General features: G+C 70.0%; 49 protein-coding genes, 1 tRNA gene and 1 pseudogene (1 of these 51 running past the window's edge). 21 read left to right on the top strand and 30 right to left on the bottom strand.

Going from position 1 to position 57,671, the window contains the following annotated elements; all coding sequences use genetic code 11:
* From FHL79_RS09625 to FHL79_RS09615, 3 genes are all read right to left on the bottom strand, one after another.
* Window positions 1-661 carry the 5' portion of a carbohydrate ABC transporter permease gene (locus tag FHL79_RS09625; protein WP_218938406.1) on the bottom strand. It extends 119 nt beyond the left edge of the window, so 661 of the gene's 780 nt are visible here — the first part of the coding sequence; the start codon lies at window positions 659-661; the stop codon falls past the left edge of the window.
* A 119-nt stretch (window positions 662-780) separates the two neighbouring features.
* Window positions 781-1,704 carry a carbohydrate ABC transporter permease gene (locus FHL79_RS09620; protein WP_218938405.1) on the bottom strand — a complete coding sequence of 308 codons (924 nt, stop codon included), beginning with the start codon at window positions 1,702-1,704 and terminating at the stop codon, window positions 781-783.
* A gap of 40 nt (window positions 1,705-1,744) precedes the next feature.
* Window positions 1,745-3,073 (bottom strand): substrate-binding domain-containing protein, encoded by a 1,329-nt coding sequence (locus tag FHL79_RS09615; protein WP_218938404.1) that lies wholly within the window; start codon window positions 3,071-3,073, stop codon window positions 1,745-1,747.
* Window positions 3,074-3,736: 663 nt separating this feature from the next.
* Here FHL79_RS09615 and FHL79_RS09610 point away from each other — a divergent pair.
* Window positions 3,737-4,903: an ABC transporter ATP-binding protein gene (locus FHL79_RS09610; protein WP_171058096.1), complete on the top strand. Its 1,167-nt coding sequence runs from the start codon at window positions 3,737-3,739 to the stop codon at window positions 4,901-4,903.
* Here FHL79_RS09610 and FHL79_RS25065 read toward each other — a convergent pair.
* Entirely contained in the window at window positions 4,875-5,555 is a 681-nt protein-coding gene (locus tag FHL79_RS25065; protein WP_171058095.1) for a hypothetical protein, read from the bottom strand. The genes FHL79_RS09610 and FHL79_RS25065 overlap by 29 nt on opposite strands.
* A complete protein-coding gene (locus FHL79_RS09600) occupies window positions 5,542-7,398 on the bottom strand; it encodes a glycoside hydrolase family 2 protein (RefSeq protein ID WP_138758378.1) in 1,857 nt (618 codons plus the stop codon). The genes FHL79_RS25065 and FHL79_RS09600 overlap by 14 nt, the downstream gene beginning before the upstream one ends.
* Window positions 7,399-8,307: 909 nt before the next feature.
* On the opposite strand from FHL79_RS09600, the gene FHL79_RS09595 reads away from it, so the two are divergent.
* Both FHL79_RS09595 and FHL79_RS09585 read left to right on the top strand, forming a co-directional pair.
* A complete protein-coding gene (locus FHL79_RS09595; protein WP_138758377.1) occupies window positions 8,308-10,440 on the top strand; it encodes a SpoIIE family protein phosphatase in 2,133 nt (710 codons plus the stop codon).
* Between the two features lie 434 nt (window positions 10,441-10,874).
* Window positions 10,875-11,075, top strand: a complete 201-nt coding sequence (locus FHL79_RS09585; RefSeq protein WP_138758376.1) for a hypothetical protein — start codon at window positions 10,875-10,877, stop codon at window positions 11,073-11,075.
* Between the two features lie 196 nt (window positions 11,076-11,271).
* Here FHL79_RS09585 and FHL79_RS09580 read toward each other — a convergent pair whose 3' ends face one another.
* Entirely contained in the window at window positions 11,272-11,874 is a 603-nt protein-coding gene (locus tag FHL79_RS09580) for an acetate uptake transporter (protein WP_138758398.1), read from the bottom strand.
* Window positions 11,875-12,669: 795 nt separating this feature from the next.
* On the opposite strand from FHL79_RS09580, the gene FHL79_RS09575 reads away from it, so the two are divergent.
* Window positions 12,670-13,110 (top strand): hypothetical protein, encoded by a 441-nt coding sequence (locus FHL79_RS09575; protein ID WP_218938403.1) that lies wholly within the window; start codon window positions 12,670-12,672, stop codon window positions 13,108-13,110.
* Between the two features lie 1,180 nt (window positions 13,111-14,290).
* On the opposite strand, the gene FHL79_RS09565 is transcribed toward FHL79_RS09575, so the two are convergent.
* Window positions 14,291-15,049: a toll/interleukin-1 receptor domain-containing protein gene (locus FHL79_RS09565; protein WP_171058094.1), complete on the bottom strand. Its 759-nt coding sequence runs from the start codon at window positions 15,047-15,049 to the stop codon at window positions 14,291-14,293.
* A 1,113-nt stretch (window positions 15,050-16,162) separates the two neighbouring features.
* On the opposite strand from FHL79_RS09565, the gene FHL79_RS09560 reads away from it, so the two are divergent.
* Window positions 16,163-16,810, top strand: coding sequence for a hypothetical protein (locus FHL79_RS09560; protein ID WP_138758374.1), 648 nt, complete (start codon window positions 16,163-16,165; stop codon window positions 16,808-16,810).
* 357 nt (window positions 16,811-17,167) lie between these two features.
* Here the strand turns inward: FHL79_RS09560 and FHL79_RS26470 are convergent, their stop codons facing one another.
* Complete coding sequence (locus tag FHL79_RS26470) at window positions 17,168-17,386, bottom strand: dihydrofolate reductase family protein (RefSeq protein ID WP_218938402.1); 219 nt, start codon at window positions 17,384-17,386, stop codon at window positions 17,168-17,170.
* A 300-nt stretch (window positions 17,387-17,686) separates the two neighbouring features.
* On the opposite strand from FHL79_RS26470, the gene FHL79_RS26465 reads away from it, so the two are divergent.
* A complete protein-coding gene (locus FHL79_RS26465; RefSeq protein ID WP_369333690.1) occupies window positions 17,687-18,007 on the top strand; it encodes a trypco2 family protein in 321 nt (106 codons plus the stop codon).
* A 12-nt stretch (window positions 18,008-18,019) separates the two neighbouring features.
* Entirely contained in the window at window positions 18,020-22,102 is a 4,083-nt protein-coding gene (locus FHL79_RS09550) for an NB-ARC domain-containing protein (RefSeq protein ID WP_138758373.1), read from the top strand.
* 560 nt (window positions 22,103-22,662) lie between these two features.
* Here the strand turns inward: FHL79_RS09550 and FHL79_RS09545 are convergent.
* The 3 genes from FHL79_RS09545 to FHL79_RS09535 form a co-directional block, all read right to left on the bottom strand.
* On the bottom strand, window positions 22,663-23,724 hold the full coding sequence (locus FHL79_RS09545; protein ID WP_138758372.1) for an Ltp family lipoprotein: 1,062 nt from the start codon (window positions 23,722-23,724) through the stop codon (window positions 22,663-22,665).
* A 156-nt stretch (window positions 23,725-23,880) separates the two neighbouring features.
* A complete protein-coding gene (locus FHL79_RS26135) occupies window positions 23,881-24,012 on the bottom strand; it encodes a hypothetical protein (protein WP_281283863.1) in 132 nt (43 codons plus the stop codon).
* A 784-nt stretch (window positions 24,013-24,796) separates the two neighbouring features.
* Entirely contained in the window at window positions 24,797-24,988 is a 192-nt protein-coding gene (locus FHL79_RS09535; RefSeq protein ID WP_138758371.1) for a hypothetical protein, read from the bottom strand.
* A gap of 626 nt (window positions 24,989-25,614) precedes the next feature.
* On the opposite strand from FHL79_RS09535, the pseudogene FHL79_RS09530 reads away from it, so the two are divergent.
* A pseudogene (locus tag FHL79_RS09530) lies at window positions 25,615-26,774 on the top strand (IS3 family transposase).
* Between the two features lie 136 nt (window positions 26,775-26,910).
* On the opposite strand, the gene FHL79_RS09525 reads toward FHL79_RS09530, so the two are convergent.
* Complete coding sequence (locus tag FHL79_RS09525) at window positions 26,911-27,483, bottom strand: hypothetical protein (RefSeq protein WP_138758370.1); 573 nt, start codon at window positions 27,481-27,483, stop codon at window positions 26,911-26,913.
* Window positions 27,484-27,913: 430 nt separating this feature from the next.
* Here FHL79_RS09525 and FHL79_RS09515 point away from each other — a divergent pair, with 430 nt between their 5' ends.
* Window positions 27,914-29,146: an IS256 family transposase gene (locus FHL79_RS09515; RefSeq protein ID WP_138758369.1), complete on the top strand. Its 1,233-nt coding sequence runs from the start codon at window positions 27,914-27,916 to the stop codon at window positions 29,144-29,146.
* A gap of 422 nt (window positions 29,147-29,568) precedes the next feature.
* On the opposite strand, the gene FHL79_RS09510 is transcribed toward FHL79_RS09515, so the two are convergent.
* On the bottom strand, window positions 29,569-30,456 hold the full coding sequence (locus FHL79_RS09510) for an excalibur calcium-binding domain-containing protein (protein ID WP_171058093.1): 888 nt from the start codon (window positions 30,454-30,456) through the stop codon (window positions 29,569-29,571).
* Between the two features lie 390 nt (window positions 30,457-30,846).
* Between FHL79_RS09510 and FHL79_RS09505 the strand changes: the two genes are divergently transcribed.
* On the top strand, window positions 30,847-31,926 hold the full coding sequence (locus FHL79_RS09505; RefSeq protein WP_138758368.1) for a hypothetical protein: 1,080 nt from the start codon (window positions 30,847-30,849) through the stop codon (window positions 31,924-31,926).
* A gap of 10 nt (window positions 31,927-31,936) precedes the next feature.
* Here the strand turns inward: FHL79_RS09505 and FHL79_RS09500 are convergent, their stop codons facing one another.
* A complete protein-coding gene (locus FHL79_RS09500) occupies window positions 31,937-33,082 on the bottom strand; it encodes a DUF5677 domain-containing protein (protein WP_138758367.1) in 1,146 nt (381 codons plus the stop codon).
* 182 nt (window positions 33,083-33,264) lie between these two features.
* Window positions 33,265-33,552, bottom strand: a complete 288-nt coding sequence (locus tag FHL79_RS09495) for a hypothetical protein (protein WP_138758366.1) — start codon at window positions 33,550-33,552, stop codon at window positions 33,265-33,267.
* Between the two features lie 921 nt (window positions 33,553-34,473).
* Between FHL79_RS09495 and FHL79_RS09485 the strand changes: the two genes are divergently transcribed.
* Window positions 34,474-34,782 (top strand): helix-turn-helix domain-containing protein, encoded by a 309-nt coding sequence (locus FHL79_RS09485; protein WP_138758364.1) that lies wholly within the window; start codon window positions 34,474-34,476, stop codon window positions 34,780-34,782.
* Between the two features lie 82 nt (window positions 34,783-34,864).
* The gene (locus FHL79_RS09480) at window positions 34,865-36,031 is read left to right on the top strand and encodes a tyrosine-type recombinase/integrase (protein ID WP_138758363.1); all 1,167 of its coding nucleotides are present in this window, start codon (window positions 34,865-34,867) and stop codon (window positions 36,029-36,031) included.
* A 92-nt stretch (window positions 36,032-36,123) separates the two neighbouring features.
* Here FHL79_RS09480 and FHL79_RS09475 read toward each other — a convergent pair.
* Window positions 36,124-36,196: transfer RNA gene (locus FHL79_RS09475), tRNA-Ala, on the bottom strand.
* A 188-nt stretch (window positions 36,197-36,384) separates the two neighbouring features.
* Between FHL79_RS09475 and FHL79_RS09470 the strand changes: the two genes are divergently transcribed.
* Window positions 36,385-37,104, top strand: a complete 720-nt coding sequence (locus tag FHL79_RS09470) for a DedA family protein (protein WP_138758362.1) — start codon at window positions 36,385-36,387, stop codon at window positions 37,102-37,104.
* A 41-nt stretch (window positions 37,105-37,145) separates the two neighbouring features.
* On the opposite strand, the gene FHL79_RS09465 is transcribed toward FHL79_RS09470, so the two are convergent.
* From FHL79_RS09465 to FHL79_RS09435, 7 genes are all read right to left on the bottom strand, one after another.
* The gene (locus tag FHL79_RS09465) at window positions 37,146-37,568 is read right to left on the bottom strand and encodes a VOC family protein (RefSeq protein ID WP_138758361.1); all 423 of its coding nucleotides are present in this window, start codon (window positions 37,566-37,568) and stop codon (window positions 37,146-37,148) included.
* Between the two features lie 10 nt (window positions 37,569-37,578).
* Window positions 37,579-38,013, bottom strand: coding sequence for a helix-turn-helix domain-containing protein (locus FHL79_RS09460; RefSeq protein WP_138758360.1), 435 nt, complete (start codon window positions 38,011-38,013; stop codon window positions 37,579-37,581).
* A gap of 103 nt (window positions 38,014-38,116) precedes the next feature.
* Entirely contained in the window at window positions 38,117-38,926 is an 810-nt protein-coding gene (locus tag FHL79_RS09455; RefSeq protein WP_138758359.1) for a M23 family metallopeptidase, read from the bottom strand.
* 189 nt (window positions 38,927-39,115) lie between these two features.
* The gene (locus tag FHL79_RS09450; protein ID WP_138758358.1) at window positions 39,116-40,177 is read right to left on the bottom strand and encodes a hypothetical protein; all 1,062 of its coding nucleotides are present in this window, start codon (window positions 40,175-40,177) and stop codon (window positions 39,116-39,118) included.
* Window positions 40,174-40,842, bottom strand: coding sequence for an SCO family protein (locus FHL79_RS09445; protein WP_138758357.1), 669 nt, complete (start codon window positions 40,840-40,842; stop codon window positions 40,174-40,176). Before FHL79_RS09445 ends, FHL79_RS09450 begins: the two co-directional genes overlap by 4 nt.
* On the bottom strand, window positions 40,839-41,564 hold the full coding sequence (locus FHL79_RS09440; protein WP_138758356.1) for a YcnI family copper-binding membrane protein: 726 nt from the start codon (window positions 41,562-41,564) through the stop codon (window positions 40,839-40,841). Before FHL79_RS09440 ends, FHL79_RS09445 begins: the two co-directional genes overlap by 4 nt.
* Window positions 41,565-41,589: 25 nt before the next feature.
* Entirely contained in the window at window positions 41,590-43,323 is a 1,734-nt protein-coding gene (locus FHL79_RS09435) for a copper resistance CopC/CopD family protein (protein ID WP_171058092.1), read from the bottom strand.
* 196 nt (window positions 43,324-43,519) lie between these two features.
* Here FHL79_RS09435 and FHL79_RS09430 point away from each other — a divergent pair, with 196 nt between their 5' ends.
* The 4 genes from FHL79_RS09430 to FHL79_RS09415 all read left to right on the top strand — a co-directional run bounded on the left by FHL79_RS09430 (window position 43,520) and on the right by FHL79_RS09415 (window position 47,855).
* Window positions 43,520-44,137, top strand: a complete 618-nt coding sequence (locus tag FHL79_RS09430; protein WP_138758355.1) for a DUF47 domain-containing protein — start codon at window positions 43,520-43,522, stop codon at window positions 44,135-44,137.
* 7 nt (window positions 44,138-44,144) lie between these two features.
* Window positions 44,145-45,146 carry an inorganic phosphate transporter gene (locus FHL79_RS09425; protein ID WP_138758354.1) on the top strand — a complete coding sequence of 334 codons (1,002 nt, stop codon included), beginning with the start codon at window positions 44,145-44,147 and terminating at the stop codon, window positions 45,144-45,146.
* Window positions 45,147-45,155: 9 nt separating this feature from the next.
* Entirely contained in the window at window positions 45,156-46,616 is a 1,461-nt protein-coding gene (locus FHL79_RS09420; RefSeq protein WP_138758353.1) for an MFS transporter, read from the top strand.
* Between the two features lie 237 nt (window positions 46,617-46,853).
* On the top strand, window positions 46,854-47,855 hold the full coding sequence (locus FHL79_RS09415; protein WP_138758352.1) for a sulfite exporter TauE/SafE family protein: 1,002 nt from the start codon (window positions 46,854-46,856) through the stop codon (window positions 47,853-47,855).
* Window positions 47,856-47,861: 6 nt separating this feature from the next.
* On the opposite strand, the gene FHL79_RS09410 is transcribed toward FHL79_RS09415, so the two are convergent.
* Window positions 47,862-48,443 carry a helix-turn-helix domain-containing protein gene (locus FHL79_RS09410; protein ID WP_138758351.1) on the bottom strand — a complete coding sequence of 194 codons (582 nt, stop codon included), beginning with the start codon at window positions 48,441-48,443 and terminating at the stop codon, window positions 47,862-47,864.
* A gap of 99 nt (window positions 48,444-48,542) precedes the next feature.
* Here FHL79_RS09410 and FHL79_RS09405 point away from each other — a divergent pair, with 99 nt between their 5' ends.
* Both FHL79_RS09405 and FHL79_RS09400 read left to right on the top strand, forming a co-directional pair.
* Window positions 48,543-49,559, top strand: coding sequence for an NAD(P)/FAD-dependent oxidoreductase (locus FHL79_RS09405; RefSeq protein WP_138758350.1), 1,017 nt, complete (start codon window positions 48,543-48,545; stop codon window positions 49,557-49,559).
* Between the two features lie 9 nt (window positions 49,560-49,568).
* Entirely contained in the window at window positions 49,569-50,207 is a 639-nt protein-coding gene (locus FHL79_RS09400) for a class I SAM-dependent methyltransferase (RefSeq protein WP_138758349.1), read from the top strand.
* On the opposite strand, the gene FHL79_RS09395 is transcribed toward FHL79_RS09400, so the two are convergent.
* Window positions 50,208-51,185, bottom strand: coding sequence for an NAD-dependent epimerase/dehydratase family protein (locus FHL79_RS09395; RefSeq protein WP_138758348.1), 978 nt, complete (start codon window positions 51,183-51,185; stop codon window positions 50,208-50,210).
* Window positions 51,186-51,284: 99 nt separating this feature from the next.
* On the opposite strand from FHL79_RS09395, the gene FHL79_RS09390 reads away from it, so the two are divergent.
* Window positions 51,285-51,854 carry a P-loop NTPase family protein gene (locus FHL79_RS09390; RefSeq protein WP_218938401.1) on the top strand — a complete coding sequence of 190 codons (570 nt, stop codon included), beginning with the start codon at window positions 51,285-51,287 and terminating at the stop codon, window positions 51,852-51,854.
* A 43-nt stretch (window positions 51,855-51,897) separates the two neighbouring features.
* Here the strand turns inward: FHL79_RS09390 and FHL79_RS09385 are convergent, their stop codons facing one another.
* The 5 genes from FHL79_RS09385 to FHL79_RS09365 all read right to left on the bottom strand — a co-directional run bounded on the left by FHL79_RS09385 (window position 51,898) and on the right by FHL79_RS09365 (window position 56,325).
* Entirely contained in the window at window positions 51,898-52,398 is a 501-nt protein-coding gene (locus tag FHL79_RS09385; protein ID WP_246080562.1) for a DUF5994 family protein, read from the bottom strand.
* A 291-nt stretch (window positions 52,399-52,689) separates the two neighbouring features.
* Window positions 52,690-54,579, bottom strand: a complete 1,890-nt coding sequence (gene typA / locus FHL79_RS09380; protein ID WP_138758346.1) for a translational GTPase TypA — start codon at window positions 54,577-54,579, stop codon at window positions 52,690-52,692.
* A 144-nt stretch (window positions 54,580-54,723) separates the two neighbouring features.
* Window positions 54,724-55,068 (bottom strand): hypothetical protein, encoded by a 345-nt coding sequence (locus tag FHL79_RS09375; RefSeq protein WP_138758345.1) that lies wholly within the window; start codon window positions 55,066-55,068, stop codon window positions 54,724-54,726.
* Between the two features lie 32 nt (window positions 55,069-55,100).
* Window positions 55,101-55,859, bottom strand: coding sequence for a DsbA family protein (locus FHL79_RS09370; protein WP_138758344.1), 759 nt, complete (start codon window positions 55,857-55,859; stop codon window positions 55,101-55,103).
* Window positions 55,849-56,325, bottom strand: coding sequence for a MauE/DoxX family redox-associated membrane protein (locus FHL79_RS09365; protein WP_138758343.1), 477 nt, complete (start codon window positions 56,323-56,325; stop codon window positions 55,849-55,851). Before FHL79_RS09365 ends, FHL79_RS09370 begins: the two co-directional genes overlap by 11 nt.
* Window positions 56,326-56,471: 146 nt before the next feature.
* On the opposite strand from FHL79_RS09365, the gene FHL79_RS09360 reads away from it, so the two are divergent.
* On the top strand, window positions 56,472-57,671 hold a 1,200-nt coding region (locus FHL79_RS09360), incomplete at its 3' end, for a diguanylate cyclase domain-containing protein (protein ID WP_138758342.1).

Here is a 57,671-nt window from a genome sequence, read left to right as displayed (position 1 = left end):
CGGAACCGCCGACCAGGCTGCTGAGCCCCACAGGAATGGTCTGTGACTTGGTCTGAGTGAGGACCAGCAGCGGCCACAGGAAGGCATTCCAGCTGGTGATGAACGTGAGGATCGCGACCGCGGAGATCGCCGGCCGGGACAGCGGCATGGCGACCTGGGAGTAGACCCGCCACCAGCTGGCACCGTCGAGCCGGGCGGCCTCGACCAGGGAGACCGGGATGGCCTTGATGAACGAGTGGAAGACGAAGACAGCGACGGGGAGAGCGATCGACGGCAGGATGACCGCCCAGTACGTGCCCAGCAGGTTGAGTGCCCGGAACTCCAGGAACTGCGGCAGGACGAGCGCTTCGACGGGCACCATGAGACCGGCCAGGATCAGCCCGAACACGGCGTACCTCCCGCGGAAGTCGAGGTGGACGAGGGCGAACGCGGCCATCGAGCAGACCACCACGGTGAAGATGACCGTCAAGGTGGAGATGACGAAGCTGTTGACGTACCACCAGCCGAGCGGGCTGGAGTTCCACGCAGAGGCGTACGCGTCGAAGTTCCAGTTGCTGGACCAAGGCGTCGTGGGGTTCGCCGCGATCTCCTCGTTGGGCCGCAGTGACGTGATCACCGCCCACACGAAGGGGATCAACCAGATGAGCGCGAAGAGCGTCACGCACGTGGCGGCAAGCCGGTTGAACGCCTTCCCTGTCTCTTCGGTGCCGCCTCGGCGGCGTGCGGGCTTGGTGTCAGCCGCAGGCGCGGCCACGCTGGTCGCCATTGCTCGGGCTCCCCTCAGGCGTTCGCGGAGTTGCTGCGCCGCCGGATCAGGAACCACGCGGCGGAGATGAGGACCAAGATCACGAAGTAGACCATCGTCGCGGCGGCCGCGTAGCCGCCTCGGTAGGCACCGAACCCGGTGTCGAAGATGTACTGGATGACCGGACGCGTCGAGTACGCCGGGCCGCCGGCCAACAGGATGTAGATCTGGTCGAACACCTTCAGGGACGAGAGGACCTGCAGGACCAGCACGAGGCCCAGGGTCGGGCGCAACAGCGGGATGGTGATGTGCCGGATCTGCTGCCACGGCCCTGCGCCGTCGATCGTCGCTGCCTCGTAGACCTCCTCCGAGATCTCCTGGATGGCCGCGGTGTAGAGGATGAAGTTGAAGCCGAACGTCCACCACACCGTGAGCAGCACCACGGCGAACCAGGCTCCGGAGGTGGAGCCGAAGAAGTCCGGGGCGGTCAGCCCGACCCAGCTGAAGGCGTTGGTGATCAATCCGGTCTCGGGCGTGTACATGAAGGCGAAGATGAGGCACACCGCGGCGGAGGGCACGACGTACGGAGCGAAGAAGGCGAGCCGGAAGAACCACTGGTTGCGGGCGATGCGGGAGGCGAGAACGGCGAACAGCATCGGCAGCAGCACCAGGAACGGGGTGGTCAGCAGCGTGAAGAGCACCGAGTGCCACATCGAGGCCCAGAAGTCCCCGTTGGACAAGACGTCGGCGTAGTTGGAGAACCCCACCCAGTCGCCCACGCCGGCTCGCACCGTGGTCGTGTTGAACAAGCTGATCACCAGCCCGACGAGCACGGGACCGATGAGGAAGGCGATGTAGAAGGCCAGGAAGGGCGTGGCGAACAGCCACCCTGCCCTGTTCTCACCGCGCGGGGGCCCGCTCGCGGTGATCGACCGTTCCTTGATGTCCGTCCCGGTCACGGGCGCGGGAAGGGTAGTGGCGGTCATGTCGGTCTCCGTACTACACGGGGGGCCGGGCGGTCGAGAAGGTCTTCAAGCTGGTGGTCATCGCGTCGACGCCCGCCTTGGGGTCGGTGCCCCCGGTGAGGACGCTGGCGATGACCGAGCCCATGGCGGTCTGGAAGTCCGAGCCCGCCCCGGTGTACCAACCCGGCGGGTCGTAGACCGCGTTGAAAGCCGCTTCGGTGTAGTTGCTCTGCGGCTTGAGCTCGAGGAACTCCTGGCTCTCCTGCACCGGTAGCCAGGCGGGGATGTGGCCGCCGTCCGCCCAGATCAGACTCTGGTCCAGCAGACCCTTGACGAAATCCACAGAATCGGCGCTTCGCGTCGCCGAGCGCCCCGGGCTCGTCGGGATGACCAGAGCGTGCGAATCGGCGTAGGCGACCGGCTCGGGGCCGAGGAGCGCCGGGAAGGGCACGACGTTGAGCTCGAGGCCCTTGATCTCGCGGTACGTCGGGATCTGCCACACGCCGTCGAACAGGAAGCCGACCCTGCCCTGGCTGAAGAGAGTGGTAGTCGTCGTGGCCGTGGCGTTGGCCGGCATCAACTTCTGCCCCTGGGTGAGGTTCTGCATGAAGGCGAACGTCTCCTCCATGGCACTGCGGTCGATGGTGACCTTGGTGCCGAGTTCGGAGACGATCGGTCCGGCCAGGCCGGAGTAGATCATCAGGAAGAAGCGCCAGCAGGTCGATGGGTCCGCCGTGATCGTCGCGACCGCCGCGAAGTCCGATCCGTTCGCGTCCTTCATCGCCTGGAGGGCGGCCACGAAGTCGTCGCTGTTCTTCATGGGCTTGAGGTTCTCGCCCGTCGCGTCGAGCAGCCCGGCCTTCGCCGCCAACGCGGTGTTGTAGAAGAGCACGAACGGATGGGTGTCGATCGGCACCGCGTACGTGGTGCCGTCCACCGTGGCCTTGTCCCAGGCGGCCGGGGTGAACTTGTCCTGGGTGACCCCCACCGCGCGGAACTGGTCCGCGACGGGCGTGAGCAGGTCTGCCTGCGCCAGGAGGGGCACCCGGGACAAGTGCGCGACGGTCACGTCGGGGGGGCGACCGCTCGACGTCGACAGCGCCAGCTTCGTGTAGAACGGATTGCCCCAAGAGAGCAGCGTGGACTCGACCGACTGGCCGGATGACTTCTGGTAGTCCCGGACCATCGTCCCCATGTTCTCGCCGTCACCACCACCGAAGAGGTGCCAGAAGATGACGTCGGCCGTCTTCGGTTGCGCCCCGGTGAAGCTGGTGGCGATCGGTGACCCGCACCCCGACAGCGCGACGGCGAGAGAGACACTGCCACCGGCGGCGAGGAACTGGCGGCGCGAGATCTGAGTCATGAGAGGTACGCCCAGTCGTAGCCCGATGAGCCGATCCTGGCGACTGTTACACGGCTGTTCATCGACGGCAACCTGGCACCGGTCGTCGGGTGAGACGCGTGACCCAGACACCGGGCCTCTGTGGTCTCTCTCCGTGTGCGCTGATGCTGGCCAGGTGACGGCGACTGCTCGTTCACGCAACGGAGCCCGCTCGTGAAGGCGAGCAGAGCATCCAGGTTCCGTACCCCCCGGAGTCGCCCACCTCAGGGGTGGGGGCTCGTGGGTTCCACCCTGGCGTCTGGTACCGCCGGGTCATCCCGCACGACGTCCTCGCTGGCGATGGCAACAACGCACGCAGGGTCCTCGTGCACTTCGGTGCCGTCGACCACAGCGCCCAGGTCTGGTTCGACGGACAGCTGGTCGCCGAGCACGTCGGCGACCGAACGCCCTCCACCGCCGATGCCATCGACGCGCCGGCGACCAGCCAGGATCAGGGTCGGAGGAACAGGTTCTCGTGACGACGGCCCGCGGCTGAGCATGCACGAGGTTGTCGAGGCGGGACGAGTGGCGTTCGGGGGCAGCCGGACGGCCTCGGGCTCGCCCGACCTCAGCAGATTCCGCCCACCGCAGCGCCCAGCGTCGTGGATCATCGGTCGGGCAGGGGGCTGGGCGGTGGAGGCGGCGATGGGCGACCCGATGAGCGGCACAGGGCTCGTGAACGTGACCGTCACCCGTGCCGGCACACAGGTGCTGCGGGACGTGACGCTCCGGGCGGCCGACGGGGAACTGCTCGTCGTGCTCGGCTCCTCAGGAAGCGGCAAGTCCACCCTCCTGCGGGCGCTCGCCGGGCTCGACAAGGTCGCGTCCGGCACCGTGGTCATCAACGGCCGTGACGTCACCAGGCTGCCGCCCGGGGAGCGACGCGTGGCGATGGTCTTCGAGACCTCGGCGCTCCTCTCCTTCCTCGACGTGTCCGGCAACATCGGGTGGGGACTCCGCGCGCAGCGGCTACCGGAGACCGAGGTGAAGCCGCGGGTCATGGACCTCGCCCGGCGACTGCGGTTGAGCCGGTTGCTGCCCCGCCGTCCGGACGACTTGTCCACCGGCGAGCGCGGCCTGGTCGGCATCGGGCACGCTCTCGTGCAGCGCCCGGACGTCTTCCTGCTCGACGAGCCGCTCGCGGGCCTGGATGCCGCAGAGCGCACCAGAGTGCGTCAGGAGATCGTCCACATCGTCCGTTCCGTGGGCGCCACGACGTTCTTCGTCACCCACGATCAAGCCGAAGGACTCGCGGTCGCCGACCGGGTCGCCCTGCTGCACGAGGGCGCCGTGGTGCAGGTGGGCACACCTCGCGACCTGTACGAGCGGCCGGCGGACCTGTTCGCGGCCGGGTTCGTCGGCACCCCGCCGATCGGACTGCTCCCCGCCCGGCTGGTGTCCGCCGGCGGGCAGGCCGCGTTCACCGTGGGCAACAGGACACTGCCGCTGTGGGGGGCGGTCCCACCGCCGCTTCGTGACCACGTGGGCCGTGAGGTGGTACTCGGGCTCAGAGCTGAGGACGTGCACGACCCCACGGCCGGCGACGACCCGGACTCGGTGGCCCTGGCTGCGGTGGTGCGGGAGGTCGAGTACACCGGTCGACGAAACGTGGTCACGGTCGCAGTCGGCACCCCGCCGGTCACAGCCCGGGGCAGCGAGGTGTCCCGCGACAAGTCACGTGGCGCGACGCTGCGCTCGTTCTTCCCGCCGCGATCGGTGATCCGTCCCGGTGCCGCGGTGACGGTCGCGGTCAAGGCGTCGAGCGCCCACGTCTTCGACGCCGTCACCGGCCGCGCGCTCTGGCACCCCTGAACCTCTCCAGACGGAGCAAGGACGCCGCTCCCATGGGGCGATCCGGAGTCGAGCCACCCACATCAGCGTTGCGGAGAGCCGGCGGAGGGCCAGCGCTGAAGCCACGGGCCCGGAGGGCGGCCTCGCTCCCCGTACCTGGACAGGCCCCCGAGTGCGCCGCCGATCTCCGCGGCGAGCTGCGCGTCGTCCCCCAGCGATCCGAAGGCACTGCATGGTCCCAGCAGGGGCGCGGGTCGTTCCCGCCGAGGGTGGCGAGCTCGCGGAGCTCGCCCGCGCGCGGGTCCACCGCCTGGACCGGCCGCCCGGTGAGGTCGGCACCCCACAGGTGGAGCAACCACGCTGCCACCGCCAGCACCAGCACCAGCACCAGCACCAGCACCAGCACCAGCACCAGCACCAGCACCAGCACCAGCACCAGCATGGCTCGCGGGCGGCCCTGCTCCCGGGCCTCGCCCAGGGAGGGCAGCAGACAGGAGAGCATCTTCACCGAGCCGCGGCGGCACAGCCGCACCAGCCTGTCGCCGATGGCGGGGACCTCCGGGAACCCGTCATCGTCGTCCTCGCTCAGTCCCGCGGCTGCCTCACGGACGAGCACGCCGGCGTCCTGACGGCCGGCGCCCTGCACGCCGGCGGCGCGGTCACCTGAGCCCACCGGGCGCCCCGGGGGCGTAGTCGCCGTAGGCGAACTCCCCCACGGCGTCGCCGGGCACCGCTGCCGAGGCCCGGGTGGTGATGGCGCGGATCTCCTCGACCGGGACCTTGGGGCGTCGGGACGCCGTCACCAGGCCGTTGCGCTCCTGCTGGGTGTCGGTGAGCTGGGTCCAGCAGAAGCCGACCACCGCTGGGCTGTCCAGCAGCGCACCGACCAGCTCGCGGTACCCGGCGAGCAGCCGGGCCGGGTCGTGCACGGCGCCGTACCCGTTCCACCCGGCGTCGGCCTCCGCGCCGCCGACGTCGAGCGAGATGCCGCCGAACTCGGTGATCATCACCGGGGCGTCGGTGACGGTCGCGCCCGGCAGCACGACCACCCGGTAACCCGGCTGGATGTGGCTCAGCGTGTGCGTCAGCGCTGCGTGGTCGCCGTACCGCTCGGTGAGCACCGCGCCGGAGGCGGTGTAGTCGTGCACGGTGAGCACGTCGGTGACCGGCTGCTCCCAGCCGTCGTTGCCGATCACCAGCCGGGTCGGGTCGTAGGCCTTGGTGAGGTGGTACAGGGCGCGGACCAGGTGCTCCTGCTGGGGCTCCCGCTCCAGGGCCGGCACCCCCCAGCTCTCGTTGATCGGCACCCAGGCGATCACGCACGGGTGGCTGCGGTCCCGGTCGACCACCTCCAGCCACTCCCGGGTCAGCCGCTCGACGGTCGCGGGCGAGAAGTTGTAGGCGGCCGGCATCTCGGCCCAGACCAGTAGTCCGAGCCGGTCGCACCAGGCCAGGAAGCGGGGGTCCTCGACCTTCTGGTGCAACCGGACGCCGTTGAAGCCCAGGTCCTTGACCAGCTGGACCTCCCGGCGCAGGGCGTCGGCGTCGGGCGCGGCCAGGTGCGACTCCGGCCAGAAGTTCTGCGCCAGCACCAGCCGCAGGTAGTAGGGCCGGCCGTTGAGCAGCACGCGGCCCTGCGACGCGGAGATGCTCCGCAGTGCCGTGTAACTCCCCACCTCGTCGTACACGACCCCGTCGCCGTCCAGCAGCGTCAGGGTGGCGTCGATGAGGTTCGGCGACTCCGGCGCCCACAGCATCTCCGAGTGGCCCAGGCTCATGTCGCCGGCCAGGGTGATCCGGCGGCGGACCTCACCGCCGTGCACCGCATAGGTGTCGTCGGCCAGCACCCGGTCGTGCTGGCGCAGCACCACCCGCAGCCGCAACCCCGGGGCGCCGTCCGAGCGGACCAGGACGCTGAGGTCGAGGCTGCGGCTGTCGACGTCCGGCGTCCAGGTCAGCGCCCGGACCCGCACCTCGGGCACCTGTTCCAGCCACACCGGCTGCCAGATCCCCGAGGTGCGGTCGTACCAGATGGCGTGCGGTTCCCGCTGCCAGTCCTGCTTGCCCCGGGGCTGGCGCAGGTCCGTCGGGGAGTCCTCGGCCCGGACGACGACGACCTGCGTGCCCGACTCCTCCAGGGCCGGGGTGATGTCGGCGGTGAACGGGGTCGAGCCGCCCTTGTGGTAGGCCACCGCCCGGCCGTTGACCCAGACGTGGGCGCGGTAGTCGACGGCGCCGAGGTGCAGCAGCACCCGGTGCCCGGGCCGGGCCGTCAGCTGCACCTCGCGGCGGTACCAGACGACGGGGTGGAAGCCGGTGTCCCCGATGCCGCTGGCCGGCGACTCGAAGGGGAACGGCACCTCGATCACCCGGTCGAAGACCTCGGCGCGGCGGGGCCAGTGGTCGGTGATGCCGACCGAGCCGTCGTCGAAGGCGAATCCCCACGTCCCGGAGAGGTCCTCCCAGCCCGGGCGGGTCAGCTGGGGGCGCGGGTGGTCGACGGTGCTCGTGTGCATGCGACCGCCCCTACCCGCCCGAGGCCCGCTTGGAGCGTGTCCGCCGGAGATCGCGGGGTTGGTCAGGGCGGTTCACCGACGTGCTGTGCAGACCGGACCGGACAGCCGTGTCTGGGTGCCGAGCACGACTCAGCAGCGCGTCGCGCTGCGCTCATCGCGACGCCCGATCCGCGGAGACGGTTGGCGCGGCGACGACCTCAGCCTGGTCCGTCGTGGTGAACGGACGATGCCTGCCACCGCTCCCACCGTCATCCGCCTCGGAGGCCAAGGCGCGGACGAGCGAGCCTTTCCTTCGCTGCCGACCGCACCAACATCTCCGCCGGCCTTCGGGCTCGGCCACAGCCAGATGCGCACGTCGATGGACATCTACAGCCACGTCATGCCGGCCCTCGCCAGGGAGGCCGCCGACCAGATGAGCGTCTTGCCGATGCCCGGTGCAACCGGTTCAACTGCGACCACGAACGAGTCAGGCCGCTCTCCGAATGGAGAACGGCCTGATCAACGGGGTGGAGCTGAGGGGACTCGAACCCCTGACCCCACACTGCCAGGGCGGCTCGGAGGGGTTCGGAGCAGTTCACTGCAGTGCGTTGTTCGAGGTCAGCGCGCCGCTCGGTCGTACGAGAGGACACCCGCGAACCACCCTGAACGAATCACTCAGGCCACCACGATGGCACCACGTGGCGGCGGGCGGCCGGGCACCCGACGCCGGGCTCATGCGCTGCGGGAGCGCCATGCGTTGATCGGGGTGCCGAGGTTCAGCCAAGGACTTGCCGGCCAACCGCAACACCTGCCGCGGACACGAGCCGCCGGACACGGTGAGGTCACCGGCGGCAGCGGGGTCGCGCGCCGGGTCGTCCACAATGGACACGGCCGGCTCCGCCGGAACGCTCCGCCGGGGAAACAGGAGACATGAGCGACGACGCGATCGGGCCGCCGGGTGACCTGCCAGATCGCCTGAGCGACTCCAGGGCCACCGCGTGGGAGCTGCTGACCCTGGCCATCGACGCGGCCGGTATCGGCACGTTCGACTGGGACCTGATCACTGGGACGCTGACCTGGGACGCCCGTCTGGACACGCTGTTCGGCTACGGAGACGGCGCGTTCGACCAGACGATCGAGGCGTTCACAGCACGCCTGCACCCCGACGACGTCACGCAGGTCGAGGAGCGGCTCAACCACGCCATCCAGACAGTGGGTGAGTACTCGGCGGAGTACCGCGTGCTGCTGCCCGGTGGGCCTCAGCGGTGGGTTGCCGCACGCGGCCGGGCGCTGGGCGACGACACCGGTCGGGCGACCCGGCTGCTGGGCGCGGCGTGGGACATCTCCGCTCGTCGGGAGGCGCAGGACCGCCTGGCGCAGCTGGTCGAGTCGATGGCGGTCGGGTTCATCGCGATGGACTCCGACTGGGAGATGACCCACTTGAACGCCGAGGCCGAGCGGATCACCGGGATGCCGCGTGCGCAGCTTCTCAGACGCACCCTGTGGGAGGCGTTCCCGGCGACGGTGGGCACCGAGTTCGAGGCCGACTACCGACGTGCCGCCGCTACCGGTCGACCGGTGGTGCTCGAGGCCTACTACCCCGAACCGCTCAACATCTGGGTCGAGGTGCGCGCGGTGCCCACCGATGGCGGGGTGGCGCTGTACTTCCTCGACATCACCGCCCGCCGCCGTGAGCGGGAGCTGGCCGAGCGCGCCGCCGAACGCGAGCGGCTGCTGTCGCGGATCACCGAAGAGCTGTCGGCGACGCTGGACGCCGACGAGGCCGCGCGCCGGCTGACCCGGCTGGTCGTTCCCGGTATCGCCGACTGGTGCATCGTCACCTTGGTCCACGACGAGGAGGCCAGCGGGGACCGCCGGGCGCTGCGCAAGGTCACCTCCTGGCATCACGACCCCCGGCTCCGGGATGTTGTGGCCGCTTACGCGCAGACCCGGCTGGGGGCGCTGCGCGACGACGCGCTCTTCGTGCAGGCGATGCGCACCGGACAGCCGCAGCTGCTGACCGAGGACGCCACCGCTCGCGGCATGGCGATGATGCAGCCCGGTCCGGTGCGCGACCTGGTGCAGCAGCTGGCGCCGCAGTCGATCGCCGTCCTCCCGCTGCCCGGGCGCGACGGGGTCGTCGGGTTGCTGACCCTCGTCACCGGCGCCGACCGCGGCGCGCTCACCCCGGCCGACCTGGTCACCGCCCGCCACGTCGCCGCCCGCGCCGGCGTGGTGCTGGACAACGCGCGGCTGTACCGGCAGCAACGTGGTCTGGCCGAGGGGTTTCAGCGGTCGCTGCTGACCCCGCCGCCTGAGCCTGACCACGTGCAGATCGTCGTCCGCTATGTGCCGGCCGGGGAGGCAGCCGAGGTCGGCGGGGACTGGTACGACGCGTTCTTGCAGCCCTCGGGCTCCACGGTGCTGGTCATCGGTGACGTCGTCGGCCACGACGCGACGGCCGCGGCCCGGATGGGGCAGGCGCGCACGATCGTGCGGACGCTGGCCGCCCGTGATCACGAGGGACCTGCGGCGGTCCTGCGCGAGGTCGAGCAGGTGATGCAGACGCTGCAGTCGGAGATCCTCAGCACCGCGGTCGTGGCCCGCCTGGACCAGACAGAGGAGCAGCGGGCGGCCGGGCGGGCCACGCTGCGCTGGTCCAACGCCGGGCATCCACCGCCGATGGTGATCAGCCCCGACGGGCGAGTGCAGGTCCTCGCCGGCGGCCGGCCGGACCTGCTCCTCGGGGTGCTCCCGGACGCGCCTCGCCGGGAGGCGGAGGTGGTGCTGCCGTGGGGCAGCGTGGTGCTGCTCTACACCGACGGGCTGGTGGAGAGCCGGCATGAGGACATCGACCACGGCCTGCACCGGCTGCAGGCCCTCCTGACCGAGCTGGCCGGCCGCGATCTCGATGAGCTGTGTGACGAGGTGCTGGTGCGGATGCTGCCGTCCAACCCCGGCGACGACGTCGCTCTCATCGCTGTGCAGTTGCACCCACAGGACCGGCCCCGGCCGCCACAGGCCGGACCGAACCGGGTGCCGCCGAACGTGCCGGCGGACTGACGCTCACCGCTTTGCCAGGTAGGCGGGCGGGGATCCGAGCCAGGCGGTGATCAGGGCCAGGCGGTGGTCAGGGCCAGGCGGTGGTCAGTCGCACGCTGACGCCGCGGGCGTCGCGCCGGATGGCGACGTGGTCGCACAGCTGGCGGGCCAGCCACAGCCCCCTGCCGCCGTGAGACAGGTCTTCGCCGTGCGCCGGGCCGTATCCGGGAAGGGGTCGTCCAGCCCGGAGCCAGAGTCGTGGATGGTGGCCACCAGTCGGCCCGGTGCGGTCCACAGCCGCAGGCCGGCCGGTGGGGTGCCGAGCAGAACTGTAACCAGGTGCACCAGTCCTGGCCGCGCCCACACCGGCCGGATCCTCCGCGGTGAAGTCGAGTTCCGCTGGCGCCATGGATGGCCGCGGTCAAGTCCGCCGCCCATGCGTCCACCTGACGCCGGTGCCCCGGAGCAGCGATCAGCTCCGCCACGGCGGCGAGCACTCGCACCCGGGCCGGGTCGGCGACGACCTGGATCCGGCGGCTGACCACGCCCGGGTGCACGGTGTGGTGGCCGAGGCGACCGCCGCGGCGCTTCCTCCCCGCCTGGTGCTCCGCCGGCGCGACGCCATCTGCCTCATGCCGGGTTGGCGGTCGTCGTAGGCAATCCCGCGCCAACCGCCGTGACCACGGTCCGGGTCATCGACGTCGGTTCGACCCGTTGTACGGGGTGCCGCGCGTGCGGCTCGCCGCGCTGGAGGGCGCCGACCGGGCCGCCTTTCCCGGCGGCACGGCCACCACCGCCTCGACCTCCCACCGTCCGACCGTGGAGCCGTCGGTCAGGCGACCGCCGCTCGAGTCACAGCTTGTACAGCGGCGGGTTCGGCAGCACCGCGCGGCCGAAGGTCGACGCACTCACCCCGGCGAGGCATGCGTACCAGGCGACGGCGGCGGTGAGGAGGCCCAGATAGCCGCCGATCGTCGTCAGGCCGTCGTTGTGCGCCACATCCCCGAAGCCGAGGAGGAAGAACGTCACGGCGAGCAGCGTGAACAGCAGGGCCAGCGCCGCCGTGGTCTGCAAGGACGCGACCCACAAGACGAGCGTGAAGAGGCCCCAGCCGATGAGGTACCAGCCGACCGCGGTCTCCCGGTCAGTGGCGTCCGGGATGTCCGCTGCGTAGAAGGTGACGAAGGCCCAGAACGAGATCCAGAAGGCGCCGTAGGAGGTGAAGGCAGTCGCGCCGAAGACGTTGCCTCTCCGGAACTCCCACATGCCGGCGAGCACTTGGGCCACGCCTCCGTAGGCCAGTGCGACACCGAAGACGATCGGCTCACCCGCCACTGGCAACAGACCCGCGTTGAACAGGCTGAGCAGGAACGTGGTGAGGGCGAAAGCGGCCAGGCCGAGCGGCGCCGGGTCGGCGATCATCCGGACGTTCTCGGAGGCGAGTTCCCTCGCCATGGCCATCCGACCGGCGGTCGGGTCGCTCCGGTCGGCCATGAGATCGGTGCCGACGTCGGTGGTCTGCGTTCCTGGCTGCGCTGGCTTGACTGCCACTGCCGGACCCTCCTGATCGACGCAGGGAGAGAGAACAGCTGGACGTCGACAGCGGATCCCGGCCCAGCGGTGCGCGACCTCGGTCCTGAGTCGACGAACACATTAGGTCTGGGCCGGTCGATCGAAAGACGCCCTCCGCCCCGACAGTGACGAGGGTCTCATCCGACCGTCAAGAGGGCTCCGGCGTGTCGTAGACGTCGGCGGAGGCCCGACGCCGGCTCGTGTCGACCTGGATCCCGGCTCGCTCGTCGCGCAGGCGCGCCGTCACTGAGCAGACCATGCAACGCTTCGAGGGCCGGCCGCCGGTCAGACGGCACGGACGCCGCCCGGAGCGGTCGTGGGACGGCTCGGACACACGAGAGCCCGGGAGGTCGATGACCTCCCGAGGTCCGACCACGGGCGCCGACCACCCGCCTCCCGACGACCGTCTGTACAGCAAGAGTGTTCCCGCAAATTGATCTTGATCCGTTTGCCCGCGTTTGCTGCAGCGTATGAATGCGGCTCGGGGGCCATGTTGCTGATGAGGAAAGCGGACCTTCCCACCCCCCTCGACGCCAGCCGGCCTCTGTAGGCGGTCGAGGTTGGTGGCTCCGAGACGGCTTGCCAGCTCGCCGACGCTGGGCATCGACCCGACCGGCCGGTCACCGCGGGCGGCGCATGGTCATGGACGCATACGGGGCACCGGCCTACCGTTCCTCCATGGCCGAATGGCTGACCGTCGAGGTGTTCGACGGAGAGTTCCCCGCGACGCGGTGGCGGCGAGCGCACGAGGACGCCCTGCTCGAGGCGGCCCTCACCCACGGCGCATCAGAGTGGCTGTGGCACGAGACCCGCTGGGGTGTCGTCCTGGAACTGCTGTTCGACAGCGACGAGCAGCTCGACGCCTACCGGGTCCTGCCAGCGGTGCAGGCCGCCTTGGACGCCGTACCTGATCGGCTCCGCGGGCTGGTCGTCTACCGGGGCCGTGGCGGCGGTTCCGGTGCCTGGGTGCCACGCCGCCCGCGGCCCGCACCACTCACGGCTGCCGCGGCGCTACCCGACCCGGAACCCGACGTGTTCCTCGGTCCCGGAGACCGTCACGGCCGCACCGACCTGCTCGACGACTCACCCGACGCACGGGCAGAGCCCGCAGGCGTCTGACGAATGCGGCCCGCCGCGCGGACCAGCGCCGCAGACCGAAGTCGCCTACCCAGCCGACCCGCGGCGCTCCTTTGGCCACCGATGTGGCATCACGCGGCAGCCGCCTGCCCGGTCTCGGCTTGGCCCCGAACAGATGGTCGACGCGTTGGCCAGCGCCGTCCTCGTGCCTGAACGCAGCCCCGGGTAGACCGATTTTGTCCAGCTGTCCGCTCTCGCGACGGCTGCAGACCACGTCCGATCAGCGGACCCGCTTCGATGACCCAACCGGCGTGCAGCTGTCAGAGGGCTGCTGACGGGCGGCCGATCGACAAGAAGAGCGACTGCGGCGACTGGACCCGGCTACTCGAGTCCGCCGGCGTTCGGCACGTGCGCTGCACGATGGCCGGCACACTGCCGCCACGCTGCTGCCCAGCGAGAACGTGCACCCACGGGTCGTCATGGAGCTGCTGGGCCACAGCCAGATGCGCACGACGATGGACATCTGCAGCCACGTGATGCCGGCCCTCGCCAGGGAGGCCGCCGATCGGATGAGCGCGCTGCTGCTGCCTGATGTGGTCCCTCCAACTGCAAACACAACTGCAACCAGAGACGAGTCAGGCCGCCCTCCGGATGGAGAACGGCCTGATCGAACGGGTGGAGCTGAGGGGACTCGAACCCCTGACCCCCACACTGCCAGGGCGGCTGGTGGGGGTACAGGGAAGTTCGCTGCAGTGCATCTCCGCAGGTCAAAAGGGCGACCAGCCATCTAAGGACGTCGGCGAACCACCCTGCACGACACGCTATGGCCACCACCGTGGCACCACCTGGCGGCCGCCTGATCGGGCTTCTCGCGACCGCGAGCAGGTGGTCGGCGTCTCGGCCGGTCCCGTCCCCAGGTGCTGCCGGCCCGTGCGAGATCAGCCGATAAGCGAGTCAGCCCACACACATTTCCGCCCTGCGCCGCCGGAATCGAAGTAAAGCGCATCGCCGACCTCGCCGGGCTGTCCGTCAGCCGCATCCCAGAGATCACGGGCCCGACCGCAGTGACATGGCCGCATCATGACGCGTTCATCCGAGCACATCCCCGCCCATTCCGCATCAGGTGTCCCAGTCAGGGCTCAATCTTTACAACCTCCTTCTCGAGGCCTATATCCCAATAGTGCTCACTGATTCCCTGGTCCATGACCTTGCGTAGTTCTTTCTAGATATTGAAGAAGACGAATGTTGGGTAGTCCGCATCTCGAGGTCGAACTGGCACAAGCCCATATTTGCTGGCTACGCGGTTCATGGAGTCGATGAAACCTTGCTGCAGTGCCTCGTCGGTGTTCGTAAAGGCGTATTCTACGCGGAACGTTGGCAGAGGGCCCCCATACGACGATCCAGTAGACCGCCGAGATTCTTTCAACTCGCGTTGGATGCTTCGTACTATCTGAAGCGTTTCGCTCGTGAGTTGGTCTGGACTTCTCATGTTCCTGTGGCTAACCGGCGGCCGCACAGTGAGTAGGTCTCTTGCAAACTGAGGCCACCACTGATCAAACGCCTTGCCGAGCATGCTCTCCGAGAGTGGCCTGTCGCAGTCTCGGTTGATGCTGTCCAAGAGCCTCCGTATGTCCTCTTTCTGAGGTAAAACATGCTGGAACTGTGTCAGCGGGCCGGTAATCTGCGTGTACTCGACTCCGAAGAGGAGAGGGGTAACTCGGCTCTCCTCGACAACCTTTGAGAGCGCTCCCGCCTCAAAGTTAATCCAGGGCTTCTCGCAGTTCTCCTCTGTTACTACGACGATGCCGTGATCACTGTTTTGTAGCTCCGAGGCGATTCTGCTCAGTCCACGGCTGCCCTTGTCGATGTCCTCAGAGGACATGAAAGGTTCGATCTCGTTGATCACAAGCGGAAGCCACTCGCGCAGGAGTCCAGCGACTTGCTTGCTCACATCCCCCGACCAGCTCAAGAAGACCTTCACGTCCGTAAGCGTACGTACGGCCCGATCGCTCGGCTCGAGACACCGTAGACCGACGCCACGCGAACGCCTGTATGAGTCCAGCGGCCAGGTGGTGCGGCTTGACTCGTCCCACGTCGGATCCAAGCGCCTTGCGAGGACGGCGGTGATGACCGGACACCCTTCGGCCAAGACGTCGCCGACGACACGCTGCGTCAGGCCGGTACCGGCTTCCTCGACGGCGGCCCCCCGAGCGGGGCGCCCGTCGTACACCACCTGGGTGGACACCGCTGCTACCCCTTGGCCCCAGTCGTCCAACGCGGGTTCACGACGGTTCACTGAAGTCCGTTTACGCAGGTTAACCGAAATACGGAATCATAGGGAACTGTGGCGAGCGACCCCGAACACGCTGCATTGGTGGTCGGAATGGTGGTCAAGAATCGCCGTCCCGACCAGCACGGCCCGACCCTCTCCCCGGCCTGACGCCTGTCGCTGAGCGTGACGATGTCTCAAAGGGTCATTATTCCGGCTGTCGGCACCCGCTTCCCATCGCAGCTACATAAGCCGCTGAGGAAGCGCGGCGCGAACCGGAGCTGCGATAGGTGTTCTGCCCGTTGACGGGCGACCGCTGCGGTTTGGACGGTTAGGGCGCCAGCGCACCGTAGCCCGCGCGACTCTGTGGTGCCGCCCGGCCAAGCGGGCGCTCACGCCCTAGCGTGGAAGGCGTGATCACTCCTGCGGACCTTGTGCAGCAGGTGTTTCAGCAGCCGACCCTTCAGGAGACGCACTGGCTCGAGTGGAAGTCTGTGGCTGACCTTGGTGACCGCGAATGGCAGGCGCGCACTGCCAAGTTCGTGCTGGGAGCGGCGAACCGGCCAGCGACCTTGGCGCAGCCGGTCCACGATGGGCACGCGTTCTTCTTCGTTGGGCTCGAGGCCGGCCGCGTCGTTGGGACTTCGGTCGTGGACCCGGCGGTGGTCAGTATGGGACTCGCGCGCCTTCTTGGATCCGTCGGCCCGAGCTACAACCTCGACTACGTCACCCTGCAGGGGAAACCGGTCGCCGTCATAACTGTGCTGCCCTACTGCGACCGGTCATCGTCCTTACGTTGCACGCGGAACCTTTTCGGGCGCGAGGTTGATCCTGCAGGACGGCCGCATCTATGTCCGGCGAACGGGTCTGACCGAGGAGGCCACATCGGCCGAGGTGGACGACATGCTCAGCGAACGCGTCGCTGCTCGAGTAGCTGCTGGACCGCGCTGGCCGATGCAACCAGTGGAGGCATGGCGCGACGGTCGAACGATTCACGTTCGCAAGGAGCGCGGCGACATTCTCGTCAGCTACGAGGCGGACCTCTATACCAACCTTGGTCAGATGACCCGCGAACGGCCAGACCTGCCCCCGCTGATCCCAGAGGACACCCGCCGACGAGTCGACGCCGCATTTGACTCGCTGGTCCCCGTCGCCGACTCCGATCCGGGCCGAGCAGTCGACGCGGCGTGGCCGCCGCTGCGTCAGATTGCCGTCGCGACCTACCAACGCCTTCTCTCAGACGAGCCGCCGTCCAAAGTCATCGACATGGTCACGGTGCTGTCCAACGAGGGGTATGTCGAGCGAGGCTGGGTCGACGTCGCCTACCCCCTCTACTACTGGGCCATCGTCGACGATGTGCGTCAGCGGGAGCTGAGCCCAGCGAGCGCCAGGAGCTACTTGTTGTTAGCCAAGGCCCTCGCGACGGCCCTGCTCCTTGGAACCGAGGGACGACATCTCCCCGGGGTCGGGTGATGCCGAGAACGAGGAAGGGCGCCCCTCCGAGGGAGTAAAGCCCTGCTCAGTTTGGTGGGGGCTGAGGGGACTCGAACCCCTGACCCCCCACACTGCCAGGCCGTCATGATCACGTTCGTGGGGATGCGCCATCGTCCGCAGCGCGCCACTCACTTGCGGCTTTACGCTCCTACGCATGACGGCGAACGAGCCCGAACGACCGTCAATCTCAGCCAATTGCAACCACGACTGCAACCACTCGTCCCGACCGCCAGCCGCACGCCCGCGCGGAGCATGGCATGGATCGATCTCGATCACGGGTGCGCCGCGAAGACGTGAGCTACCGCTCCGCCGCCGAAGACGGTGGTGCTCATCGTCTCAATGGTGAGCGATGCGAAGAAGATCCGTTCGCCCACCCAAGACCACTGGGTGGATCACGAGGCGGTACTCGTCTATCAGGCCAGTCTCGATCAGCGATCGGGCGAACCGCGTCCCCCTTGGGCTAGCAGGTATCCGTCGGAAGACTCCTGCTTGAGCCGCGTGATCGCTTCGATCAGTCCGCCGGCGGCGATGGGACTCGCGACACGTCCAATGCACCTCCTAGCCATCTGTCCCTTCTCAGGTCGTCTGGGGGTGTCAAACAAGCCGGCAACACGCGCGTCTACCCCGGACCCGCCCAAGGGCTCGCGGCTCCGGACATCCAGGTCAATTTAGACCTTGGCGACGACAGCGTACGACTCTAAGCTGCATGGCACACTAAGCGCGGCGTGCCCGTCGAGCCCTGCAAGTGTGGGGCCGAAGGGGTGATAGAGCAGCAGCAGATGCCATCATGGCATCCACTGCGCGCTTCAACGCCCCCAAAGCACTGGCCGCCAGGCGTTGCCGAGGAGGCGTCACATGGCAGAAATTGGCTTGACTCAGGCTATCGCAGCCCTCCGACAGGAGCTTGAGGAGGCCATGACAGTAGCGCAGGATGAGGAAATCCTGTTTGACGCCATATCAGTCGAGATGCAGTTTCAAGTCGGCGTTACCCGAAGTGGCGAAGGAAAGGCAGGGCTGAAGTTCTGGGTCATAGAACTTGGTGGGAGTACCAGCTACGCGACCGAGTCCGTACAGTCGGTCTCCCTAAGTTTGCGCCCAGCGCTTCGCGACGGCCGACCCGTCAAAATCTCGAGAGGGACAAACGTCAATCCCCTGACGGGCAAAAAGCGCGACTGACCCCGATACACCATGGAAGTTGCACGCGCCGTCGAGGTCATCCACGACCGCGGGGAAAACGCCCAACCGCGCTACGAATGCGGCTCAGGCTTCATTATTCGCCCAGGTGTCGTCCTGACGGCCGCTCACACAATAGACGCACCCGATAATCCCGGAAGTCGTACCGTCGTACGAGATATCGAGGGTTTCGAGTATGACGTTTCGAAGATCGCCGTGTGGGACGAGCGCCTAGACTTAGCGCTTCTCATCGCGGAGAACCTAGCGCCCGACCTTTCACCGGCACCCCTCGGCCGGCTTGATAGGAATCGCATCGAGGTAGTTACAGATGCCATGGCAGTGGGATATCCGGATTTCAAGCAAGACAAGGACAGGTCGCTTCCACAGGGGACACCGGCCCAACCGGTCGGATTTATTCCGACGGCTGAAAACAGGCCCGAAGGGACCCTGGTAGTGAAGCTACTTGCCGGAGAGCCAGACCGCGCGCCGGGTACCGATGGGCCATGGAAGGGGCTGTCAGGCGCAGGCCTTATCGCCTCAAGCCGACTAATCGGTGTAGTGATCGAACATCGGCCCGCGGAAGGACTGGGCTCTCTGATTGTGCAACCCCTGACCGCAGTTGGGAACGCGCCGGCTGAACTGCGCGATGTATTTCTGCACCAGATTGGCATAACTGCGCTTTCTGACTTACTAGAGGTCAATCCGCAGAACCGGTCGAGAAGTCGCCTAGCACCCCCACCGCCACCGTGGCAACGCATCACCGCCCGCCAGCGCGAAGTCGACGCAGTTGTAGCAAGGTTTGATACCCACAAGCGCATCCTCACGCTGACCGGATTGCCCGGAATGGGCAAGACGACGATCGCTCAAATGGTGGCGCACGACCCGCGTGTTATCGGCCAATTCCCAGGAGGCATCTTTTGGCGGTCCGTCGGACCAGACGCGGTGCCGGAGCGCGTCGCGGACGATCTTGTCGACGCTCTCGGTGGCGCACCGGTCACCAGCACGCTGATAGTCCTCGATGACGTATGGGATACCGCTGTACTAGCTGCGGTCGTCAACACGCTGTCCGACCGAACCAGCGTGCTTATCACAACCAGGGGTCTCTCGACGGGCGATACTCTGCGAATCGGCGCCGTAGATCCGCCTGCCGCTCAAGACCTGCTGCTGGCGGCCTATAAGGAACGGCATGGGCCACTCCATCTCACTATTGACATTGATAGCGTCACGTCAGCGCTAGGACATTGGCCAGTCCTGCTCGACCTAGCCGGCCGCCTACTGGCCGACACTGCAACGGACCCCCGAACCGCGACTCAACGGTTGACCGAACTTCGCGAGGAGTTCGCGGCCGACCCAACTGTGCTCGATGACCCCAGCGGCGACGGCTCGCTCAACGCCCTGTTGATGCACAGTCTAAGCCACTTGGCCCGAACCGGTTCGCGGCTCGAACCCGAGTGCTTCACTGCACTAGCCGTATACCAAAGCGTCACCTACATCCCGACCACAGCCTTAGCCATCCTCTGGCAGTTGTCCCCAATCAAGGCGAGACAGGTGGCGCGCGCACTTGACCGCGTTGGTCTCGTAACGCTCTCTCCGGCCACGGCTGACCGTACGGACGGCATCGCCGTTCATGACGTTGTCCTCGCATGGCTCCACCAGCGACATGGCGAACCCGACGACGTACTCCTTCGGCCTTTACACAAGCGCTTTCTTGCGGGGATTGGTGAACCAGACGGCTTGACTGAGGACACAAGCGGCCTTGCGCTCTATCACGTGGCACTGAGTTATGACCTTGATCAGGTCGAGAGGCTCCTTACACCGAAATGGAGGGCAGCCTTCGCCCAAGTCGGAAGCGACTCCACCTATCTTGCCTGGCTTCATCCCGCGAGCCGAAAACTGCTGCACGCCAGCTGGGCCACCAGCAGCGAATCCATTCGAGCTCTGAGTTTGGCTTCCCGGGCGGCTGTGGTTGCGGCGAGCATCGAAGATGCGTTGAGACAAGTCGCGCCTGAGGCGCTAGGAGCAATGGCGGTCCTCGATCGGCCGGTCCGCGCTCTCGACCTCGCCCTGCAGCGACATGCAGATACACTGGACGGGCTTGACGCAGTCTTGAGATTCTTGCACTCCGCTGGCCAGCTTACGCCATCGTTATTAGATCACGCGTTCCAGGGCATCTCCAACGTCGCAGATCCAGAGTTGCGGGCAATTTTATTGGCTCGATTGGGTCACGCGGCCAACTCCGCCGGACAACAACCACTCATGCATCGCTCGCTGAAGGACGGGCTGGAGGTCACCGAGTCGATAACCAGTCCGATAGAACGCTCAAACGCTTTAAAGCACCTGTCCACGCTCGCCGCTCGGTGCGACCGAGAAGAATTCCTGAGGCTGATTGACGATATTGCCGAGCCAGACGACCAGGCGGAAGCGTTGGCGGTTGCGGGAGGCTTCTTTGCGGCCGCGAATGACGCTCGTGCCGATACGTTGCTCGACAGAGCCGTTCAAATTATGGAGGCGAGGCCAAAGGCAGCGTTGGGAGCCTGGTTCGAGGACCAATCGCTAGTTGAGGTTGCGGTGCTGCTCGCGCCACACTCGGAGGAGCGGGCGCGCCGTGTTATGCAGCGGATTGAATCGGTCGCCTGGCGGCATAGAGCCGAGGAGCGAGTCACGGCGGCAATAACACAGCTCGACGATGGCAGGGAGCCGGGCGATGAATCCGCTGTCCAGTCCTTGCCGTACGAGATCCTCACGGAGCAAATCCTTCTTGCGCGACAGATGCCAGATGTTAAAAGGCGGAGCGCTCGGCTCGCCGACCTCGCTATTCTTCTCTCCTGGACGCAGCCGCTCGAGGCGCGCCGACTTGCCGTGGAGGCGGTTCAGGCACCGATCGGAGGGCCCGTGCGACTCAGTTCAATCAATGCGGATCGAATCCTTCAGGCTGTCGCCATCGTAGACGCGGTGGAGGCTCGCCGACAGGCGACGGAGTTGGCGACCGAGTACACCCGAGAGACCGCGCTCGGCGCTATCGAAACTCAATTGCAAGTCCTTACTGGGACACGGAATGCACTGGCCGAACCCTCCTATCCTGTCGGGGATATCTCGAGGTTCCATGAGAGCCTCAGAAACGTCGGGCGGTTGCAAAGTATCGACCCTGCGCGCGCACTCATGATCCTTCAAGAGTCTGCCAAGTCAGCAACTGCCCAACATGAACCTTTGGCGCGAGTGTTGACCAGCTTGCGCGTGGCAGCTTACGCAGGTGATTTGGACCCCAGACTTCAAGAACGGATGGTCATCCAAGCGGCGGACGCCTGGGCGGGCCTGGACGAGGCTGTACGTAGTGCCGCGCACACTGCCCCTGTGGATTCAATATTCCCGCCATGGCCGGGCGCCCCTGCAGCCTCCGGCGCCGCCGGTGTGGCAAGCCATCTCGAGCGCATGGTGCAAACCATGCCGAACCACGGGGAAAGGACTGCCGCGTTCGCCCGGCTCGCTCGCGGCATAGCGCAAGAAGACCCAAAGTACGCGCGTAGGCTGGCCGAATCGGCCTACACGACGGCCCTCGGCCTGGCGGACACGGTGTTGAGAAGTCAGGCACTCGGTTTATCGCGCCTAGGATGGTTAGAGCTAGACGATCAGCGAGCTCGACAAGTGCTCGACGAGGCAATTGTAGTGGCGCGGGCGACTCGAGGCGGTGCGAATCATGCTGTAGACCTGGCCTTGGACCTACTCTTCGAAACCATCCGAAAGTTCGATGAGGAGGGTGCACAGATCGTCTTGCGCAAAATGTCCTACGGGACAGTGAGTTGGGGAGCGCTGGAACGGTTCATATACCAAGTAGCCGACCATGACCCGGGACGTGCCATTGGGTTGACTAAGCCGATTACTGATGACCGGCGCGCGCCGCTGCTCGCAAACATCGCTGGCATCGCTGCAGCTAACGGCATGTCACTTGACTCGGTCTTGCCCGACCTCCTCGACGCGCTGCCAGGCGGTGACCCAGAGAACGTTCTTTGCATTCTGGCTGAACTAGCGGTGGGTCTTGGACGCGCACATCCCGAGCAAGCGAGGGCCGTGGCAACCGAGATCGCCCGCGCCATCCGCTAAAATCAATCGTCACCGCTACGTGTGCGCTAACGCGAACTCACAAATCCTGCGATTTGATCTTGACCCAGTTGATCACCGTTGGCCGTTGATGGAACAGTGCGTTGACCAGCAGATTCGACGTTGACCCACGTTGGTGACATGGGCTTGTGTCAGCCCATTTTCGATGAGTAAACGATGCCTGATCGGGACAATTAATCGCTCGATCGCGCGCCCGTCTCCCGAAACGCCGCGCTCCCCGGGTGCCCTCTTCGCGGATCCTTAAGTGGATGGACGCAGACCTGCGCGGGCAGGGGGTGAGCGTCGCGTTGCGCCAAACTGCGGACGCCTCGCTGACCATGCGCGCGGCTGGACCGCCTGGGGGGCCGGCTTTCCGCTGCTGGTGGAAGGAAAGAGCCAAGGACCGGACGCCTCGCGCCGAGCACTGGATCGCTGCGAACGCGGAGGATCTCCTGAAATAACTGCCCCGGTAACGATCACTCTCCGCACCGATTCACGGCAGGATCGGCGGCGAATGCCGTACTAGACCGCGAGCGGGCCGCCGGCGGACGCGTCGTCGCTTGTCATCCGAAGGCCTTGGCGGCTGCGGCTTCGGCTTCGCTCTGGGTGAAGCCGTCGAAAGCGAGCTGGCGAGTCAGCCCGGACTGGGAGAAGGAGTTGAACGACAGGTACTCGCTGGCCTTCTTCGCCGCCTGCTCATCCCAGTCCGCGTCCACGTTGGCGACGGCAAGCTCCGACTCACCCTGAGTGAAGCCTTCGGAGACGAGCTGGTCAACGAGGCCTCGTCTGGAGAGCGCCAAGTGCGACAGGTAGTCGCTGGCCTTCTTCGCAGCCTGCTCGCCCCACGCCACGCCTACGGCGGCGACGGCGAACTCCGAATCGTCCACAGAGAAGCCCTCGGAGACGAGCTGGTTGGCCAGGCCCTTCCTGGAGAAGGCGATGTGCCGTAGGTAGTCGAGCCCCTTCGCCAACGCGTTGCGCTGTCCAAGGGTGACTTCCGGTCCCGGAGCTGCATCGGTCTCGACGGTGGCGGCTGGGCCAGCCGTGACGGGCGCGGACCGCGCCTGGGCAGACGCCGATGAGCGCGGCGGGAGCTCCGGCAGATCGCCCAGCTCTCCTCTGATGAATTCCGGCTGCTCGGTGAGGTTCCTCAGCAGGTCCGACAAGCCAGCATCATCAATGGTTCCCACCTCGAAGCGCGCAACTCCGTGCAGCCCGGAAGGGATGTCCTTGCTGTTGGCCCCAGGCAAGAGCACGAGCCGCACCTTGTCCCGGAAGACGTCGCGGTTCACGGCGTAGAGGCTGCGGAGCGCATCAGCTTCAGCCGCCGCACCGGCGCCCTTAGTCGGATCGCCACGCCCCTCCCACGCCAGACGCCAGCTCTCGGACACCACGACAAGCACGAAGTCACACTCAGCGATGCGGCCTGGGCCCCAGCGCGTCCAGTCGACAGAGGCGCTGAGGTGGTACAGGTCCACGTCGACGTCAACTCCATTGCGTCGAAGTGCGGTTGCCAACTCGAAGACCGCGTCCCTGCGAGCACCGATCTGGTCGGGTGACCAACCTGGGTCGACATGCGCCCAGGAGATGAGCGCCGAGGGATGACGTCGTCGGGGGCCGGTCACACCTCATCTTGACCGACCGCTCCGACACGAATGCATTGGCGCTCTGCCGACGCCGAGGCAGTCACGCGAGACCTGCACCCGGATGACCGCGGCGGCGCAGGGCGTCTCGTTCACCCATCGTCGACCGGAACGCCGAATGAGGCGGTTCCCCGGCTGCTAATGGCGGACGAGGTGGGCGTCCGGGGGCGGGGTGCCGAAGACGGCCGGGTCGCGGTGCGGGACGGCCTCGTCGGTGAGGTGGGCGGCGTGGATCCGGTGGAGGCCCGGACGCCGCCACGATTCGCGCATGGGTACGGGCAACGGGGCAGGTCCGTCGGTTCACGCAGCGCCATCTCGACGCAGCTGCTGAACGAGCACCTCCTAGACCTCGTGACCGACCGGCTGTGCCGTGCCGGGCTCGCCACGAGCCGCTTGGCGCTGCCCGTGGCGCGCGAAGTCGCCCGAGCTGCTGTCAATCGCAAGACTCGCCGGGCGCAGTGACGACCCGACCGGGCTGCTAGGCGCGAGTGCTCAGACCTACCAGCTCCGGCTGGCCGGTTCCGGGTTCTCGTCGTCGGGGTTCTCGTCGTCGAGGTCCCCGCCGCGCCGAAACTAGCGGTGCCGTAGTGCGTCTCAATGACCCTGCGAATTGATCTTGATGCGTTTGCTCGCGTTGATTCCGCAGTATGAGCGCAGCTCAAGGCCCATGTTACTAATGAGTATAGCAACCATTGATTGCGATTGACGGCCATATTGGGTACTTAAAGAGTGTTTGCGGCCCATGCCGCGGCCACCCCAAGCGGCTTCCCTGCGAGGACGGCGCCGGGTTGGGTTGACCTTCCGCGCCGCCGTGCTGGTTCGTCACCTCGGCCGCCAGAACATGACAGCGACTCCCCGCAGCAACACGTGCTCGGCGTGCCCGGACGCACCCAGCCTGACCGTCCGAGGCTTTCGGCCCTGACAGCACCGGGAGGACAATCGGCACCGCAAGCGTCAAGTGCTCCCGGCCTGCATACAAGAACGAGCCCCGCCTACTGCGCTAAGCAGCATGGCGGGGCTTCGTCCTTACTCGCTGCAGCGTGGCCGCCTGCCGCTACTCGCAGATCTGCTCGCCCAGCTCCGTCTCGTAGCAGTAGGGCTCGTAGCTAGGGTCGCTCGGCTGCACGACGTCTGGCTGCGTGGGTACTACCTCTGAGGTGCTGTCTCCGCCAAGGTCGCCGAGCGCATCTCCTAGCGCATTGGCCTTCTGGTATGTGGCGAGCGCGATGTAGAGGACGGCGGCCATGAGCACGATGCCTAGGAGTAGGGCGATGGTTGCCAGGGTGCGATTGATTTTAGTGTGCAAGTCAATTCCTTCGATTTTTTTCGTTAGGCAAGAGCGTTCGGGTCGACTTGGGATACCGTCGGTTATTGCCACTGCCTAGACCGGATGAGGGGACTGGGCCACCGTCATCACGACGGCGAGGCGGGCGCAGCGCTGGCCGAGCGCCCCCGAAAGCTACCTCGCGCTCTCGACAAGTGGACGGGAAAGTCGCTCCGCCGTCGCGTGTTTGGTCCCGACCACCACAACGGTGCCGATTGGTCCCACCTGTGACGGGTTTGACACGCGCTCTCCGCTGACGTTCTGACGGTGAGCCCTGGGCCGCCGTCGTCCTGTAGGGCACCGATGCCCGGGAACCCAACCAACCGGCACTGCCGATACCTAGTGGCGCCCTGTCCAGGACTCAGCTGGGCAGGGCGTCCACTTCGAACGCCCAGTCCAACGGTGCCAACTCGACATTGGTCACGGTCAGCCTGCGGGACTGCGCGAAACAGCGCGTGCTCCCAACAGGTGGGTCTGTACCGTTCGGGACTGCTCGGTTGGGTTGACACCGCTTCTGCGGGACGAGGTCCCGCGGGGCGGATGTCGCTGTGCCGAAGAAGTTCCCGCCCGAGTTCAAGCGTGACGTGGTCCGGGTCGCCCGCCGGGGCGAGCTGACCCACGCCGAGGTCGCCACGACTTCGACATCTCGGTGGAGTCGGTGCGCCGCTGGGTGCGCCAGGCCGACATCGACGACGGTGTCGTTGAGGGCCAGACCAGTGCCGAGCAGAACGAGCTCGTGCAGCTGCGCCGCCAGAAGCGGCGGCTGGAGATGGAGAACGAGATCTGCGCCGCGCCGCGGCCTACTTCGCCGCCGGCAGCCTCCCAAAATGAGCTACCCGCTGGTCCGTGAATTGGCCGCCCAGGGCATCCCCGGTGCGGCTGACCTGCGGGGTGCTGGGCCACTCGCATCAGGCCTACTACGCCTGGCTATCGGCTCTGGTCAGCCAGCGCGACCTCGAGGACGCCTACCGCACCAACGCACTCATCGACGCTCACGGCGATGACCCCGAGTTCGGCTACCGGTTCCTCGCCGACGAAGTCGCCGGTGCCGGGCTGGTCGCCGGTGAGCGGCGCATCTGGCGATTGTACTCGGAGCAGAAGCTGTGGTCGACCACGGTCCGCAAGGGGCGTCGAGGTGCGGGCAAAGCCCTGGCCCGGCGGTGCACGACGACCACGTGCAACGGAACTTCACCGCGCCCGCCCCCGACCGGGTCGGTTGACCGACATCACCGAGCACCCCACCGCGGAAGGCAAGCTCTAGTGCTGCGCGATCAAGGACCTGTTCAGCAACCGCATCGTCGGCTACGCGATCGATGAACGGATGACCGCCCAATTGGCCGTCACCGCGCTACGCACGGCCGTGGCCCTGCGCCAACCGACGGGCGTGGTGGTAGTCCACAGCGATCGCGGATCCCAGTTCCGAGCGAGATCCTTCCGCGCCGTTCTGACCGCCGCAGGCCTGCAGGGATCGATGGGCCGCGTCGCCTCCGCCGGCGACAACGCCGCCATGGAGTCCTGTCAGGCGCTGCTGCAGAAGAACGTCCTCGACCGCCGCCGCTGGCGCACCCGCGACGAGCTCCACGCCGCGATGGTGTTCTGGACCGAGCACACCTACAATCGCCGCCGGCGCCAGCGCGCCCTCGGCAAGCTCACCCCCGTCGAGAACGAACTCGCCTTCACCGACCAACACGCCGCTATCGCGGCATGATCACCACTCACCCCGTATCAACTGAACCCGCAGCAATCCCGTGCGCCGGTCCCGGACGATGACGTGGTCTAGGCGAGCGTCGCGGAACACAAGCCTCCCCCGAACTGTGCGCTTCTGACTTAGCAGCGCCGAACCTCTAAAGTGCCCACTCCCACCCGACCTTGTTGCCCCACGCCGGGGCGTAGATCAGGATTCCGTGGGTCTCCGGCACATCGAGAATGAGCGTTCCGCGGTACTGACTACCCGGCTGCAGAAGTTCCTGACCAATCTGGCTGATGGAGCATGAGAAGCCCTGCCCCTCCACGTTGGTCACCGTCACGCCGTCCGCGCCGATGAAGCGGAAATCGCGCGCGGCCCAGTAGATGAAGTAGTCCTCTGGCAGGTTCGGCGACGTGGCATACCGGAGGTCGAGCGCGAGGTAGTGCCCGTTCGCCGGAGGTGAGGCGAACCCGCTGTCACATGTGGGGTCGGCTCGCGCAGCGTCGAGCGCAAAGGTGAACACCAGCTCGGACTCGTCGGGGTTGAAGACGCCTCCCTCCTGACCCAACGTCTTGACGAGGTTGCCGCGCTCGCTGGTGGGCGGGTCATCGCTCGCTGAGGTGGTCGGCGCCGAGGCGTCGGTGGTCGGCGGCAGGGTCGGGGAAGCTACCACGGCACCCTCGCCACCGCAGCTGGCCAGCATCAGCGCCGCTGCGGTGATGACGATCATCCGACGCATGAACTTGTCCCATTCTTGGCGTAGCTCGGGCTGCTTGCTTGGGCTCGCACCGCTCCATAGGGCATTTAGCCCGATACTGACCGACGGTGCGGTCGATCGCGTTCTAGTTCCCCTAAAAGGGTGATCGTCGGGCGGAGCTGGTTGTTGGTCAGCCCGATTGCGTCAGGTCCAGGCACCCCTCCTGCCGGACCTCGTCCACCACCAGCCGCGAGGGCCGCATCCGCAGCGCCTCCTTCACCAGCCGGCGCAGCGGATCTCCCCGGCACCCTTCAGGTTGGGCTGCCGGGTCTGCATGGCGGTGACGTCCCTGCTGGTGGTGTAAGTCCAGGTCCCCACTCGCGTGAGTGATCACGTAGAGGGGCCATCGTGTGAAGGTCAGCGAGACCACGCCAATGGTTCTCGCGGAAGGACACAACACACGATGGCCCTGGACCAGTCTGCCCTGCTCGAGGTGCTGGAGGCACTGAAGGCCGCCGACGTCGATGACCGGATCCGGTCGGCGGCCACCACGATCTACCAAGCGTTGATCGAGGCCGAGCTCACCGCCGTGATCGGCGCCGGCCCGCACGAACGCACCGATGCCCGTACCGCCCAGCGCAACGGCTCCCGACCCAGAACGCTCACCACGACGGCCGGTGATCTGGAGCTGCGGATCCCCAAGCTGCGGGCCGGGTCGTTCTTCCCCTCGCTGCTGGAACGGCGCCGGCGGATCGACCAGGCCCTGTTCGCGGTGGTGATGGAGGCCTACCTGCACGGGGTGAGCACCCGCAAGGTCGATGACCTGGTGCGGGCGCTGGGCGCCGATACCGGCATCTCCAAGTCCGAGGTCTCCCGGATCTGCGCCGATCTGGACGCCGAAGTCGGCGCGTTCGCCGACCGCTCGCTGGCCGAGCAGGCGTTCCCCTACGTGTTCCTGGACGCCACCTACTGCAAGGCGCGGGTCGACCGGCGGGTGGTCTCCCAGGCGGTCGTCATCGCCACCGGGGTTGCCGCTGACGGGCACCGGGAGGTGCTCGGGTTCGCCGTCGGCGACTCCGAGGACGGCGCGTTCTGGACCGCGTTCCTGCGGTCGTTGAAGGCCCGCGGCCTGGCCGGCACCCAGCTGGTCATCTCCGATGCCCACACCGGGCTGAAAGCCGCCATCGGCGCGGTGATGATCGGAGCCAGTTGGCAGCGCTGCCGGGTGCACTTCATGCGCAACGTGCTCGCCCGGGTGCCGAAGGGCAACGCCGAGATGGTCGCCGCCGCGATCCGCACGATCTTCGCCCAGCCCGACGCCGAACACGTGCACTCCCAGCTCGACGTCATCGCCGGCATGCTCGGCCGCCAGTTCCCGACCGTCGAGGCCATGCTGCGCGAGGCAGTCGAGGAACCGCTGGCCTTCACCGCGTTCCCGGTCAGCCACTGGAAGAAGATCTGGTCGACCAACCCGCTGGAACGGCTGAACAAGGAGATCAAGCGCCGCACCGGCGTCGTCGGCGTCTTCCCCAACCCCGCCGCGCTGCTCCGGCTGGCCGGCGCGGTGCTGGTCGAGGCCCACGACGAATGGCAGGTCTCCGACCGCCGCTACCTCTCCGAAGGCTCCATGACCCCGCTCCACCGGACCGAGACCTCAACCAAGGAGGTGGCGCAGCCGGCCCTGATCGCGTCATAGTCACCACACCGCTGACCAACACGGTGAGGACTACATCCACCACACAGCGGGACGTCACCCTGCATGGCGACCACGTCCGGCAACGGCACCCGCAGCCCGAAAGCAAGGTAACTGCACAAGTTCTTGCACTTCACCGGCGGCGAGCCCGTAGGTCCCTCGTCCACCAGACGAAGAGAACGGCCCCGCCTCGGTGAGCACGCCGAGACGAGGCCGGACCTGTCCGCTGGAGATCAGCGGGCGCAGACGGCGTAGCCCCTGAGACTTTAAGACCAGGTGGTGAAGCGCCAGCCGGAGTTGCTGCTGTAGCTGCCAGTGATCTTCACACCCGTCGCTGTCCAGGCGTTGCCGGACGGGTAGCTGCTCGTGAGCTTGTGCTCCGTGCTTGGGGTCAGCGTCGATCTCCAGGCGTCAGGCTGCTGCCGCTACTCGCAGGCAGTCCCGTCGCCGTCCCGGTCCATCGCCGAGCGGTAGCCGGGGTCGCCACGGTGCAGGGGCGCGGCACCGGCGGCGCGAGCGTCGGTGCAGTTGGCGTAGTAGACGGGCGGCGCGGGTGCAGGCGCCGGCGCGGGTGCAGGCGCCGGCGCGGGTGCAGGCGCCGGCGCGGTTGCCGTTGCGGCTCGGGCCCGGGCCGGAAGATTGACCGTCTTGGCCCCGCACGAGCCGGTGAGGATGCTGCTGAGCTTGTTGCGCTCCGCGGTGTCCATCGTCAGCCGCCAGCGGTACTTCACCTCCAGCCACAGGATCGCGTAGTTGCAGCGGTTGGAAGCCAGAGACGGAAGCCACTGGGCGGGGTCGCGGTCCCCCTTGGCGCTGTTGACGTCGTCGGTCACCGCCTCGAGCGTGCCGCTGAAGCCGAGATCGTTGGCGTAGCGCTTCCGGTCGGTCGTGGTCCAGCTGCGGGCGCCAGACTCCCAGGTCTCCTTGAGCGCGACGCGGTGGTCGATGTCGACATCGCTGGCCAGCGTCCAGGTGCGGCCGTCGTAGGGGCTGATCCAGCGCCCGGACAGCACCGCGCACCGGCTTCCGCTCGTGTACCGCACGGTCACCCGCGATTCGGCGGCCAGGACCTCGGCTCGGGTGTCCTGGCAGTCGCGGTTGTCGTCGGTCCAGTGCGTGAACCTGGCTCGATCGTAGGTCGAGGAGCCGACCTCGGCCGCAACCGCGACCTTGCTTAGGAGTCCCCACGCCGTGGAGGTGGCTGCCTGAGCGGGCGACGCCAGCGAAGCGAACAGCGACAGGAACAGCGCAACGGCTGTAGCGACGCAGGCAGTCTGAACTCGCCGCCAGCCGGTCCGCACATTCCTCGGCATTGGTTGTACTCCGCTCGCCACTGATCAGGACTACGAGTAGCCGCGTAGCTACGCAGCGTCATAGAAGGTGTGCGGAGACTAGCCGGGCGCCGAAGAAAGTTCCGGTACTGAACCGCGCGAAGCCCTACAGGTGTGACAGCGGGGGTTCGCGGGACCACTGCGGCTCAGTTCGGTGACCAGGTGTGCCGCGGTGGCTACCGCTCCACCTACGAGCCGGCGATCCAGAAGGTTTGGACCACCTAGCCGGGCAGAACAGCAGCCTGTCGGGCCAGGGACGACCAGGATTCGCAGCGGCTCGCCTGCGCTGCAGGATTGCAGCTTAGGCTGGCCGCGCCCTGGATCAACAGGGCGGGTCGCACATCCCGGACATAGAGAGAACTGCGAGGGACCGTGTTCCTTGAGACAATTCGTGCTTTCGCGGCCATTTTAGCGGCGGTTACAGCTCTACTCGGCCTCTACTTCGGTGTAACGCGCGCCGCTAGGTTGAGAAGAAGAGAGCAACTCTTCCGTGAATCATTGACCGCACTAAATGAGAATGATCCTCGGCGGCGCTCTGTCTCCGAACTTCACCGCGTCACTCTTGCGGACCTGATCGCACGCCAGATGACGGGCAGTTGGCGAACAGCCTGGCCGTGGCTCGCCTGGTTCATCATTGCAGTGCTCTACGGGCAGCTCGGGTATCTCGGAGCGGCTTACCTGGCTAGCGACGCCCCGTGGAGCGTCTTCGACTTCTTCCTCGCAACCACCGGCGACGGATTTGCCACCCCCATACTTATGGTGGGCGCCATCTTCGCGATCTTCCCACAAATTTACCGTTCTTACGTCTGGACGCTGTCTGAGCGCGCCCGCATAGCGCAACGCTTCTATGACGGAGAGAGCGTCGAGCCGCCGGCCGTACTCCTCGAGCTCGAACTCGCCGCTGAGATGAAAGGTCTGAAATCCCATGCCTCCCGGGAGGAGGTGACGGACAAGACGTCAAAGGAGAGGTCATCAGACGGGCAAGGCCGCGGATTATGGAGCTACTACGGCAAGTCGTTGATACCTGGGCTGTTCTGCATCTCCTCGGGGCTCTTCGTCGGCACGCAGTTCTGGATCACGCGACAGCCAGGCGATCGACTCGAAACCGTCGAATCGCTACGGGGATTTTTCCTCCTGACGCTCCTCTTCTTCGTCCTCACGATCTACCCGACCGCGTCGATCTGGTTTCAAGTCGTGAAAAGACTCAGGCAAATCGCACCTGGAGGCAAGCACCCTGAAACCCCGGCCCGCGTCCGCACCGAGCTGGGACGCCGGGCCAGCCGGCATGGCGTGCAGTCGGCTCCGCGCCGGGTGGCGGGGCCGGTCAAGCGGCCAGAGGGTCCAGAGGGTCCAGAGGGTCAGCGGTCACGCCGCCCTGCACCTCGACAACCGGGGCGTCGCCGGCTTCGGTGGCCGGCACGGCTGCGGTGGCGGCGTCCAGGACGACGGTGAGGAGTTCTCCTCAGTACGCCCACCCCTTCTCCGCTGCGGCCTGCGCAGCGGCCGTCAAACGACCGCCGGCGACCTCGATGAGACCGGCTATCGCCATAATGGCGACGAGCGAGTCGACGTCGGCTCCTGCACCCACGCGCTCCCCCAGCAAGGCTGCGTTGATCTGCTGGAGGCTGATTAACGCACCGTGCGCGGTCTCTGCGAAGTCGGCGTGCACGGTCGCCCCAGGACTCCTGTGCAGCACGCCGTCGATCTCGATCCGCTGCAGCGTCGAGGCACGAGGCCCAGCGTGCACCGAGTGGTTGCCAAGTCGGTAAAAGGGATACAGGTGGCCAAGGTCAGCGTACTTCTCTAGATCGTTGAACGAGGGATTCTTCAGGATGGAGCGCGCCCAGCCGTTGGATCCTCTAATGCCTTCCCACTTCTTCGCCACTGACTCGCTCATCATTTTCAGCTCCGCCATCTCGTTGGCAGGGATGGGCGCCTGCTCCAGCGCCTCGCAGTTCTCGTTGTACTGCACGGCATCGTTATAATGCTCGATTTCCTCATAAGCCCTATACCGGTCAGTCAGCTCGGCATCGGACTTCTGCAACACGGAGGCCACCACGGCCAGCTCATGCAGCGAACGGGCGCGGGCCTCCGCCCCACTCGGAAAGCCGGCCTGCTGCAACGTCTGGATCTCGCTCACCACTCGGCAGGCGCGCGCATGTAGGTCGAGGAGGCTGTCCCACACAACGGGTCTCTGGCCTGGCGGGTCTATCGCCCAGCCCGCCCCGACCTCGTAGGACGCATAAGCGGCCGCGCCGTAGGCCTGGAAAGCTTCTCCCCAAACCTGCTGCAAGGTGACCGCGAGAATCCGCTTGTCTCTGCTCAGGGATCGGTCGAGATGAGCCGCACCCGCGAGCAGACCAGTGGTGACCTTCGTAGCGCGCGGCTTCAGACTGTCGCCCTCGCGCTCCACCAAGTCGGCAACGATACGATGTCGCGCATCTTCACCTTCGACGGCGACCTGTGACTCGACACCTTGATGAAGCCTGCGGAAGTAGTCGCGGGTCAAGGGCCCGATGTCCGCAAGTTCTAGGTCATCGTCTATCTGGTAGTAGCGAATTCGTCTACAGCGTAGGGCGATCCGCCGATCCCAGATGACCTCCTCCACGCTCCGGACGCCGAGCAGCCATCGACGGCGCAGCTGCAGTTCCCATCGGCGGAGGCGTAGCCGTGAATCGGGGACCACCATCTCTCGAGCATGCCTGCGACGACGCGCGGATGCAGCTCTGTATCTGAGGTGCGGACATCGGCATCCGTCGCGTCATCGGTGCAGATCAGGTCGACCAAGGTTCAGGCGCCGTGCTCCTGGGGCCAGGGCGCGGTCACGCGGGGTCGGGTGAGGGTGCCGCGACCAGCCACGACCCGATCATCAGTCGCCTGCCCGTGCCCGAAGGCCCACCGCTCAGCGGCGACTACCCCGCGGGCCGAGAGGGCGAGCACGGTCGCCGCGGCGCCAAGGACGGCGGCCTGCTTCCCCACGGCCAGCGACCGGAAGGTGAGCGGCGCGGCGTCGCCGTAGCCGGCCTGAAACCCCTTGCGGGTTGTCGCCCACGCCGCCTGGAACTCAGGTGCGGTCACCGCGAGCGACCCGGCGCAGAGGCCGGCCACCGAACAGCGCGACTCCTCGACCGGGGCCGACCGCCGCGGAGCCGTTCCCTCCGCGAGCCCCACCCGTCGGCATGGAACCCGTGCGCGCATATCCCGCAGGAGCACGTTCGACGTCCGACACACCTCATGCACCCCGGCGCGCCGTTCCGTCGTGATGAATAGGGTGACAGCATGGCTGAGCGGTCAGGGCGTCACAAGGCGGGGCGCTCACAGGCTCGCGGCCGGGCCGGAGCGACCGAGTCGTCTCAGCCCGTCGCTGCCGTGACTGGCTCGGGCACCGCGCCAGCGCCGGTGGAAGGCAACGAGCGCAGGCGTGCGGCGACCACGTGCGGGTGGTGCGGGACGGCGATTGAGCCCAGGGCGCGGGGACGCATCCCCAAGTGGTGTTCGGCCTCCTGCCGGCAACGCGCCTGGGAGCAGGCCCGCGCGGCCACATCCGGCCGCGCAGCAGTCCAGGTCATCGAGCGCCGGGTGGAGGTCCCGGTGCCCATGCCCCCGACTCGGCGCGACTGGCCTCGACTGCTCGATGAACTGGCCCGACAGGTTGATGACGGCCGGGTCTACGACCGAGACCTCGACGGCCTTCAGTCCGCCCTGACCGCCGTGCTGGATGCGGTGGGCCGCCGGCCCTATGTGCGGAGCCGAACGACCGGTTTGCGCTGACGGCTGCGCTTGGGGTGACGTAGCCACATCGCCGGGGTGACACCCCCCCGACGGGGTCACCCCACCTCCTCTCCCCCGCCGAGCACCGGCCGGCCCGGTTCGTCTGCGTCCGCCGCGGCTCGGTTCGTCGGCGTCCGCCGTCACCAGACGGCCGTTGGTGACGCCTCTTCCAAGCGGAACCGGTCGGAACCCAGGCACCCGGCCGCCGATGCGAACCGGAGGGACGGCATGGGCAACCAGCCACAACGACTGCGGGACATTCTCGCCGACGAGCCGCTGCTGCTGACCCCAGAGGAAGCCGCCACCGTGCTCCGCGTCGGCCGCACCACCGTGTACGCGCTGATGAAGTCCGGTGACCTGCACGCGGTCCACATCGGCCGCAGCTGCCGGTTGTCCCGCGCCGAACTCAAGCGGTACGTCGACCGCCTCGACATGGCTGAGCGGCCGGCGCCTCCGACGTCGCGCACGGGCCGGAGGACCAGCACGAATCAGGGCGAACTGTTCGACGTCGTCCCCAAGCCCGCCACCCGACCCTGACTTGTGGATTCCGGCGACCCGGTGTCGGAGCCCACCACGACACTCGGCCGCCGTCGAACACGATGAGCGAGAGAAGCGACCGATGACACGGCGGAGAGAAGCGACCAGGCGACCGCGGGCGAGCGGTGAGTCCTCGATCTACCAGGACGACGACGGTCGGTGGCACGGCTTCGTGTCGATGGGCAAGAAGGAGAACGGCCGCCGCGACCGGCGCCACGTCTCCGGCGCCAAGCGCGCCGACGTCGTCACCAAGGTGCGGGCGCTCGAGTCGAAGCGTGACGCCGGCTTGGTGGAGGCGGCCGGTCGAGCGCCGACCGTCGGCGAGTGGCTTGACCACTGGCTCGACAACATCGCGGCCCGGAAGGTCCGAGCTAGGACGTTGGAGAGCTACCGCAGCACCGTGCGGCTGCACCTGCGTCCTGGAGTCGGGCACCACCGGCTCGACCGCCTGCAGCCGGAACACCTAGAGCTGCTCTACGCCGCACTCGCGGACAACGGCCTCAGCCCCGCGTCGATCCTGCGTGCCCACCGAGTGCTCTCCCGGGGGCTCCGGGTCGCCACCCAGCGCGGCAAGATCGCTCGCAACGTCGCCACGCTGGTCGACCCGCCCACCGTGAAACGTTCCCAGACCGCGCTGCCGCTGACCGCCGACGAAGCCAAGTCAGTGATGGCGGCAGCGCAGCGGCACCGCAACGCCGCCCGGTGGACAGTGGCATTGGCGGTCGGCCTGCGGCAGTCCGAAGCACTCGGCCTTCGCTGGTCCGACGTCGACCTCGGCAACGGAACACTGACCGTGCGACGCGGCCTGCACCGCGTCGCTCAGCAGGGCCTCGTCTACGAGGAGCCCAAGGCCGACCGCAGCCGGCGGACCCTCGCGCTGCCCGGCCAGCTCGTTGAGGCGCTGCGCGCCCACCGCGCCGCCCAGCTCGCGGAGCGGGCCGGGGCCGGCTCGCTCTGGCAGGACCACGACCTGGTCTTCGCGCAGCCGAACGGGAAGCCGATCGAGCGGAAGGCCGACTGGCTCGCCTGGAAGCGGCTCCTGAACGAAGCAGGCGTCCGCGACGTCCGGCTGCACGACGGCCGGCACACGGCCGCGACGCTGCTGCTGTCCGAGGGCGTCCACCCCCGGGTGGTCATGGAGGTCCTCGGCCACTCGCAGATGCGCACGACCACGGACACCTACAGCCATGTCATGCCCGCGCTCGGCAAGGACGCCGCAGACCGGATGGGCCGGGCGTTGTGGGACTGACCTGGCACCGGTTTGGCTCCAGTGGCCACCACGCTGGCACCAGAAACGAGTCAAGCCGCTCTCCGAAACGGAGAACGGCCTGCTCAAAGGGGTGGAGCTGAGGGGACTCGAACCCCTGACCCCCACACTGCCAGTGTGGTGCGCTACCAGCTGCGCCACAGCCCCTTGCCGACCCGGTCTGGTGTGTCCGAGCCGTTGAGAACAGTACAGCGTCTGATCCGGCACTCGACGGGGGGTCCCGCTGAGTGTCGTGCTCTCAGCCGGCCGCGCCGAACGCCTCGTCCTGTGGCCGGTGCAACCCCTGCATCTGCCACCAACGCCCCGAGGGAGCTCCCGTCCCGGCCGTGCCTCGGGTGGCGGCGACCGCTGTCGACGGGTTCCTGGTCGGTGTGGTCACGTACCTTGACGGCGTCCTGGCACCGCCGTCCGGCCGCGGCGGCCGGCCCCGGGAGGACACCGTGCTGACGACGCTGCTCGACACCCTCGGCAGCTGGCCCGCCGCGGTGGTGCTCGGGATCGGCGCGGCAGTGCTGTTCCTGGAGACGGGCGTCGTGCTCGGCGTCCTGCTGCCCGGCACGACCACAGTGGTCCTGCTGGGCCTGTGGTCCAGTGCCGCGGGAACCGGAGCCGCGCCGCCGATCGCCGTGGCGGCGACAGCCAGCGCCTCTGGCGCGTTGCTCGGCTGGACGCGGGGGCACCGCCGGCGCGACGTCGCCCCCACCACGCACGGGAGGCTGCGCGCCCGGGTCGACCCGGTCGTCCGGCTGGCCCGCCGGTGGCTGGCCGCCCAGGGGCCGCTGGGCGCCGGCCTGCTCGTCGTGGCGGCGCACTGGGTCGCGGGCACCCGCACGCTCACCCCGCGGGTGGCCGGCGGGGCAGGGGTGCCGCTGCGCCTGGCGGGGCCGGCCATCGTCGTCAGCGCCACGGCCTGGGCGACCACGATCGTGCTGCTCGCCCGCGCGCTGGGCGCTCAAGTGGTCGGCGGCGTCGGTTGGGCGACCGCGGTCGTCCTCGCGGTCCTGGTCGTCGCGCTGGGGGTCCGGGCCTGGCTGCAGCACCGCTCCGCCACCTGATGGTCCGTTCCGCCAGAGGCACGCCTCTGGCGGAACGGAGGTCAGGCGGACGGCGGCGGGATCATCTGGGCGACCCGGATCGAGTTGCCGAACGGGTCGCGGAAGCCGAAGTCGATGCCGTAGGGCTGCACGACCGGCTCCTCCGGCACGTCGACGCCGCGCTCCTTGAGCTCGGCGTGGGTCTTGTGCGCGTCGTCGCAGACGAAGAAGAGGTTGCCGCCGGCGGCGCCCTTGCTGACCACGTCGCGCACCTGGTCGGCGATCTCCGCGCTCACCGAGGGCGGGGCGGGCAGCTCGAGCAGCACCGAGCGGGCCGGGTCGCTGGGCAGCGCGACGGTGAGGAAGCGCATCGGCCCGAACTGCTGGTCGACCTTGACCTCGAAGCCGAGCTTTCCCACGTAGAAGTCGAGAGCGGCGTCCTGATCGAGCACGTACAGGGACGAGATGGTGATGGCGTTCAACATGTCGGGAACGCTAGGGCTCAGCCGGGTCCCCGGACTTCTCCGAAACTGCGGTGTTCGAGCCGGGGCGCAGCCACCGCATGCCGAAGCAGCTGGGCACCGCCGGCAGCGGCCCCTGGCGCCGGTACGCGCTCGGGGGCTCCCCGACGACCTCGGCGAACACCCGGCTGAAGGTGCCCAAGCTGCTGAAGCCGACCGCCATGCAGATGTCGGTGACGCGCTGGTCGCTGGTGCGCAGCAGGAACATCGCCCGCTCGACCCGGCGCCGCTGCAGGTAGCGGTTGGGCGTCTCGCCGAACGTCGTCTTGAAGGTGCGGATGAAGTGCGACTCGGACACGTGCGCGATCCGGGCCAGCGCCGAGACGTCGAGCGGCTCGGCATAGGCCCGGTCCATCGCGTCCCGGGCCCGGAGCATCCGCCGGTTGGAGTCCTCGCTCGCCCGGCTCACCGCGCCATCATCGCAAGGACCCGACACCGGGACGCTCGATCCGGGGACGGGCCACCGCTCCACGTCCGGATCCCGGTCTCGGCGCCGAACCGGGCCGGTCCTCCTAGACGTCGACGCCGCGAGCGCGGAGCCAGGCCACGGGGTCGATGCGCTTGCCGTCCATGCCGCCGGAGTGCACCTCGAAGTGCAGGTGCGGGCCGGTGGACTGGCCGCGGCTGCCCTCCAGCGCGATCGTGTCGCCGGCCTCCACCACGTCGCCCGCGTCGACCAGGATCTTCTCCATGTGCCCGTACACGGTGACGTCGCCGCTCACGCCCAGGATGTAGACGGCGTAGCCGAACCCGGTGGCGGCGCCGGCCCGCAGCACGACGCCGTCCTCGGCGGCGTACTCCGGGGTCAGCTTGGGGGCCGCCAGGTCGATGCCCCAGTGCATGGTGCCCCAGCGCATGCAGAAGCAGGTGGTCATCCGGGCGCCGTCGATCGGCATCACGGCCTTGGGGCGGGCGGCCTCGGCGGCGGCCTCGGCCTCGGCCTCGGCGGCCTCGGCCTCCGCGGCGCGCTGGGCACGGCTCGCGGCGACCTCGTCCAGCCGGGCCTTCGCCTCGACCTCGGTGATCGCCTCCTGCGGGCTCATCTCGGGCTCGAGCATGCCCTCGGCGTCCGAGCCCAGGAGCTCGGTGACCGACAGCGGCTCCTCCGCGTCGGCGGAGGGCAGCGCCTGGGTGCCGACCACGGCGGCGGCCATGCCCCCGACCACCAGGGCGGCGAGCAGGGCGGCCGGACGGCGCCGACCGACGGCGCTGCGGCGGGCCCGGGGAACGGCGGGGGTCTCCGGGGTGGCAGTCTCCGAGGACAGGGGCTCGACCTGCGCTCCGCGGCTGCGGACGGTCGTGCCGGTGTGCCTCGAACCCACGGTGCCTGCCCCTCGCTCCCCGTCCGACGCCCCAGTGGGCCGGATCGGGTCTGCAGACCATCCAAACATCGAACGACAGAGTTGTAATTCGTCGCCCGGCGTGTTCTTCCGAACACGCCGCGCAACCACGGCGGTGCTGGACGATCCCACCCCGGATCGTCGACCCGCTGGCTCATCGAGCGGTCGAGGTCAGCCGGCCGCAGGCGCCCACCGCTGCTGCACGTCGACGTCCCGGGACCGGCGCACCGCCCCGAGCCCGCCGACGACCAGCCCGAGACCACCGGCGACGAGGACGGCGACGGCAGCCCGGGCCAGGAACTGCGGCCCGGTGGTGAGCGCGTGCGCGGTCCACAGCACGTCCACGTCGGGCAGCCCCTCGACCAGCAGCAACCAGCCGGCCACCACCGCAGCGAGCCCGGTCAGCACGCCCCGCCCGCGCAGCGCCGCCCGCACGCCGACGGCCGCAGTCAGCACCACCAGCAGGGCCGGGAGCAGCGCGGACACGACCGCGCCGGTGTGCGAGGCGACGCTCACCGCCGGCGCCGGGGTGGTGACCGCGTGGACCAGCGCCGCAGTGGCGCTCAGCACCAGCACGGCGGCGAGCGGTCGAGGTCCGCGGGCCCACCAGCCGGCCAGCACGGTGCCGACCAGCAGCAGCCCGTGGAGGGGCCAGACCAGCCAGCCCGGTGGCGGCGGGCTCCAGGTCAGCTCGCCGGTGACGTCGACGTCGGCGCCGCCGTAGGTCATCGGCACCGTCCACCGGCTGATGGTGTGCGGGGACCCCGGGTCCGCGGCGACCACCGGCGGCAGCCGGCCCTCGCTCATCCAGTGCGTGCGGTGGTCGTGCCAGGCGTACCGGGGCTGGGTGGAGACCTGCTCCCACCGCGGCGCAGCGGCGTCGTCGACGTCGGCGGGCACCCGGGTGCGGCCGTAGCGGTCGAGGTTCAGCCAGGTGGCCGGGCTCAGCGCGTTGCGCCAGACCCCCTCCGGGCCGATCCGCAGGTAGGGCTCACCGGTGTAGCCCGGCACCGCCAGCTCGGTGCCGGTCGGGTTGTCCACCTCGAGCTGGTCCCCGAAGTCCAGCAGCCGGACGCTCACCCCGGGCAGTGCCGGGGAGACCCCGCGGAGCCGACCGTCGAAGTCGCTGCCCGCCGTCCCGCCGCCGACGTGCGCGCTCGCCGGACCCGCCACGGCCAGGGTGGCGAGCAGCCCGACCAGGACCACCAGCACCCGCCCCGAATGCGGGCTCACTCGGCGGCGACGACGGCCAGGTCGTGGGCGATGTCGGCGCCGGTGTTCCCGGCGTCGAAGGCGACGTCGGCCTCGCCGTCGGTGCCGTAGAGCAGCAGCAGCGCCGAGTGGCTCTGGCCCATGTCCTCGGCCAGCGGCACCCCGGCGGCCAGCTGCGCCTGGTCGATCTGGTCCTGGTCACCGGTGAGCCCGATGAACTGGGTGGGCAGGTCGGCGTCGAACTGGTCGAGGTAGGCGCCGAGCACCTCCGGGGTGTCCCGGGCCGGGTCGGTGGTCACGAAGACCACCGAGGTCTCGGTCGCGACAGCCGGGTCGACCTTGCGCACGGCCAGCGCGATGTCGGCCATCGTCGTCGGGCAGACGTCGGGGCAGTTCGTGTAGCCGAAGAAGAGCAGCGTCGGCCCGGTGCCGGTGCGGTCGGCGAAGTCGAACGGAGCGCCGGCGCTGTCGGTGAGGGTGAACTCGGGCTTCCGGTACGGGTCGGCCAGGTGCAGGCCGTCGTAGCCGCTGTCGTCGCCGCCCTCGACCGTCGCCGGTGCCGAGCTGGCGGAGTGGTCGTGCCCCTCGGCCGTGCCGCCGGCGTCCGCGTCGGCGCCGCAGCCGGCCAGCAGCAGACCCGCGGCGAGGCCGAGGGCGGTCAGCGCGGGCCGGGTCGCAGAGCTCACGAGGACACGGTACGTCGGCGCGCGCCGAGGCCGAGGCCGAGACCGGCCAGCCCGGCGAGCAGCCCGAGGACGGCGAGCACCAGGGCGACGGTGGCGGTCGTGTCCCCGCCGTCGTCGGTGGCCGCGCTCGCGGAGCTGGTCGTGGCGGCGGCGCCGTGCGCGTCGGTGCCGGCCGCGGCGGCGGTGAGCGACAGCACCGGCGCCGGGTGCTCCGGCTCGGGCTGACCGTCAACGGTCGGCTCGATCCACGCGGCCTCGCTGCCGTCGCTGTAGGTCTGCACCACGTTGAACGTCAGCTCGTCGACGTCCGGGAACGGGCCACCGGACAGCGCGAACTCCTGGAACTGCCCCGGCGCGATGCCGGTCCCGGGGTCGGCCTGGAAGTCCACCACCGAGACCGCCGAGTCGATGGTGTCGCCGTCGTCGGAGGTGACCGGCGGGTCGAGCGCGACGGTGGTCAGGGTGACCGTCCAGCCGGGCACCGGCTGGGCCCGCACCGAGGTCAGCGGCGTCTCGGTGGGCAGCTGGATGCGCAGCCCGACGGTGCTCGCGGCGTCGCTCTCGTCGGGCACGCTGAAGGTGACCTTGCCGTAGCCGCCGGCGGCGGCGTTCGTCGAGGAGACCGTCACGTGAGCGGAGGCGATGCCCGTGCCGGCGACCAGCAGGGCGCCGGCGGCCACGAGCACCACGGGCAGCCGACGGAGGGGGCGGAGCAGGGACACTGTTCTCCTCGTTCTCAGGGGTGCGTCAGCGGACCGGGAAGACGGTGCTGGCGGTGACGGCGGTGAACTCGTCCAGCCGGACGGTCACGGTGAGGGTCCAGCTGCCGGCCGAGGGCAGGTCGGGGTCGCCGACGTAGTGGCCGGGGCCGGCGGCGGCGAGCTCGACGTCCAGCGGCCCGATCTCCTGCCGCACCTCGGTCAGCGAGACCGCGATCTGCTGCGGCTGGGCGAGCTGCCCGTCGGCGTCGTAGAGGTAGACGTGCACGGTCGTCGGTCCGGGGGTCGCCGGGTCCACCGACACCTGCACGCTGCCGTTGCCGGTCGTGCCCCCGGCCGACTGCAACGGCAGGGTGACCTCCACCGGCATCGCGATCGACGCCTTCGCCGGGTACTGGCTGACCAGCACCGCCGACAGCGCGAGGACGACGACCGCGCCGACGCCCTCCAGGAGCACCGCGCGACGCAGCACCCCGAGGGTGGCCGGTGGCGGCTCCGCCTCCTCCGTGGCGGCAAACGCCTGGGCCACGACCCGGTGGCCGGAGCCGGGACGGCGGCCCCGCCCGGCGCGCTGCTGCACCCAGTCCCGGCTGACCAGCGCGGCGACCAGCACGAGCAGCACCACCGCGAGCTTGGCCAGCAGCACCCAGCCGTAGCCGGTGGAGACCAGCGCGGAGAAGGAGCCGACCTCGCGGACCGACTGCAGCACCCCGGTGACGACGAGCGCGCCGATGTAGCCCCCGGCCAACCGCGACCATCGGGGCAGCGCGGCGTCCAGCTCGCGGGTCGGGGTGCCGCCGCGCAGCAGGCCGCTGAACAACACGACCAGGCCGCCCAGCCAGCCGCTCATCGCGGCCACGTGCACCGCCGACACGGCGACGGCCAGCCCCGTGAGCGTGCCGGCGACCGGGTGCCCGACCCCGGCGACCGCTACCACCAGCCCGGCGGCCAGCAGCCCGGCGACGGCGAGCGCCGGGACACCCGGTCGCCGACCGCGCCGCCAGCTCCCGGCCAGGACACCGCCCAGCAGCACCGCCAGTGCGATCCGGGCGAGCAGCGTGCGACCGTAGCCCGAGTCGACGGTCGTGCCGACCAGCTGCCCGTCGAACAGCGACCCGAGCCCGCCGGCCGCGGCGTAGGGACCCTGCACGAGGAGGGAGAGCGCGCCGCCGACGACGACCGCGGCCAGCCCGGCCAGCGTCCCCCGGCGCAACCGCCCCGACGACCAGCCGCCCGGCCACACGGTGGCCAGCGCCAGCGGGATGCCGAGCCCCAGGGCCATCCCGGCGTACCCGAGCCAGCGCGCCAGCGGCAGCACCGCCGCCACCCCGGGGTCGATCGTGTCCCCGGTGCCCACCGACCCGGCCGGTACGAGCTCCCCGTCCCCGACGACGAAGGAGAAGGCACCCGAGACCGGGTGGGAGTCCGCCGACACCACCCGGTAGGTGACCACGTAGCCGGCCTCGGGCAGGTCGGTGCGCAGCGGCACGGTGACGACGTCGTCGCGCACCTCGGCCGTGCCGGCGTCGACCCGCTCCCCGTCGCCGTCCAGCACGCGCGCGTACCCGGCGCCCAGGGAGACGTGCTCGTCGAACTGGATGGTCACCTGCGCCGGGGCGGCGTCCAACCGCTCGCCGTCGGCGGGGGCCGTCGTGACCACCATCGCGTGCGCCGCGGCGGGCGGGGCGGTGACGACGTCGAGCAACAGACCGGCGCCGAGCAGTGCGGACAGCAGCAGGACGGCGGTGAGCAACCGCCTCATGCGGGCAGCTGCCCGGGTCGGGTGACGATGGTCGGACGGTGCACGACCGAACAGTCGTCGGCGGGGCCCGTCCAGTTCCCGGAGGCGGGGACAACCCGGCGAACGGACGATGAACGGGAGGGGACCTATGCTCCCCGAGGTCGCCATGCCCGGAGGGGAGACGGCCACCCCGTCGTCGTCACCCCCGGAGCACTGCGTGGCCTTCCGCCTGACCCCCAAGGACTCGAGCTTCTACGACATGTTCACCGCCTCGGCGGAGAACCTGGTCGAGGCAACCGACGTCCTCAGCACGTTCGTGCACGAGCACACCCGCCGCGAGGAGCTCGGCCGCGTCCTGCGGGACCTGGAGCACAAGGGCGATCAGGCGACGCACGCGATCTTCCGGCAGGTCAACTCCAGCTTCGTGACGCCGTTCGACCGCGAGGACATCTACAACCTGGCCAGCGACCTCGACGACGTCATGGACTGCATCGAGGCCGCCGCGGACCTGGTGGTGCTCACCAAGCTGGGGACGCTGCCGGCCGAGATGGGCCAGCAGGTGGCCCTGCTGCAGCGCTGCGCCCAGGTGACGGCGGAGTCGATGCCGCGGCTGCGGTCGATGAAGGACCTCGCCGACTACTGGATCGAGGTCAACCGGTTGGAGAACGAGGCGGACAAGCTGTACCGCCGGCTGCTCTCCCGGCTGTACTCCGGTGAGTTCGACGCGTTGGAGATCCTCAAGCTCAAGGAGGTCGCCGACCAGCTCGAGGAGGCCGCCGACGCCTTCGAGCACGTGGCCAACGTGGTCGAGACGATCGCGGTCAAGGAGTCCTGAGCACCGGATGGACGGGGCACTCCTCGCGCTGGTCGTCATCGTCGTCGTCGCCTTGGCGTTCGACTACACCAACGGCTTCCACGACGCGGCCAACGCCATCGCCGTGGCGGTGTCCACCAAGGCGCTGACCCCGCGAGCCGCCCTGGGGCTGGCAGCGGTGATGAACCTGGTGGGCGCGCTGATCTCCACCAAGGTCGCGGCCACGGTGGGCAGCGGCATCATCGACCCGCCCACCGGCAGCGGCGGGCTGCAGGTGGTCTTCGCCGCGCTCATCGGGGCGATCGTGTGGAACCTGATCACCTGGTACTTCGGGTTGCCCTCGTCCTCCTCGCACGCGCTGATCGGCGGGCTCGTGGGCGCGGCGCTCGCGGCCGCGGAGTCGGTGAAGTGGCTCGGCATCGTCGACAAGGTCGTCATCCCGATGGTGCTGTCGCCGCTGATCGGCTTCGGGCTGGGCTACCTGTTCATGCTGGCGATCCTGTGGTCGTTCCGGCGGGCGAACGCGCACAAGGCGCACCGCGGCTTCCGCTACGCCCAGATCGTGAGCTCGGCGACCATGGCCTTCGGCCACGGCACCCAGGACGCCCAGAAGACGATGGGCATCATCACCCTCGCGCTGGTCACCTCCGGCGAGCTGGACGACTTCGACGTCCCGCTGTGGGTGATCCTCGCCTCGGCGCTGGCGATCAGCGCCGGCACCTACGCCGGTGGCTTCCGGATCATGCGCACCCTGGGCCGGCGGATCATCCAGCTGACCCCGGCCGGTGGGTTCGCCGCCCAGACCGTCGCCTCCAGCGTGCTGATCGCCACCGCGACGGTGTTCGCCGTGCCGGTCTCCACGACGCACATCACCACCGCCTCGATCATGGGCGTGGGCGCGACCCGGCGACTGTCGGCGGTCCGCTGGGGCGTGGCGGGCAACATCGTCGTCGCCTGGGTGGTCACCCTCCCGGCCGCCGGCGCGGTCGCCGCGCTCGCCTTCTTCATCACCCACGCGATCGTGGGCTAGGAAGGACACGTGACGTCGTCCCCCGTCCCGGAGGGGACGACGCCTGGCCCGGTCGAGCCGGTCGGACCGGTCGCCTCCTCCCCCGTCCGGCTGGGCACCGCACCCGGCCGGTGGGTGCTGCTGGCCACCGTGCTGGCCTCGGGCATGGCGTTCCTGGACGCCAGTGCGGTCAACGTGGCGCTGCCGGCGATCGGCGCGGACCTGGGCGCCGGGCTGGCCGGGCTGCAGTGGACGCTGAGCGGCTACACGCTGGCGCTGGCCTCGCTGATCCTGCTGGGCGGCGCGCTCGGCGACCGGTACGGACGCCGCCGGGTCTTCGTGGTCGGTGTCGTCTGGTTCGCGGTCACCTCGCTGGGCTGCGGCCTCGCCCAGACCACCGGCCAGCTGGTCGCGATGCGGGTGCTGCAGGGCGTCGGCGGCGCGCTGCTCACCCCGGGCAGCCTGGCCATCATCCAGTCCTCCTTCCCGCACCGCGACCGGCCGCGGGCCATCGGCCTGTGGTCCGCCCTCGGCGGGGTCGCCGGGCTGGTCGGGCCGTTCTTGGGCGGGTTCCTGGTCGACGCGGTCAGCTGGCGGTGGGTGTTCCTGGTCAACGCGCCGCTGGCGGTCGTGGTGGTGCTGGTCGCCGTCCGGCACGTGCCGGAGAGCCGGGACCCCGAGCGCACCGGGCGGTTCGACACCGTCGGGGCGGTGTGGGGGGCGCTGGCCCTGGCCGGGGTGACCTACGCGCTGATCGCCGCCGGCGACGGCCCTGGCCGGCCCCAGGTGTGGGTCGCCGCGGCGGTCGGCGTGCTGGCCGGGGTGGCGTTCGTCGTCCGCGAGCGGCGGGCGCATGAGCCCATGCTGCCGCCCGCGGTGTTCGCCGACCGGGAGTTCACCGGCGCGAACCTCAGCACCTTCGTGGTCTACGGCGCGCTGGGCGGCTGGGGGTTCTTCCTGGTGGTCGAGCTGCAGACGGTGCTCGGCTACAGCGCCACCGAGGCGGGCGCGGCGATGATCCCGTCGACCGTGGTGCTCACCCTGCTGTCCTCCCGGGCCGGGGCGCTGGCGCAGCGCACCGGCGCCCGGCTGCCGATGACGGTCGGCCCGCTGGTCACCGCCGCGGGCCTGCTGTGGTTGTCCCGGGTGGAGCAGGGCAGTTCCTTCCTGCACGACGTGCTGCCGCCGTCGCTGGTCAGCGGTGTCGGGCTCGCGCTGCTGGTCGCCCCGCTCACCGCGACCGTGCTCGATGCCGCACCCGACCACCTCGCCGGCGTCGCCAGCGGCGTGAACAACGCGGTGGCCCGGGCGGCGCAGCTGCTGGCGGTGGCCGCGCTGCCGGTCGCGGTGGGTCTGTCCGGGGACGACTACGCCGACCCGGCCAGCTTCAGCGCCGGCTTCCGCACGGCGATGGTCGTCTGCGCGGCGCTGCTCGCGGTGGGCGGCGCGGTCGCCTGGGCGACGGTCCGGACCGACACGCTCAAGGCGTGACCCATGCCTCCCGACCCGGCACTCGACAAAACCTACCGGGATGGTAGGAATGTGCACGTGCCGACGTCTGCTGCCCTCCCCGGCGACCTGCTGGTGAGCCGACTGCACGTCGACCTGCTCCGCGTGACCACCACCGCCTGTTGCAGCCGCTGATCCCTGCGCGCCTCGCGCGCCCCCATCAGCCCTGCGGCCCGCGTCTGCGTGCGCGACCGTGCCCTCACCCCGGAGCCCACCCCCGTGAAGACCCTCATCGTGCTCGCCCTGGCCGGGCTCGGCGCCCAGCTCGTCGACGGAAGCCTCGGCATGGGCTACGGCGTCACCTCGACGACGCTGCTGCTCGCCCTCGGCACCAACCCGGCCGCCGCCTCCGCCACCGTCCACCTCGCCGAGATCGGCACCAACCTCGCCTCCGGCCTGTCGCACTGGCGGTTCGGCAACGTCGACTGGAAGGTCGTCGCCCGGATCGGCGTCCCCGGGGCCGTCGGTGCCTTCGTCGGGGCGACCGTGCTGTCCTCCCTCTCCACCGAGGTCGCCGCACCGGTCATGCAGCTGATCCTGCTGGGCCTCGGCCTGTACCTGCTGGTCCGCTTCACGCTGCGCGGGATCGACAAGCGGCACCTGGGCAAGCCGATGCGCAAGCGCTTCCTCGCCCCGCTGGGGCTGGCGGCCGGCTTCGTCGACGCCACCGGCGGCGGCGGCTGGGGCCCGGTCAGCACCCCGGCGATCCTGGCCAGCGGCCGGCTCGAGCCCCGCAAGACGATCGGCTCGATCGACACCTCCGAGTTCCTCGTCTCGGTCGCGGCGAGCCTGGGCTTCCTCTTCGCGCTCGGCGACCAGGGCATCGACCTCGGCTGGGTCGCCGCCCTGCTGGTCGGCGGCCTGGTCGCGGCGCCGATCGCCGCCTGGCTGGTGCGCTACGTGCCGCCGCGGCTGCTCGGCGCCGGCGTGGGCGGGATCATCGTGCTGACCAACACCAAGAGCCTGCTGAGCTCCGACTGGATCGACGCGGGCGCTCCGGTCCGCTACGCGGTCTACGCGGCCGTCTACCTCGTCTGGGCCGCCGCGGTGGCGTGGTCCTACCGCGAGTACCGCAAGGACCGCGCCCAGGAGTCGGCCGACGCGCTGTCCGCCGAGGCGGCCCGGCTGGCCGAGGCGGAGCGGGTCGCCTCGCCGAACGAGGTCGCCCCGGTCGAGGACGAGTCCGTCCGGTCCGGGCGGCCGAGCGCCCCGCGCGACTAGACCCGCTCAGCCGCCCTTCGGGCGGGCGCGGACGTGCATGCGCTCGCCCTGCGGCCCGAACAGCATCAGGACCTCGACCGGCTGGTCGGTGACGTTGCCGAACCAGTGCGGGGTGTGGGTGTCGAACTCGGCGACCTCGCCGGGGCCGAGGACGAGGTCGTGCTCCCCCAGCAGCAGCCGCAGCCGCCCGGACAGCACGTACATCCACTCGTAGCCCTCGTGCGACTGCTGCTCCGGCTCCCGCCGTGCCTGCGGCGGGATCAGCGCGCGGTAGGCCTGCACCCCGCCCGGCCGGCGGGTCAGCGGCCACATGGTCATGCCGTTGCGCTGGACCGGCTGCGGGTGGACCCGCGGATCGGCCGCGGACGGCGCCCCGACCAGCTCGTCCAGCGGCACCTGGTGGACCCGGGCGAGCGGGAGCAGCAGCTCCAGGGTGGGCCGGCGCTGCCCGGACTCCAGCCGGGACAGCGTGCTCACCGAGATGCCGGTGGAGGCCGAGAGCTCGGCCAGCGTCGCGCCCTGCTGCTGGCGCAGCACGCGCAGCCGCGGCCCCACCCCGTCGAGCACGCCGTCCAGGTCGTCGTCCATGCACCCATTTGCTGCTCCGGCAACGAGGTTTGTCAAGTGGCGGGCCGCAGGTGCACCGTCGTCCCTGCCGGGTCACCCGGCCGACGAGGGGAGCAGACGATGGACGAGCGGTACGACGTGGTGGTGGTCGGCGGCGGTGCCGCGGGCCTGAGCGGGGCGCTGGCGCTGGGCCGCGCCCGCCGGTCGGTGCTGGTGGTGGACGGCGGTCGGCCGCGGAACGCCCCGGCCGACGCGATGCACAACTACCTGGGCCGGGACGGCACCCCGCCCGGCGAGCTGCTGGCCGCCGGCCGGGCGGAGGTCGCGGGGTACGGCGGGCAGGTCATTCCCGGCGAGGCCGTCACCGCCCGGGCGGAGGACGGCGGGTTCGTCGTCCGGCTGGCCGACGGGCGGGACGTGCGGAGCCGGCGGCTGCTGGTGACCACCGGACTGGTCGACGAGCTCCCCGACCTGCCGGGGCTCCGCGAACGGTGGGGCGCCGACGTCCTGCACTGCCCGTACTGCCACGGCTGGGAGGTCCGCGACCGCGCCGTCGGCGTCCTGTCCACCGGGCCGGCCGGCGTGCTGAAGGCGCTGCTCTGGCGGCAGTGGACCGCGGACGTGACCCTCTTCCTGCACACCGGCCCGGAGCCCACCGACGACGAGTGGGAGCAGCTGGCCGCCCGTGGGATCGCGGTCGTGACCGGCGAGGTGACCGCCGTGGAGTCCGCCGGCGACCGGCTCACCGGCGTCCGGCTGGCCTCCGGCCGGGTGGTCCCGCTCGACGCGCTGGTGGTCTCCCCCAGGTTCACCGCCCGCTCCGCGGTGCTGGCGTCCCTCGGCCTGCCGGTGGAGCCGGTGGAGGCGATGGGGCACGCGGTCGGCAGTGCGGTCCCCTCCGGGCCGATGGGCGCGACCGCCGTCCCCGGCGTGTGGGTGGCCGGCAACGTCACCGACCTGATGGCGCAGGTGGTCACCGCGGCGGCGGCCGGGCTGCAGGCCGGTGCCGCGATCAACGCGGACCTGATGTCCGAGGACGTCCGGCAGGCGGTGCAGGAGCGGCGGGCGCCGTTCTCGCCCGCCAGCGAACGCGAGTTGTGCGAGACGGTGCTGGGCGACCGGCGCCACGGGATCTGAGGAGGAACGGTGCACGAACACCAGCACGAGCACGAGCCGGCGTCGACCGGCCACGACCACGCCTCCTGGGAGGATCGCTACCGCGACGCCCCGGCGCTGTGGAGCGGACGGGTCAACCCCCCGCTGGCCGCCGAGGCCACCGGGCTCGCCCCGGGCCGCGCGCTGGACGTCGGCTGCGGCGAGGGCGGCGACGCGCTGTGGCTGGCCGGCCAGGGCTGGCAGGTCACCGGCCTGGACTGGTCGGAGGTCGCGCTGACCCGCGCCGCGGAGCACGCGGCCGCGGCCGGGGTCACCGACCGGGTGACGTGGGTCCGCGGGGACATCCACAGCTGGCAGCCGCCGGTCGCGGCGTACGACCTGGTCACCGCCCACTTCCTGCACCCGACCGCCGACCAGCGGCACGCCCTGGTGCCCCGCCTCGCGGCCGCGGTCGCGCCGGGCGGGACGCTGCTGTGGGTCGGCCACCCGTACGACGAGGAGCGCGCCGCGTTGTGGGGCGCGGAGCGGTTCGCCACCGCCGCCGAGGTGGCCGCCGACCTCGACCCCGGGGAGTGGGAGGTGCTGGTGGCCGCCCAGCGGCCGCGGCCGGGCGAGGACGCCGGTCACCACCATGCCGACGAGATCGTGCGGGCCCGCCGGCGCGGCTGATCAGCGGTCCGCGAGCAGCCCTGCCTCCAGCTCCGGGGGCAGGCCGGGCAGCTCGCGACCGGCCGGGGGCTCCGGTCGGTCGGCGGTCCGCATCCAGGCCCAGGTGTCGGCCACCGAGTCCCGCACCGGCCGGGAGGGCAGACCGAGCTCCCGGGCGCGGCTGGTGTCGACGTCCCAGGCGGTGCGAGCCGTCTCCGGCGCCAGCCACAGCGGCAGGTGCACCCACTCCTCGACGCCGACGGCCAGCAGGTCGGCGTCGGGGACGGGCACCCACTCCGCGTCGCTGCCGGTCACCTCGCGGCAGGTGTCCAGCAACCCGCCGAGCGTCGTCATCCCGGTGGGCCCGGTGGTGTTGACCGGGCCGGCGAGCCCACGCTCGGCCGCCTCGACCAGCCAGCCGGCCAGGTCCCGGGCGTCGACCAGTGCGATCGGCTGGGCGGTGTTCGCCGGGACGACGACCCGGCCACCGGCGGCGATCCGGTCCAGCCACCAGCCGAGCCGGTACAGCGGGTCGAACGGGCCGACGATCAGCCCGGCCCGCGCGGTGAGGAACCGCTCCCCCAGCGCCGCGCCCAGCACCCGCTCGGCGTGCGCCTTGTCCTGCCCGTACCCGCGGTCGTCGGTCTGCCAGGTCGGCTCCTCGTCCTCGCTGCCGATCGGCCCGGGCGGCCAGTTCTGGTAGGCGTTGAGGCTGCTGACGAACGCGTAGCCGGCGACGCCGGACAGCGCAGCCGCGGCGTTCTCCGCTGCGGTGCGGGTCTGGCAGGAGGTGTCGACGACGATCTCAGGCGCCCAGCCCTCGAGAGCGGCGGGCAGCGCGGCCGGGTCGTCGCGGTCCCCGTGCAGGGCGCGGACCCCGTCCGGCGGGGCGCCGGACACCCCGCGGGTGAAGGTGGCGACCTCGTGTCCGCGCTCGAGACCGGCGGTGACCACGTGCCGGCCGAGGAAGTGCGTGCCGCCGAGGACGAGGAGTCGCATGGGCCGACCTCAGCGCAGCCGCCCGTCCCCGTCCACCCGGTTCGCTCCCGGCGTACCCGGCGGTGTCGATCGCGGAGGTCTGCTGGCTACCGTGACCGGGTGCCGCTGCTGGGACCGGGCGACCCGCTCACCCACCGTCCGTCGCGTGTGCTGGTCGCCGGTACCTCCGGCGCCGGCAAGACGACCCTCGCCGCTCGCGTCGCCGACGTGCTGGGGCTGCCGCACGTCGAGATCGACGCGCTCTTCCACGGCGTCGACTGGGCGCCTCGGCCGACGTTCGAGCAGGACGTCCGCCGGTTCGCGGCCGGCCCCTGCTGGGTCACCGAGTGGCAGTACCCGCCGGTGCGACCCCTGCTCGCCGAGCGAGCCGACCTGGTGGTCTGGCTGGACCTCCCGCGGGCGCGGGTGATGAGCCAGGTCGTCCGTCGGACGCTCCGCCGGCGACTCCTCCGCGAGCGGCTCTGGCACGGCAACGTCGAGCCACCGCTGCGCACCGTCCTCACCGACCCGGAGCACATCGTCCGGTGGGCCTGGCGTACGCACTCGCGGACGGGTCCACGTGTGCTGGAGCTGCACACCCAGCGACCCGAGCTGACCGTCGTCCGCCTCCCCAGCCGGCGGGCGGCGCACTCCTGGCTGACCGGACCGCTGGCCCGGTTCGCGACCTAGGCGGGAGGACTCAGCCGGCGCGGACGCCGCGCAGGGGGACGACTCAGCCGGCGCGGACGCCGCGGAGGGGGACGACCTCGGGGCGTGGACGGGAGCCGGCCGCGGCGAGCACCCGCTGCGGGCTGCCGGAGTCCTCGCGCAGGCCGGCCAGCCGCAGCGCGCGCACGCCGGTCAGCGCGTCGGCCTCCGGCGGCACCACGAGCAGGTCGAGCCGCCGGTCGCCGTCCACGGTGAGCGAGACCAGCTGCGGGTCCATGCTGCGGAAGGCTCCGGTGCGCACGGTCCGCCCGGAGACGGTCACCTTGCGCTGCACCGGGTGCTCCCAGGCCTCGACCGGGTAGGTGAACCGCTCGACCTTGACGTCGAGCATGGACAGCGCGGCGATCAGCTCGGGGAGCTCGGCCCCCAGGTCCCGGCTGCGCGGCCACCAGGCACCGTCGACGGCGACGTCACCCGCCGTCCCCTCCCGGCGCAGCCGCACCCGCACGTCGATGCCGTTCCGGAAACCCGCTGCCCGCTGGACCGCCATCGGCTGCCCGACCACCTCTCGCACTCATCCCCCAGGTGTCGTGCGGCCCCCCAGCCGCGGACACCTCTCCCGACCGGAACGTACGACCGGGACCGCGGCGCCCCGGCGCGCCACGAGGGACGCCGACGGGGGTGTCCGGCAGGCGCGGCCTGTCCTCACCGGACGTGGTCATCCGGCGACTGTCGCCACACGCGCACCACCGGGCTCGTCAGGTGCGGCCCGCGCGCCGCCGCGAGGACACCCCGGGAACGTCGAACGCCGCCGTCCCTGGGGGGACGACGGCGTTCGATCAGCCTGCGCTGGGCGTCAGGGCTTGGGCTTGCGGTTCTTCGACCGGCCGCGCACGGTCTGGTCCAGCTCGACCTTGCGGACCCGCACGAAGCCCGGGGTGACCTCGACGCACTCGTCCTCGGCGCAGAACTCCAGCGCCTGCTCCAGGTTGAGGATCCGCGGCGGGATGAGCCGCTCCAGCTCCTCGGAGGTGGACTTGCGCATGTTGGTGAGCTTCTTCTCCTTGGTGATGTTCACGTCCATGTCGTCGGGACGGGAGTTCTCGCCGACGATCATGCCCTCGTAGACCTCGGTGCCGGGCTCGACCATCATCTGGCCGCGCTCCTGCAGCGAGAACATCGAGTACGTGGTCGCCACACCGGAGCGGTCGGCCACCAGCGAGCCGGTCGGGCGGGCGCGCATGTCGCCCAGCCACGGCTCGTAGCCCTCCAGGTTGTGGTTCAGCACGCCGGTGCCGCGGGTCTCGGTGAGGAACTCGGTGCGGAACCCGATCAGGCCGCGTGAGGGGACGATGTACTCCATCCGCGCCCAGCCGGTGTCGTGGTGCACCAGGTTCTCGATCCGGCCACGGCGGACGGCCAGCGCCTGGGTCAGCGTGCCGACGTACTCACCCGGGGTGTCGATGGTGACCCGCTCGACCGGCTCGTGCAGCTTGCCGTCGATCTCCTTGGTCACCACGGTCGGGCGGCCGACGGTGAGCTCGAAGTCCTCGCGGCGCAGCTGCTCGACGAGGATGGCCAGCGCCAGCTCACCACGCCCCTGCATCTCCCAGGTGTCGGGACGTTCGGTGGGCAGCATGCGCACCGAGACGTTGCCGACCAGCTCCTGGTCGAGCCGGTTCTTGATCAACCGGGCGGTGAGCTTCTTGCCCGACTTGCCCGAGATCGGGCTGGTGTTGATGCCCATGGTGATCGAGATGGACGGCTCGTCGACGGTGATCGCCGGCAGCGGGCGCGGGTCGTTCGGGTCGGCGAGGGTGTCGCCGATGCCGATGTCCGGGATGCCGGCGATGGCGACCAGGTCGCCGGGGCCGGCACTCTCGGCTGGGGTGCGGGTGAGGCCCTCGGTGACCAGCAGCTCGGTGATCTTCGTCCGGGTGATCGTGCCGTCGGCCTTGCACCAGGCGACCTGCTGGCCGTTCTTCATCTCACCGGAGTGGATGCGCAGCAGCGCCAGCCGGCCGAGGTAGGGCGAGGCGTCGAGGTTGGTGACCTGGGCGCGCAGCGGCTCCTCGGCGTCGTAGACCGGGGCCGGGATCGTGTCCAGCAGCGTCTTGACCAGCGGGCCGAGGTCCGGGCTGTCCGGGACGGTGCCGTTCTCCGGCTTGTTCAGCGAGGCCTGGCCGGTGCGGCCGTTGCAGTAGACGATCGGGAACTCGAGGGTCTCCGCCGGCAGGCCGGCGTCCTCGAGCAGCTCCAGGAAGAGCTCGTAGGTCTCGTCGACGACCTCTTCGATCCGGGCGTCGTGCCGGTCGGTCTTGTTGACCGCCAGGATGACCGGCATCCCCTTGGCGAGCGCCTTGCGGAGCACGAAACGGGTTTGCGGCAGCGGGCCCTCGGAGGCGTCCACGAGCAGGCAGACGCCGTCGACCATGCTCAGCGCACGCTCGACCTCGCCACCGAAGTCGGCGTGGCCGGGGGTGTCGACGATGTTGACGACGACCGGGTTGCCGTCGTCGTCGTGCAGGTGGATCGCGGTGTTCTTGGCGAGGATGGTGATCCCGCGCTCGCGCTCGAGCTCGCCGGAGTCCATGACGCGTTCCTGCGTGGAGTCGTTGTCGGTGCCCTCGCCCTTCGCGCGGCCCAGGGCACCAGCCTGGCGGAGCAGGGCGTCGACCAGGGTGGTCTTGCCGTGGTCGACGTGGGCGATGATCGCCACGTTGCGCAGGTCGTTACGGGTGGGCATGCGGAGAGGCACCTCAGGAGATCGCGTGGGGGTCTGCGCGCTGCGGCGCGCGACACTGGGTCAACGACCGTGCGGGCCGAGACCTTCCCACCCAGAGTACGGGACGTCGGCTCCTCCTCGGACCGGTTGTGACCGGTCCCCCACTCAGACCGACGGCGCGGGCCGGTCCGCGACCGCCCAGGCGAGCGCCGCGACGGCGGCGGTGACCACCCCGACGGCGAGCCAGGCCGGCCAGCCCACGCCCAGCGCCAGCACGTGCGCGAGGACGAACGCCGCGACGTAGGCAGCCCCGAGTGCCACGGCCACGGCCAGGCCCCGACGGCGGTACCAGAGCCACCCGGCGGCCAGCCCGCCCGCGGCGAAGACGAGCCCGCCCAGCGCGCGGACGCCGGTGCCCTGGGCCACGCCGAAGCCGGCGGCCAGCCCGACGGCGGCGGCCACGGCCGACGACAAGCGGGTCTGCACGCGGGCCAGGGTGGAGGTCGGCATGCCGCCATCCTCCTCCACCCCGCCGCCCGCCCTCACTGCTGCGCGGCGGCGACGGCGGCGGTCAGGCCGGCCGGGGACAGGTCGGTGAGCTCCTCGCCGTCCACGAGGACCGTCGGGGTGCCGGTGACGCCGTCCTTGCTGGCCTGGTCCTCGGCGCCCTCGACCCAGTCGGCGAAGACCAGGTCCCGGACGTCCGCCGCGACGCCCGCGCCGGTGGCGCCGGCCTGCTCGGCGTAGCCGACCAGCTGGTCGTCGGTCAGCCCGCTCCCGCCCTCGGCCGGCTGGTGGGCGAAGAGCAGGTCGTGGAAGCGCTCGTAGGCCTCGGTGCCGGCCGTGTCGGCGACGACCGCGGCGGCGTTGAGCGCCCGGGTCGAGTAGTCGTCGTTCGCGTCGGTGTCCAGGAACGCCATGCCGTGGTAGCGCACCTGGACGGTGCCCGCGGTCACCAGGTCGTCGATGGTGCTGCCGGTGGAGTCCTCGAGCGCCTTGCAGTTCGGGCACTGGAAGTCCTCGTAGACGTCCAGGATCACGGGGGCGTCGGCCTGACCGACGGTGACGACGTAGCCGTTGCCGCTGGTGTTGGCCGGCGCTGCCGCGTCGGCCGACGTCGACGTCCGCATCGTCTGTACGACGACCACGGCCACCAGGACGACGACCAGCACGACCGCGGCCACCACCCCACCGAGCACGGTGCGCCGACGGCGCGCGGCGGCGGCCGCTGCGGCCGCCTCCGCGGCCCGCTCGGCGGCGATCCGCTGCCGGGCCGCCGCACGCTTGGCCTCACCGGACATCTGCGAGCTCCGTCCCTGCACGGCCACCGAGGGCCCACCGGGACGCCGGCCACCGGGCCAGCGCGAGGGAGACGAGGAGCAGCCCGAGGTCGCGGGCCACCTCGCCGGGGTACGCGGTCTGCCCGGCGGCGACCTGCCCGCCGCCACCGAAGCAGCCGCAGTCGATCTGCAGCCCGCGGGCCCACGCCGAGCCGACCGCCCCGACGAAGACGGCCATCAGCACCGCCGAGGCGAGCGCGGCGCCCCGCACGCACACCCCGGCCAGCAGGGCGAGGCCGACGGCGATCTCCACGACCGGCAGTCCGGAGGCCACCGGTCCGACCAGCGCCTCGGGCAGCAGCCGGTAGGCCCGGACGGCGCGTTCCGCGGCGGCTGGGTCGGGCATCTTCAGCGCCCCGGCGACGACCAGGACCCCTCCGAGCAGCAGCCGTGCGGCCGTCGCCGCCCAGGGTCCGAGGGTGCCCACGGTGGCACAGTCGTCGCTCGAACCGGCACGTTCCCGGGCGCTGCCTGGGAACTGGCTGCGAACCGCCAGGATGCGCCGGTCCCCCGCAGACCTGGTTGCCGGGCGGTACCGTTCGCGGACTCCTGCACGGCTGAGGGCGGAGGCCGATGACCGAGCCCGACGACCGGCCACCCCGGGTGGTGGACGGGGCGTGGCGTGCGCGGGTGGCCGACGCGCTCGGGTCGATCAGCGAGGCGGTCTACGTCCTCGACGGCGAGGACCGGTTCACCTGGGTCAACGCCGCCGCCGAGCGGCTGCTCGAGCGGCCGGCCACCGAGCTCGTCGGCCGGTGGATCTGGGCGGCCTTCCCCGACCTGCCCGGGGGTCCGCTGCAGCAGTCCATGGCGACGGCCCGGTCCACCCGGGAGACCCAGCACCTGGAGTTCTTCTACGACTTCCTGGACCGGTGGTTCGAGGTCCGCACGTACCCGGTGCTCGGCGACCTCGTCGTCTTCTTCCGGGACGTGCACGAGCGCCGCGCGCTGGACGAGGCACGAGCCGCGGAGTCCTCGCTCATCCGCGCGGTGCTCAACGCGCTGCCCGCGCGCACCGCCATCCTCGACGGCGACGGCACGATCCTCACCACCAACGCGGCGTGGGCGGCGGGCACGGCGGTCGCCGGGCGGCCGGTTGCCAGCCGGGCCGGCGCCAACTACCTCGAGGCCTGCCGGGCGGCCGCCGCCAACGGCGACCCGTGGTTCCGGGCGACCGTCGAGGGCCTGGAGTCGGTGCTCGCCGGGCGGGCACCGTCGTTCTCCCTCGACTACGCCGCGACGCCGGCCGGCGACCGGGCCCGCGAGACGACGTGGTGGCACCTGCAGGTCTTCCCGGTCGACGGCGGGCCGCGCGTCGTCGTCACCCACACCGACATCACCGACCGGGTGACCGCCGAGCAGCGGGCGGCCTGGCAGGCCCGGCACGACCACCTCACCGCGCTGCCGAACCGCGCGGCCCTGGACGAGGCGATCGCCGGCGCCCTGGCCGACGACGAGGGCGGCCGGGTGACCGTGCTGTACATGGACGTGGACGGCTTCAAGCAGGTCAACGACTCCCTCGGGCACGCCGCCGGCGACCTGCTGCTGCGCGAGCTGGCCGCCCGGCTCTCGCACCGCACCCGCCCCACCGACGTGGTCGGTCGGTTGGGCGGCGACGAGTTCGTCGTGGTCGCCCGGGACTGCGACGCCTCGGGCGGCGAGGCGCTGGCCCGGCGGTTCCGGTCGGTCTTCGACGAGCCGTTCGAAGTGGCCGGCACGCGGCTGCCGCTGACCGTCAGCATCGGCATCGCCACCTCCGCCCCCGTCCCCACC

It is taken from the genome of Modestobacter altitudinis (assembly GCF_005930475.1).
Taxonomy (GTDB): domain Bacteria; phylum Actinomycetota; class Actinomycetes; order Mycobacteriales; family Geodermatophilaceae; genus Modestobacter; species Modestobacter altitudinis.
The sequence above is the reverse complement of the archived record's forward strand: the minus strand, read 5'-3'. Positions and strand labels throughout refer to the sequence as shown.

Excerpts from the sequence above, each read along its gene's own strand:
- FHL79_RS09615 (WP_218938404.1), bottom strand. The coding sequence starts at position 3,073 with ATGACTCAGATCTCGCGCCGCCAGTTCCTCGCCGCCGGTGGCAGTGTC.
- FHL79_RS09610 (WP_171058096.1), top strand. The coding sequence starts at position 3,737 with ATGGGCGACCCGATGAGCGGCACAGGGCTCGTGAACGTGACCGTCACC.
- FHL79_RS09600 (WP_138758378.1), bottom strand. The coding sequence starts at position 7,398 with ATGCACACGAGCACCGTCGACCACCCGCGCCCCCAGCTGACCCGCCCG.
- FHL79_RS09595 (WP_138758377.1), top strand. The coding sequence starts at position 8,308 with ATGAGCGACGACGCGATCGGGCCGCCGGGTGACCTGCCAGATCGCCTG.
- FHL79_RS09580 (WP_138758398.1), bottom strand. The coding sequence starts at position 11,874 with ATGGCGAGGGAACTCGCCTCCGAGAACGTCCGGATGATCGCCGACCCG.
- FHL79_RS09575 (WP_218938403.1), top strand. The coding sequence starts at position 12,670 with ATGGCCGAATGGCTGACCGTCGAGGTGTTCGACGGAGAGTTCCCCGCG.
- FHL79_RS26465 (WP_369333690.1), top strand. The coding sequence starts at position 17,687 with ATGGCAGAAATTGGCTTGACTCAGGCTATCGCAGCCCTCCGACAGGAG.
- FHL79_RS09550 (WP_138758373.1), top strand. The coding sequence starts at position 18,020 with ATGGAAGTTGCACGCGCCGTCGAGGTCATCCACGACCGCGGGGAAAAC.
- FHL79_RS26135 (WP_281283863.1), bottom strand. The coding sequence starts at position 24,012 with ATGCGCGAATCGTGGCGGCGTCCGGGCCTCCACCGGATCCACGCCGCC.
- FHL79_RS09535 (WP_138758371.1), bottom strand. The coding sequence starts at position 24,988 with ATGGCCGCCGTCCTCTACATCGCGCTCGCCACATACCAGAAGGCCAAT.
- FHL79_RS09525 (WP_138758370.1), bottom strand. The coding sequence starts at position 27,483 with ATGATCGTCATCACCGCAGCGGCGCTGATGCTGGCCAGCTGCGGTGGC.
- FHL79_RS09515 (WP_138758369.1), top strand. The coding sequence starts at position 27,914 with ATGGCCCTGGACCAGTCTGCCCTGCTCGAGGTGCTGGAGGCACTGAAG.
- FHL79_RS09510 (WP_171058093.1), bottom strand. The coding sequence starts at position 30,456 with ATGCCGAGGAATGTGCGGACCGGCTGGCGGCGAGTTCAGACTGCCTGC.
- FHL79_RS09485 (WP_138758364.1), top strand. The coding sequence starts at position 34,474 with ATGGGCAACCAGCCACAACGACTGCGGGACATTCTCGCCGACGAGCCG.
- FHL79_RS09480 (WP_138758363.1), top strand. The coding sequence starts at position 34,865 with ATGACACGGCGGAGAGAAGCGACCAGGCGACCGCGGGCGAGCGGTGAG.
- FHL79_RS09465 (WP_138758361.1), bottom strand. The coding sequence starts at position 37,568 with ATGTTGAACGCCATCACCATCTCGTCCCTGTACGTGCTCGATCAGGAC.
- FHL79_RS09435 (WP_171058092.1), bottom strand. The coding sequence starts at position 43,323 with ATGAGGCGGTTGCTCACCGCCGTCCTGCTGCTGTCCGCACTGCTCGGC.
- FHL79_RS09425 (WP_138758354.1), top strand. The coding sequence starts at position 44,145 with ATGGACGGGGCACTCCTCGCGCTGGTCGTCATCGTCGTCGTCGCCTTG.
- FHL79_RS09410 (WP_138758351.1), bottom strand. The coding sequence starts at position 48,443 with ATGGACGACGACCTGGACGGCGTGCTCGACGGGGTGGGGCCGCGGCTG.
- FHL79_RS09405 (WP_138758350.1), top strand. The coding sequence starts at position 48,543 with ATGGACGAGCGGTACGACGTGGTGGTGGTCGGCGGCGGTGCCGCGGGC.
- FHL79_RS09395 (WP_138758348.1), bottom strand. The coding sequence starts at position 51,185 with ATGCGACTCCTCGTCCTCGGCGGCACGCACTTCCTCGGCCGGCACGTG.
- typA (WP_138758346.1), bottom strand. The coding sequence starts at position 54,579 with ATGCCCACCCGTAACGACCTGCGCAACGTGGCGATCATCGCCCACGTC.
- FHL79_RS09375 (WP_138758345.1), bottom strand. The coding sequence starts at position 55,068 with ATGCCGACCTCCACCCTGGCCCGCGTGCAGACCCGCTTGTCGTCGGCC.
- FHL79_RS09370 (WP_138758344.1), bottom strand. The coding sequence starts at position 55,859 with ATGTCCGGTGAGGCCAAGCGTGCGGCGGCCCGGCAGCGGATCGCCGCC.